Raw genomic sequence first — 57,427 nt, 5'->3', positions numbered from 1 at the left:
TTGAACATAGTGAATTTTGTCTTTATCCTCAATCGAAATGCCAAATACAAGTTGAAGGAGTACAGCTACGACTATCTGTCTTATGTCTTTTACTATCGTTCGAAGCTGCCCTTCTTCCCACGTTTCCGTATGCTTTTCAATTATTTTTGCGATTGCTTCCTTATTATAAGTTAGATGTTGTTTAAGTTGTGAGGGTTGAATGGGGCTCATGTATAATGCTTCATCTGTCCATAACATTTCTTCACCCAGCAGCGTTTTAAACATATGCGTTAGTTTAATTTTTTGAAACGCCTTGCTGTTTGTAATGACTACATCTTTAATAAGTTGAGGGTCTCTCGTTACATAAAAGCGTTTGTGCGCAACTCTAAATGTTGCAATTTCTCCATACTGAGTCAAGTTTTCCAAAAAACCCAATGGGTTCTCTCTAAACTTTTGCAGGTGACCGGTAAGCTTATACGACGAGGGGCCCTGTATAACCGGCAATGTTATCACTCCTTTTCTAAAAATGCGGGACTTAAACAAATAAAAGAGTAGTCCACTAAAGACTACTCTTTTTCACACAAAGATATGCTATTGATTTTCACAAAAAATCTTACTTATTATTCCATATTGATCCATACGCTTTTCACTTCAGTGTAATTATCAAGCGCATAGCTTCCCATTTCACGACCAATTCCCGACTGCTTATAACCTCCAAACGGGCTTGCTGCATCAAATACGTTGTAACAGTTCACCCAAACTGTACCCGCTTTAATACCATGAGCAATATAGTGTGCTTTCTTTAAATCCTGTGTCCAGACGCCTGCTGCTAGACCATATGCTGTATCATTTGCTTTGGCAATCAAATCATCAAGATCGTCAAACGGCATAGCAGCTACAACCGGACCAAAGATTTCTTCACGAGCAATCGTCATCGAATGATCGACATCTGCAAAGATAGTCGGTTCTACGAAATAGCCTTGATCAAACGGTATGTTTCCTCCTGCGAGTACTTCCGCTCCTTCTTCAATTCCTTTATCAATATAGGTTTTCACTCGTTTTTGCTGCTGCGCAGATACAAGCGGACCCATTGTTGTCTCATCAGCTAATCCATTTCCTTGTTTAATAGATTTCGTTTGAGAAACTAAATCAGCTACGACATTATCATATAAGCTTTTTTGGACATACAGACGACTTCCAGCACAACATACTTGTCCCTGGTTAAACATAATACCTGAAAGCGCACCAGGAACAGCTTTTGTTAAGTCTGCATCCGGGAGGATAATGTTTGGTGATTTTCCTCCAAGCTCTAACGTCACACGCTTTAAAGAGTCGCTAGCTTGTTTCATAATTGCTTTTCCGACAGCAGTAGATCCTGTAAAAGCAATTTTATCGACAAGATCATGATGAACGAGCGGTTCACCTGCTGTTTTCCCGTAGCCTGGCACAATGTTTAGCACGCCTTTTGGGAATCCTGCTTCATCGGCTAGTCGAGCTAAGTAAAGTGCAGAAAGAGGCGTTTGCTCGGCTGGCTTGAGCACAATTGTACATCCAGTTGCCAAAGCGGCTCCGAGCTTCCAAGCGGCCATTAAAAGCGGGAAGTTCCACGGAATAATTTGGCCAACAACTCCTACTGGTTCATATCTCGTATAGTTAAAATACGCTCCTTGCACAGGAATAGTTTGTCCAACCATTTTAGTTGACCACCCTGCAAAGTAGCGGAAATGTTCGATGGCTAATGGAATGTCTGCATTTGATGTTTCACGAATTGGTTTTCCGTTATCAAGCGTTTCAAGCTGCGCAAGTTCCAATTGATGTGTTTCCATTAAATCAGCTAATTTATAAATAAGTCGACTTCTTTCAGCTGCTGACATCTTTGTCCAAGGTCCATGATCAAAGGCTTCTCTAGCCGCTCTGACGGCGCGATCAATATCCTCTGGATTTGCTTCAGCTACATCTGCCAACTTTTCACCCGTTGCTGGATTTACTGTTTCAAACGTTTTTCCTGAAACAGAGTCTACCCATTCGCCATTAATGTATAGCTGTTTAACTCCTTTTAAAAACTCCACTACTTTCGGACTCATTTCAACTTTTTTCGCTCCAAGATTTTGCATCAAATACATACCTCCCCACGAATTTTGAAAACGCTAACAATGAATATTTTACCATGTTATCTAGTAAAATCAACAATTTTGCATACAATATTCTGAATTTTTCTACATGCATTCTAGCTATCTAAAACTTATCTTACTAGTACAAATGTCGAAAGAGGCGAAACGTTTATTGTATTTCCTTTCACCGTACGGAGCGTTTTTGTTCCGGCCCGCTCGCCGTCAACAAGTAATCTCCACGTTCTGTTAGAAGGCAAATGAACCGTTTGAGCTTGTTTATTTGCATTATGAATCACCATTATTTCGTTTGCTTTATCTTTATTAGCTTTAGCATTTAACGTATAACCTACTACGTTTGCTGGTGCATCAACAAAGCGTAAATTTTGATGAATAGCCTGTGCACTCGTCATTCTAAATGACGAATATTGCTTTCGAAGCGCAATAAGTCCCTTCATGTAATTTACTTCTTGGCTGAAAGCTGCTCGGCGCTTCCAATCTAGCTGATTGACAGAATCGGGTGACTGATAGCTGTTATGGTCTCCGCCTTTTGTTCTCATAAACTCTTGACCTGCATGTATAAAGTTCATTCCTTGAGATGTTAAAATAATAGAAGAAGCAAGCTTGTGCATTTGCTTTTTCGTTTGCTCGGTGTCAGCAGGGTTCGTCAGCTGAAGCTTATCCCATAACGTATGGTTATCGTGCGCTTCTACATACGTAACAACTTGATCTGGATCTTCATACGTGGCAGTTGAACGATCATAATCAATTCCAGCTGCTATACTTTGCTGTATGAGCTTTTCTTGTCCTTGCTTTCCATTCACAAATCCGTTGTCATGATCAAAAAATACGCTGCCTTTAAGACCATCCCGCATACCGTCATTAAAGTGAGCGATGCGCTTCATATCCTGAGCGTTTTTCTGGTTAGCTTTGAGCTTAGCGTCAAGCTCGGTTCCTAGATCCCAGCCCTCTCCTAAGACGATAATGGAAGGATCAAGTTCATCTAATTTCTTTCTCACTTCATTCATTGTCTTTGTATCGTGAATCCCCATTAAATCAAACCGAAACCCGTCAATGTGGTACTCTTTTGCCCAATACGCAACAGAATCTACGATAAACTTCCGAACCATTTTCCGTTCAGACGCCGTGTCGTTTCCAACACCTGTTCCGTTGGATAGAGTTCCATCTTCTTTATAACGGAAGTAGTAGCCTGGAACTAGTTTATCAAAACTATGCTCACTCACTGCATACACGTGATTATAAACAACGTCCATTACCATGCGAAGCTGCTTGTCATGAAGCGTTTGAATCATTTGTTTGAGCTCAATAATTCTAGTCTTAGGATTATATGGGTTTGTTGAATAGGAGCCTTCTGGGACGTTATAATTTTTCGGATCATATCCCCAGTTAAACTGCGGCTCGTTTAATTTCGTTTCATCCACCGTACGATAATCGTAAATAGGCAGGAACTGGACGTGCGTTACACCTAAATCTTTAATATGACTGAGTCCTGTTTTTACTCCATTTGGTCCTTTCGTATTCCACTCCGCTACGCCTAAATATTTTCCTTTGTTTTTGATACCGCTCTCTTTTTGAGACGATAAATCTCGTACGTGCAGTTCATAGATAATGGCATCTTCTGGATTTTTAAATTTCGGCTTATTTGTACTCCACTTTTTCGGATTTGTTTTAGCCAAATCTACGACGACTCCGCGATCTCCATTGACCGTTGTTGCTCGTACATATGGATCAACCGCTTCATTCCAGACGTTCCCAATTTTTACTTTGTACGTATAAATTAGTTCATCTTGATTTCCTTTTAACTCCGCTTTCCACGTTCCTTTTTCACTTTTAGTCATAGAAATTTCTTTTAAAGCTTTCGAGTTCCATGACGAATAAGTCACTAGCTTGGCTTCGCTTGCAGTTGGAGCCCATACGCGAAAATTTGTTTGTTTCTTAGAATATGTGTTTCCTAAATCGTTTCCGCTATATGCATACTTTTCGTCAAATTCTTTCGTACGCACGACATTTCCATTGACTACATCAGCTGATCCGTATCCTTTTTGCTTAACTTTATACGTTTTTGTAACGTCCAGAGGCTGTTTTGTTATGATTTTAACTTTAGTAGTAACAGAGTCTCCTCCCTCTTTATAAGGTGTCACTTTCTCAATTTGAGCTCCGTCAATTTCAATGTCTCCTACACTCTTAGAAGAATCGAACGGTACGTTTGTTTCTAATGTAATTTGATTAAATGCATCCATAGTCGCTTTCGTGATTTTCCGAGTGATATCTACTACAGCTCTATCATAATAAATTCGATTTTGCCCTTGAACAATCCATACTTCTACATTCCCATCTTTCCCAACCTTGGTAATAAAGCGGTTTCCTCCGTCTTTATTTTCCCAATCGCTATCACTAGTAGAATGGCGTACAATAAAACCAATTTTGTCAAATAAATTACCACTTCCACTGTTAATTGTGTAAGTTGCTTTCTTCCCAAAATTCGTGTCTTCCGTAAATTCGATTTGCTTGCCTTCTTTTTCATCACCTGGCCATGTCCAAATGTTCCACCCGCTGTAATCTCCATCGTACCGATGATAGTTTAAGGTAACGTTTACTTTATCAAATTCCGGTAAATCTCGATATTCACCGTCAGGAGGAGACGTATATGTATGTTCATCTCCACTTTTTACCCATACTTCTCCTTCACCGTTCTCCACTGAAACGAAGCGGTCTCCTCCATCTTTTTCCCACGACTCGGTTCGTACAATAAAACCTACTTTGTCATAAGTACCGGGTAGTTCAACTTCCGCTACTTTTCCAAATTGATCTTCCCCTGTAAATGCGTAAGGCTTCCCTTCTCCTCCTTCAGGAAAAACCCATAATCCCCATTCTTTTGTATCGTTTGAAGCAGGCTGATAGTGAATCGTGAGTTTTGTGGTATCCGCTGCAGATGCAAACGATTGCATAAACGGGCTAAAAAAAGAGCTTACTAGTAAGAGTAAAGCCGTCAGTACCATTGCATATTTAGTCCAACTACGTTTCAATTAAAACCCTCCCGTAAAATAAAGTACGTACACATTTTTCACTATAACCTTTTTTGAAAGCGTTATCATAAGTATTTTTTCCTATTTTATGCGGATAAAGAAAAAAAATCCATAGTTAACAATGTTAACTATGGATGCCGTATCTCTTTTACACTTCTGCTGTTTCAGGTGAGATGGTTTGATCGTTGTATACGTTTGTATCTAACTCTTTTGTTAGTTTACTAGTTACGACTCCGGCTGTCATGCTTCCACTTACATTAAGTGCCGTACGTCCCATATCAATCAGTGGTTCTACTGAAATTAATAAGCCTGCTAGCGCTACGGGCAAATTCATAGAAGATAATACAAGTAAAGCCGCAAATGTCGCTCCTCCGCCAACCCCTGCTACGCCAAACGAACTAATTGCTACAATGGCAATCAACGTGAAAATAAATGAAGGCGTTAAAGGATCAATACCTACCGTTGGTGCAATCATAACGGCTAACATAGCTGGATATATTCCAGCGCATCCGTTTTGACCGATTGTAAGACCAAATGAACCTGCAAAATTCGCAATTCCTTCTGGAACCCCTAACTGTCTTGTTTGTGTGTTAACATTCAAAGGCAATGCTCCAGCACTCGTACGAGAAGTAAAGGCAAACGCCAATACAGGAAATACTTTCTTAACATATGTGATCGGATTTACACCGATGATTGTTAGAATAACTAAGTGAACGATAAACATAGCTGCCAATGCGACATATGATGCTACAACAAATTTTCCAAGTTTAACAATTGCATCAACATCACTCGTTGCTACTGTTTTGGTCATAATTGCAAGTACCCCATAAGGAGTTAAACGAAGAATTAGCGTCACTACACGCATCACAATTGCATACAGCGTATCAATAATTTTTGAAAATAACGCTGCTTCCTCTGGCTTTTTACGCTTCACGCCTAAATATGCAATTCCCACAAATGCTGCAAAGATGACAACGCCAATCGTGGAAGTTGAACGTGCGCCTGTTAAGTCAAGGAACGGGTTAGCTGGTAATAATTCTACTACTTGCTGCGGGATTGTTTTTGCTTCTAGACTAGATAAATTGTTTTCTAAGTCCTCTCCGCGCTGAAGTTCCGCTTCCCCTTTTGTAATTTGGACAGATTCTAAATTAAAGCTCGTCGTTGTAAAAATACCAATAGCAGCTGCTATCGCTGTTGTAACAAGCAAAATGCCAATAATTAAACTACTAATCTTTCCAATGTTGCTCGTCAATTTTAAGCGAGTGAATGCCGCTACGATCGACACAAATACAAGCGGCATGACAATCATTTGAAGAAACTTCACATATCCGCTTCCTACAATGCTAAACCAATCGGCGGTCGTTATCGTTACTTCATGAGTCGGACCATACACCCACTGAAGAGCAAAGCCAAAAATAATCCCTAGTCCAAGCGCCGTAAACACACGCTTTGAAAATGATACATGTTTTTTCTGCATCATAAACAGCCCCGCAAGCAGTGCCAGCATAATAAGGATGTTTAGAATGACTAATAAGTTATTCATAGATGTTCCCCCTGTGATTTTTCCATAATTTATGTCTCTATTACTTATAATACAACAATACCAATAAGTCAACTAGGTTTTGTATTTTTTCCTAAAGACAGTTTTTTTGAATAATTTTGACAAAACAAAAAAGCTAAGGATTTTCCTTAGCTTTCTATTTTACGCTTGTATGTACTTCAGTGGTCTTTTGCTCCGTTACCAGAGATGGCCTTTCTTTCATCAGACCGGATGTACTACAATTCATATATAGGATTACATTTCATATAATTCATTCAGCCATTTTACAAACAAATGTCTAGGTAATTCTAGTTCGTGAAGCTCGACATATTGAATATCAGATAGCGTCGTTCCTCTAGCCATATAAAAGTACCACTGCCAGCCAATATCTTTAGCAATGGCATAAGATTTAGCTAGATCTTGCCTATTATCTGTCTGCTGCATATCATTCATCCACTGCGTTTCATCCGCTTCATACTCATAATAATGGAGAGTATATTTATCACACCAATACGCAAGGTCTTGATGGGAAAACGGATTTTCTCCGTCACATACTTGAAGCAATAGCATTCTTAAATTTTCCGGTGTATACGGTAATATAATTTTTTGATCTGCACGTCTCATTTTGCTACCTTCCTGACATGTTCGTTTCTTTTATTACATCATGTACGGCTGCGTTTAGCAATAAGAAATGGATGACGTTTTCATTACTTTTCGTTTACAACATTTCATTTGCTTGCAAAAACCGCCGTATCTTTTACATACAGAGGCAGTCGGATTTTAACAATCGTCCCTTTGTTCTGTTCACTCTCAATCTGCAGGGTACCGTGATGATCATGAATAATTTTGGAGCTGATTGTTAATCCAAGCCCCATTCCTTTTTCTTTTAAAGTAAAAAACGGTTCTCCTATATGTTCTAGACGGTCTTTAGAAATTCCTACTCCTTCATCTCTAACTTCTATAAAAATATGGTCATCCTGCGCTGTTTTGATTGTAATGTAAATATTCCCAGGCTTATCCATGGCTTCAATTGCGTTTTTAAAAACATTAAGTAATACTTGAATAAGGTGATTTTTATTTCCATACACACTAGCTTTACTTGTTTGTTCATCGTATAAGAAGTCAATGTTTTTCAATAAAGCTTCATGGGAAGTTAAACTCATTACATACTTAACCGCTTCTGTAAGAGAAAACACGCGAAAATGTTCACTTTCAGGTTTTGACAACAGGAGCATTTCACTGACAATACCATTAATTCGTTCCAGCTCATCAAGCATGATATTAGCATACCCTACCGCGGATCGGTCTGTTTCTTTCATGAGCTGAACAAACCCTTTAATACTCGTAAGCGGATTTCTAATTTCATGGGCAATTCCAGCAGCTAATTCGCCTACTACAGAAAGCTTTTCCTTTTTTATCAGAAGCGCTTCTGCAAGCTTTTGCTGAGTGATATCTCGTCCAATCGTGATAAGAGCTTTTCTTGAGCCATCATCAAAAAACACAGGTACTTTAATAACATCAAATGTTTTGACCTCGCCGTTTGGTATTTCAAATGCTTCTTCCATGCGTACCTTTTCCTTTTTTCTCCAAGCTTCTTCATCCGATGAAATACAGTGTAAGAAAGCGGCTTGAAAGAACGGCACAAGCTCTCCAAGTTCTGCATCGGTTTTACCCCTGTAATCAATACCCTTTAAATGATAAAGTTCTCTTCCAAAATCGTTCACCGCCAACCATTTGCCAGCTCCATCTTTAAAACAAATAAAATCTGGCATTGAGTTTATTAATGTAGCAAGCTGATACTGTTCATCAGACACCTGTGTATGAACCGAACGCTTATGAAGTAAATAAAACGTGCCAGCCGTTATGCCCACTAGTAAACTATCTTTTATCAAACTGCTAAGAGCATATGCTCCTTTAAAAAATGCCATTGTTTGAAAGACGATGTACACCCCTACAACCAGAAGACCAGCAACCGCCGCTGCTTTTCGTACACCCTCCCTATTTTTTATCAATATTTCCCACCAGCCTTTGTTTTTTACGTGAACACTCTCTATGTCTCATCAATTAAGTTCTGAACATTCTTCTTACTTTTAAACTAGTTTACCTTATTTTTTTATTCTTATCTAATACCTTTTTTTATTACTTTTGACACAGTTTCTTTTATCCCCTTTATTTGTTTCCGCATTTTCATTTTATTTGAATTATTTTCTCTATTAAAATAGGAATTTAGATATGGAATACTCTGGAACATTTAGGTAATAATGCTCTTTTTTGTATTTTCTTAATATTGTAAATTCGAATAGTACCAACTACATCGATAAATTTAGGGGGATTTTAATGAAAAAAACCGTGATTTCTTTGGCTGTAGCAACAAGTTTGACTTTATCTTTTACAAGTGTACAAGCTTCTACTTCTGCAAATGTTTCTCACAATCAAAGTTCTGAACAAAAAGTATTAAAAAAAGTAAATTCCGAGAAAATTTATCAAGACATTGCGTATCTCTCAAAAAAACCTCGTGTGGCAGGAACTGAATCTGAACGCGAAGCTGCTACATTTGTTCAAAAGCGTTTGTCTAAACTAGGCTATGAGAGCGCAGTAGAGCCTTTTACATTTACCGGTTACACACCAGCAGCTAGTTTTTCACTAAGCGTAAACGGTACCAGCTACTCTCCAACAACTTTTACTTATACCACCAATGGAAATGTCACAGCTGAAATTGTAGATGGAGGGCTGGGTACAAAAGATAATTTAGCAAACAAAGATGTGACAGGTAAAATTGTATTAGTTCAGCGAGGCACTATTACTTTTGGTGAAAAAGTATTAAATGCTGCTGAAAAAGGGGCTGCAGCCGTCATTATTTTTAATAATACAGACGGTGAGCTAAACGGAACGCTTGGCGGCGCTAATGATAACTACATTCCGTCTCTTGCTGTAACCAAAGAAGAAGGTGAAAAGATTCTTACTTCTATTCAAAAAGGCGAAAAACCTTCAGGTACAGTAAAAATTGAAGGAGCTGTCGTAAGTGAGCGAACATCTTATAATGTAACCGCTACTAAGCCTTCTACTTTTAAGAAAAAAGGAACAAATGATATTATTGTAGTAGGCGCTCATCATGATTCTGTAGCCGGAGCGCCTGGGGCAAATGACGATGCTTCTGGAACAGCAATGGTGCTTGAATTAGCTCGCGTATTTAAAAGTCTTCCTACTGATACAGAACTGCGATTTGTTACATTCGGAGCTGAAGAAGTAGGCTTACTAGGATCCGAGCATTATGTTAGTGAGTTATCTGAAGATGAGAAAAATCGTATTGTTGGAATGTTTAATTTAGACATGGTAGGAAGTCGAGATGCGGGAGATTTAGTGATGAATACAGCTGATGGAACACCAAACCTTGTCACAGAATTAGCTCAAGCTTCAAGTACAAGATTAAATGGATCACCTACGCCATTCCAAGCTGGCGGCCGAAGTGATCATGTTCCTTTTGCAGAGGCAGGAATACCGGCTGCTCTATTTATTCACAGTCCGTCTGAACCTTGGTATCATTCCCCTGAAGATACCCTTGATAAAATAAGCAAAGAAAAACTTCAAGATGTGGCTGAGATTGTTGGAACAGCTATTTACGATCGTTCCCGTCCCGATCAACAAGGTTCTTCCGATAAAAAGAGAGCACCATTTAAAGCACCTCATCTTTATCACGAGCAAGATGTCAACTAATAATCTATCCCCGTTATTCATACATGACCAAAAAAGAGATGTTTATGCATCTCTTTTTTTGATAAGCAGATTTCTCAAGGTTTTAAATCCATTATGCTACAATTATCATAGAGGAACCTCGCTTAATGCTTACATAAAAATTTTGAACAAAAGAGGTGTATTTTTTGGATTTTACGGTAGACCATTCAATTCTTTTATTATCTATTCTCCTTGTCATAGGGGTACTTACTGCAAAGTTCTCTACTCGCCTTGGGGTCCCTTCGCTCGTACTTTTTATCATCGTAGGAATGGTTGTTAGCCACTACATCTACTTTGACAATGCTCTTTTAACACAAGGATTCGGAATATTAGCGCTTATCATTATTCTTTTTGATGGAGGCGTGCAGACCAAATGGAAAGATGTCAAACGCGTTGTTCGCCCTTCCGTTTCATTAGCTACTTTCGGAGTCCTCATTACGACAGTTTTAACCGGCGTACTTGCCAAATATATTTTAGGCGTTACTTGGCTTGAAGGCTTTTTATTTGGGGCAATCGTTGGCTCTACAGATGCTGCAGCCGTGTTCTCTGTACTCGGGACACAGAACATCCGCCAAAAACTAAACTCCACGCTAGAAGCAGAATCTGGTTCCAATGATCCGATGGCCATCTTCTTAACCGTTTCTATTATTGAATTAATTCAACATCCAGACTCTCCAATCCTCTCATTAATCCTTAATTTCTTTTGGCAAATGGGAATCGGACTATTACTTGGTTTAGTACTTGGAAAAGCATCCGTTTGGATTATTAATCGAATTAATTTGGATTCTTCAGGACTTTATCCTGTTCTTACATTGTCATTGGCCGCCTTGACCTATGGAATTTCCACATTTGTAGAAGCAAGCGGTCTACTTGCTGTATATGTAATGGCAGTGGTAGTAGGAAATGCAGATCTAACTTATCGTCACACAATTGTCCGCTTTAACGAAGGTTTTGCATGGATGATGCAAATTTTAATGTTTATTTTACTCGGCCTTCTTGTCTTTCCTAATCAACTGCTAGATATTATTTGGCAGGGTATACTGTTATCTCTTTTACTTATGTTTGTCGCTCGTCCACTCGGCGTATTTCTTTCGATGATGTTTGCTAAATACTCATCCAAAGAAAAACTGTTTATTTCTTGGGCCGGTTTAAAAGGAGCTGTTCCAATTGTATTGGCTACTTATCCTATGATGGCAGGTTTGGAGAACAGCACGCTCATTTTTAACGTCGTTTTCTTTGTTGTCTTAACTTCCGCTCTTCTTCAAGGAGCAACAATCGCTCCTTTAGCCAAATTTCTAAACCTTTCTCAAGGTGAAAAAGAGACGGTTCCTCACAGTCTCGAGCTTGTTTCGATGGGCAAAACCAAAAATGAAATGATTGAGTTGAAGCTCGTGGAACATGCAGATATATCAGGAAAATCGCTTGAAGAACTTCACCTCCCTGAAGATATTTTAGTGACTGCTGTTATTCGAGATGATAAATTACTTACACCTAGAGGAAATACACAAATTTTTGCAGGTGATACATTATATATTCTTATTTCAAAGAAAAAACGAGATAAAGTAAAAGCATTTTTCCAAAAAAATACGTCTGATGGGGACGAAAGAGAAGGAAAAACCAGTTAAAAGATTGGCTAAAGCTTTTACTGGAAAAACAGCACCCGCTTATTGAACGGAGTGCTGTTTTTGCTGTTGCATCAAATAAAGAGATTTATAATTGGGATGATGTTTTAAAAGTTCTGAGACCGTGACAAATTTATACCCCTCTTCCTTTAACTTCGGTAAAATTTGTTTTAATGCTTCAATGGTTTGGGTTCGATCTCCTCCCGTATCATGAAACAATACAATATCTCCTGACCTGGCATGGTTAAGCACTTGACTTACAATTTTATCGACGCCTGGATTTCTCCAATCAAATGTATCTTGATGCCAAGACCAAAGAATAATCGTATACTGCTGATTTTTAGCAGCTTTTACTACCCGATCGTCATAATAGCCAGTAGGCGGACGAAACAGGTAAGGTTTTATTCCTGTAATAGCTTGTATACGTTCATCCGCTTTTTCAATTTCTTGTTCAATTCTCTCTACTTCCTGGCCCCTTACTTTCAAATGGCTATATGTATGATTAGCAAGTTCATGACCTTCACGAACTTCTCTTTGAGCAAGCTTGGGAAACGACGTTATTCGATCGCCGACTACAAAAAAAGTTGCTTTGGCACCGTACTTTTGCAATAAATTTAAAATAGTCGGCGTATATTTAGGATCTGGTCCATCATCAAATGTAAGCGCAATTAACTTCTCATCTTTCATGGGAACTTCCCACACGATATCTCCTTTTCTTTCATAATAAAATCTGCTCTTCTTTGCAGCATCCACCTGAATACCGTAGAAATTAATGGAAACAATAATAATAATTGACAAGCACCATTTCACTCAATGACCTCCTTTTTTGTCTAGGTGTGATTCATGCGTATTGTCAATAAACGCTTTAATACCAACTGCAAATAATCGTTCATTACCCAAACACACGCGCTGTTGACGGCGATTAGCTGTAGAAGTTGATTTACGGTTTTTCATAGTCTTCTCTCCATTACTAATTGATTGTGTTTTTAGGTTTACCAAAAAGTCAAAAATAAACCTACGGGTTCTCACATGGCAAAACATTTTTATATAGCAATTACACGCTGTCTAGCGTTTTGAATAGGAGATATATACATGCGAAAATTTTATTTAGCGCTTCTGTTAATAATAAGCGGAACCATGGTTATACTGCCTTCTGTTAAAGCAATCAGTGAAAGCAACGAGAAACATCAGCAGCTCACCGTAAGCGAACAAGGATATTCTCTTTCATTGCCCGGTGAATATACGCTTCAAAAAGAAGAAAATGGAAAAGATATTCTTTTTTCAACCAAGACTCCCTATACGTGGATGCGAATTGAAGTCCTTTCCGGGAAAGAAAGTACAAGCAAATCATATCTAGGTCGTTCAAAAGAATTGTTTGATGACCAGTTTGGAAAATCGTTAAAAATTTCTTCTACATTCCCATTTATTCAACCCGTTGTGTTTGCATCTATGTCTGGGAGTAAAAAAGAAACGGCAAAACTATATGTATTAAGAGAAACAAAGGGGCACCCTGCTTTAAAAATCACGATGGTTACGGCTAAAAATTCTGATGATGAAAAAAAGTTAATTTCAATTGTTGACTCAGTAAAAACGCATGAATGAAAATAGATAAGGAAGCCAGCTATGAAAAAAAAGATATTTCTTGTTTGTTTTATATGTTTGATGAGTGGCTGCTCAACTGCTTTTCGCGAAGAGCTTATCAACACACAAAAAGAAATTCCAAGAGAACGCTTGCCACAGCAAAACTTCACCTATCCTTACAAAGGAAGCAGCAGAACAGATGTTGGTTATCTTAAAAGAAGCAGTAATCAAAACTATACGCTTTACGTACTAGAAGGATACGAGTTTACAGAAGAAGAGCCCCGAAAAGATGTCATTTACAATAAAAAAAATGATGCTTTGTGGATGCGGATTGAAGTGTTTCCCTCAAATAAAAGTGTAGAGGAGCTGAAGAAAGAAACAAAAGAAATTTTAAGAGCTGGCTTTTCGGAAGTGGCTTCCCTTGACACGCACCTCATTCACTCTAGCTTAGAGATAGAAGCTGCGTACAAAGCGTCCGATGATAAAAGTAATGCATACGGCTTTCTTGTTCGAAAGCAAAATCAACACCCTACTTTCCGATTAACGATCTTTGCTCCTAAATCCGAAAGGGATTTAACTCCGCTTTTGGAAATGGCGAGAACGCTTCAAAATGCATAAATCAGAAAAAAAGTCGGTTTACAAAGTGTGTAAACCGACTTTTTCTTTATTTCATATCTAACAGTTTAGTTTTTAAATCTTTTTCCATTTGATACAGCTCTGATTCTGCCTCGGTACGCTTCGTACGCCCTTCTTCTTGTATCTTTAGTACTTCTTCTAACGTAGTAATCAAGTCGGACTGCGTTTTTTTCAATGTTTCGATATCGACAATCCCCGCCTCGTTTTCACGAGCTACTTCAATTGTATTCTGCTTGAGCAGCTCTGAATTTTTAGTAAGCAAGTCGTTTGTTGTCTTAGATACTTGTTTTTGGGCTTCCATTGCTTTCTTTTGGCGTAATAAAGTGGTTGCGATGACTACTTGATTTTTCCAAAGTGGAATAGCTGTTAAAATAGAGCTTTGAATTTTTTCCACAAGGGTCTGATTGACTTCTTGAATTAATCGAATCTGCGGTGCACTTTGAATGGCAATTTGACGGCTCAGCTTTAAATCGTGCACTCGTTTTTCTAGCCTATTGATAAATTGATTTAAATCATTGACCTCCTGAGCCATTAAGTAGTCATTTTTTTGAGAGGCTGTTTGCTGAAGCTGGGGCAGCGTTTCATTCTGCAGCGCCACTAACTTGTATTCTGCCGCTGCAATGTAGACGTTAAGCGCCTCGTAAAACTGTTTATTTTTATCATATAAGCTATCTAACATTGTAATGTCTCGATACAGCATTTGTTTTGAGCGCTCTAACTTATCTGCAATTTTATCAATTTCAACATTAATGCTTTGATATTTTGTTAATAAATTTTGAATAGGCCTAGAGACTCCTGAAAACAATCGACCGATGACTCCTTTTTTCTTTGAAGAAAAGTCATCGGGATTTACTTGGCGAATCTTACTCATCAAATCTCCTATAACGTCTCCTACTGGTCCCGTATCTTTCGTTTGAACATGCTGTAGTACAGATTGAGAAAACTGAGATAGTTCTGACTGAGCTGCTACCCCGTACTGTAAGATAGCCTGCTGATTTTTATAATCAATTTGATTTGCGATTTTCTGCGCTTTTTCCTGATATTCCGGTGTCAAATCATCGTATGTGTTTCTTTTTGCAGCGCGAGTATCCGGTTGTAACTGCGGGGTAGGCGAAGCAAAAGGATCATCAAGCAGCGCATCTAACGATTTATTTTGATCATATTCTTTCATCATAAAATCCCATCCTTTGCATTTACATTACTTTGTGCGATTAGTAGCTGTCGGTATATACGGCTGCTCTTCTTCAAATGCTTGCTTTAGCACTTTAAGCTCTACATCTAATGTCAGCTTATCTTGTGAAAGAGCATTTGTTAATAAATGCTCATACTTCCCTGATAACCCGCGCAGCATGTCTTCCGCTTCATGAAGACTTTCTTTTACTTCTATGCTTTTCGTTGGTTTTGATAATAAAAACATATACCTTTCAATGACGGTAACCGTTGATTGTAAGTAGTTCGTAAAAAAGGGCTGAACATCTTTATATCGTGCGGGCTCTTTTTCTACCATTTCAATGATGCTTTTGCCTACTTTGTATAGTTTAGAAAGTTCTGTCCACATATGAACAGACCGAATTTTAAAACGATAGCTTCCAATGGTTCTTAATTGCTTTCTTGCCTCTTTTACTTGATGACGCACGTATGCAATTTCTTCTCTATATGGATTTTGATAATGACGTCGAGCACTGCTCATAATAAAAAACAGGCTCATCACGACCATTACTCCTATACTAATGCCAACGGATTGAATCATCGTGGTACTGAATCCAAAATAGCTGACCGGAACGGCTACTGCTCCTGTTACCCAAATGGCAAGAATCTTTTTTATGATTCGAACGACTTTCATCGCTTTCACTCCTATCTTAAATGTGACCGAACTTTTAAACGTATACATATTATACCATTGTCTTCCCATCTCTTAAAACGATTACTGTTATAATTTATATACGGATAAATCCCTTAAAAGTTTCACAAAACAAAAAAACAGGCAGCTTTTATAGCTGCCTGTTTTTTATTGATCTTCGCGCTTGTTGTAATCATACTTCGAACGTTCAATTGGTTTGAACCCTTCTGGTGTATGAAAGCGGAGTAAGTCTCCGTAAACAAGTTTATCTGATAGTTCTAGCTTTTTCTTAACTAGTTCATCATACTTATCATACTGTTTCGCTTCCTTATCTGAAAGCTGCTTGCCCGTTGCGTTGTCATACACTTTCTGATCAACTTTTGTTACCTTCGGTGTAACAAAATCACCGTTACGGAAAGGTACAACTTGCTGATGTTCTTTTGATAATAAGTCTGTACCAAAGTCAATATAGTCTTTTGTATCAAGACCTAATAAATGCATCACTGTTGGACGAACATCTACATCTCCACCATACGTATGATTTACGCCGCCTTTAAGGCCTGGTGAAGTAATAAATAATGGTACGCGCTGCAGTTGAGCTTGTTCAAAATCATTGATGTTTTTACCCATTACTTTGCCCATTGCACGCTTATGGTTTTCAGAAATACCATAGTGGTCACCGTACATCACAACCATCGTATTGTCTGCTAAGCCAGAGGCCTGTAAGTCCTCAAAGAATTGCTTGATTGATTCATCTAAATAACGAGCCGTTTGGAAGTATTGGTCAACTGACTTATCTCCCGTATTATGAGGTCCAATCGTTTGGTCTTCCTTATCTAATGGATAAGGGAAGTGGTTTGATAACGTAATGAACTTCGCGCTAAATGGCTGCTTTAAGCCTTTTAGGTACGGCATTGATTCTTTAAAGAATGGTTTATCTTTTAAACCATAGTTCAGCGTATCTTCGTCTGACATATTGTAATAAGCTGAATCAAAGAATTTTTCTACACCCATTGATTTATACATCTCATCACGGTTCCAGAACGATTTTCCATTTCCGTGGAACACAGATGTTGTATAGCCTTGCTGATCTAGAATACCAGATAGCGACTGATAGGTGTTATTTGCTTTTGTTGTAAATACAGAACCCTGAGGTAAGCCGAATAATGAGTTCTCCATCATGAATTCAGCATCTGACGTTTTACCTTGCCCTGTTTGATGGAAGAAGTTATCGAAATACATTGTGTTCTGATCTTTTAATAGTGAATTTAAGAATGGCGTTACTTCTTCACCATTTAACTTATAACCAATCATAAATGACTGAAGTGATTCTAATGAAATATAGATAACGTTTTTGCCTTTTGCTTGACCGAAATATTCTTTGTTCGGCTCAGCATACGTTGCTTTTGCATAGTTCTCTACCTCAGCCACATCACTGCTATCTGCTAGCGCGCGCTGTGCTGAAGATTTCGAGCTCTGGATGATGTCATAGATCGTATAGTTATACGTTCCTAAATATTTTACTAAATAGTTGCGGTCAAATGTTCTCGTTAATAGTTGAGGACGATCCATTTCCGCTAGTGCAATGTTGGCACTTAAGAATAAAATCCCTGATAAAAATACACCTGTCACAGTACGTCGACTAATTGTTGCTGGTAAGTCAACTTTTTTCCATAGTACTAAAACTAAAAGAATAAAGAAATCTGTGAAGTATAAAATATCAGTTGGGCTGATTAAAGCCATAGCACTGCCGCCTAATTGACCAAAGTTGTTTGACTGAGTCAATACAGGAACAGTAATAAAATCATTAAAGAAGCGATAGTACACTACATTTGCGTACAGGATGAATGAAAGTAAAAAATTCATTCCAAGCAGTGCTCGTACTTTTCCGCGCCCTTTAAATAGTAATGCAATGGCAAAAAAGAAAATTGCCGAACCAATTGGGTTTATGAAAAGTAAGAACTTTTGCATAAAATTATCTAGCCCTAAGTTAAATTCGATACGATAAACGGTATACGTTTTAATCCAAAACAACAAAACTGCAATTAGAAATAACGGCAGCTGTTTCGAAAAAATATTTTTACCGTTTGTCATGAGCTGTTTCATATTCCCACCTCTGTCTCTATTGAAATTTAAGCTCACTTTTATTTTTATAGTAAATGTAAAAAGAAATCTCCCTTACAAAAAATGTAAGAGAGCTAATCTGTTCTTTCACATTTTAACTCTTTAAAAAAAATTGTCAACACCGCTACGTATAATTTTCACCAAACGTGAGAAAATAACTACTTTCTTATTCCCAGCTCTATCGGCTTTCAAACACAAATATATCCTGCGCTTTTTTCTTCTCACTATTTAATACGGACAGCTTCTCTTTAGGTTTCACTATTTTATATTTATTTTTTATTTTGTCCACTATACATATAAATTTAACACTTGCCTTAGTTTTCCTTCTGCTTTACAAGAGAATGCATAAAAGCACTTGTGAATATTTGTTATATCAATGCCTCTTATTTTCTTTTCTTTCTACAGTAAACCACATATTCTGAGTTATTTCTTTCTTTAAATATGAAAAAAATGTGTCAGTTTGCATCGAAAATTTTTATTTTTTTACCTTTTTGTTTATAATATAAATTATAAATATTATTTGAAATTTCAGATCTCTTTAATATTTGATCTAGAAAGTGCATTTTTTATATAAAATTGGAATGAGTACGGGCTACGTATACTTGTATACCTAGAAGTTTAAACGTCTTACATTTTTATAAAGGAGAAAAAATGAAAGAATGTATTGTTTTCATTACAAATATTATTAATGTATTGCACGATGGATTAATTTATATTTTTTATTTACTAGGATTTTCTCTTTCAGATAAAGAACTTCACTTCTGGATTATTGGCATTATTGGACTGCTCACGTTTTTAAGCGTTTATATGATCTTTAAATTATTGTCAAAATGGAAATTTAGTATTACAGCTATTTCTTTTATCTATACTCTTACCGTTATGCTTGTCTTAGTTTTTGCTATTGAAATTCAGCAAGGAATTACTACCCGGGGCAACATGGAATTTGATGATGCCATAGCAGGCTTATGGGGATTTTTAGTGTTTTTTAGTATTTATATCGCCTTTGCTTCTTTTTTTCTTTTATCCAAGAAATTATTGTCTTCAAATAAGGAGAAAAAGATAAAAACCGAGGCCCCTACTCGGAGCCAAAGGCATGTTAATTAATTTCGTTTGAGTTTTAAAACGACTTGATGAATCCGTATTCGATTATATCGTTGAACCAAAATAAACGGTACGTTTGCAATAATCGCATAAATAACCATCCAAACACCTATAGAAGGAGAGTTCCATATAAAAAAAAGAATAGAAGGAAGTATGCTGATCCAGTGAGTTAACTCTGCTCGATTTGTTTCCATTAAAAAAAGCTGTGCATATTCCTTCGTTCTACTCTCCCATTTCTTTTTATAAAACCCTCGTTTAAATAGCTTTCCTGCATCAGGAAGCCAGGTTTTCCATCGGTGCACCCCGAATTTTTTATATATTCCAACTGTTTCCCAGCTGTGAACCTTAAACAGCGCAAGGTCTTTTTTTAAATAAAAGGCAGAAATTTTTGCGCACCTGTAGGCGATGAACATGTGAATCACAAACCATGCCATGATATTAATTAAGAGCTGAGCACCTGTCATTTTATCACTTTCTTCTTTTTTTCTTCTTCTATAGATATGCTGCGTTCTTTCCATTTAACTTGCTTTCTCACCGCTGTTTGGATGAAAGACCATACGAATAGGCCCAGAAAAAACAGCACGTGAATAGGAAATAAGCACAAAGAAAAAAAAGTAAACGAACCTATTTTTCTTAAGCTATTAAATAAGAGACTGACATAGCAAACATAACTGCTAATTGCCAAGCCTGCATGTTGATTCCATAGAGTAGGTAAAAAAAGAACATAATTAATCATGCTAGTAAGCCATAAACTTACTAGAAATAAATAAATGGCTTCCGTTTTCCCCGCACCTGAAGCAAAGCTTTTACTCCACCCTCTTATCAGGCTTTTCATACCATCTGGATACATGCGCATGGAAAGAGCTCCTTGTCCACTCATACACGCAATAAATTCACCTTGTTTGCTCATTTTCTCAACCAGTGCCATATTTTCAACCACTTCTTTTTTTATCCCTTCGTGGCCTCCGCTTTGAAAGTAGGAGGCTGCGCTGCAAAGCAAGCACTGCCCGAAACCGACGGAAGGACTTTTCCAATTTTTAAAGGGGTGAAAAGCGCCAATCGATGCAAACGTAACATAGTGAAATAAAGCAGAAAACATTTCATAAGGCCTCTTAACAAGATGATAAGGATGAACCGACAGCACCCCCCCTTGCTGTTGATAGTAGAAAAATACTTTTTCAATTCCGTCTTTCTCTACTGTAAGATCAGCATCTAAAAACAAAAGCAACGAGCCTTTTGCTTCTCTTGCTCCATTCCAGCATGCCCATGACTTTCCTAACCATCCAGCTGGAAGTGTCCCCGGGTGCACTACTTTCACGCCAAATGCTTTGGCTACCCGCTCAGTATGATCTGTTGAGTTGTCATCTACAACAATCACTTCAAAGTCAGCGTTCTGTAACTGGAGTGACTGCAATAAAAAGGTAAGGTTTTTTTCTTCATTTCTAGCTGGAATAATAATGGACAAACATGACATATCGTTTCTTACTATTTTTACACGTTTAAATGTAGGGATAGTGATGACAAGCGTACCTGTCAAGACAAGAGCAACCAGTAAAAAAGACATCTCTTTCTCCTTTCCTTCACGTATGAAAATTAGCGAACTGGACAAAATAAAAAGTTGTAGACCTATTTTTATTTTGCGTGAAGTCATTTTATACACATTGTTGACAACTCGCTTTTGTTTTATAAGGAGGAAAAAGATGAAAAAGAAAGTAATTGTTGTAGGCGCAGGTTTAGGTGGTCTGTCAGCTGCTATTCGTCTGTCAGCTGATGGATATGATGTAACAGTCGTTGAAAAAAGCGAGCGAATTGGCGGTAAGTTAAATATTCGCAGCGGCAAAGGGTTTTCTTTCGATACGGGACCTTCTATTTTAACAATGCCGTGGGTGCTAGAGCAGCTGTTTGACAGTGCAGGTCGCAATATCCACGACTACTTGACAATAGAACGAATTGAGCCTCAGTGGAGAACTTTTTTCCAAGATGGAACACAAATTGATTTGACCAGTGACCTTCCTCGCATGCTTCAGCAGCTTCAAGAACTTGCTCCAGAAGACATTGAAGGTTTTTTTGACTATTTATCTTATGCAAATAAAATGTACGAATCGAACTTAAAAAGTTTTTATAAAAAAAGTTTATCTGGACTGCACGATTTACGAACGATGCACACGGTAAAAGAACTGCTTCAAATGGATCCAATGAGATCTATGGATGCTACTACACGCAAATATTTTTCAAACAAACATTTGCGTCAATTGTTTAATTTTTTAATTATGTACATCGGCTCTTCTCCTTATCATGCACCGGCTGTATTAACACAGCTTGCTCACGTTCAGCTAGGATTAGGTATTTATTACGTAAAAGGCGGAATGTACAAAATTGCTGAAGCGATGGATAAGCTCCTTCAAGAACTTGGCGTCACTGTGCATCTAAATACGCCGGTAAAAGAAATCACAACAAGCGGAGCAAAGGCAACTGGAATTACACTAGAAAACGGTGAAAGCCTATCAGCAGATGTTGTGGTATCTAATCTAGAAGCCATTCCAACTTACCGCTATTTATTAAAAAATCATGCGCAAGCAGCTAAGCAAACTCAGCAGCTTGCAAAATTTGAACCTACTGTTTCTGGCCTTGTTCTTTTATTAGGGGTTAACAAACAGTACAAACAGCTTCAACATCATAATTTCTTCTTCTCAAAGGATCAGAAAGAAGAGTTTGATACAATCTTTAACAAAGGTCAAGTAGCCATGGATCCGACAATTTACATTGGCGTATCGTCTAAATCAGACCCTACGCAAGCTCCTGAAGGAAAAGAAAACCTGTTCGTTCTTACTCATGTACCTCCTTTAAAAGAAGGCGACGACTGGGCTGCATTAAAAGACCGCTACCGTGATATCGTACTAAAAAAGCTTGAGGCAATGGGATTAGAAGACTTACGTTCCAGCATTGAGTTTGAATATACGTTTACTCCTAACGATATCCAAGAGCTTTACGGCGCTAACGGTGGGTCCATTTATGGCGTAGCAACTGACCGTAAGAAAAATGGAGGGTTTAAAATTCCGGCAAGAAGTCAGCTTCTTTCTAACCTTTATTTTGTAGGAGGCTCTACACACCCTGGAGGCGGCGTGCCAATGGTGACATTATCAGGTCAGCTTACAGCGGACGCGATTAATGAAGATTTTCAAATTCCTCGTATGCAAAAAGATATTGGATAATGAAAAAGTGCAGGAAATTCCTGCACTTTTTTTAAAAGTTCATTTTTGACTGTCCACCGTCTACGTTTAATGTCGCACCTACTATCCATGAAGCTTGAGAAGATGCTAAAAAAACAACGGCGTTTGCCACTTCTTCTGGCTCTCCAAAGCGCCCTGCTGGTATTTCATTTTCAACAAACTGCTTAATCTTTTCCGGATTTTCATCCATTCTTTTTTTCCAATTACCCGTTTCATGCAAGATGCTTCCAGGCGCTACTCCATTTACACGAATTCCTTTAGAAATCATTTCATCTGCAAACGACTTTGTAAAGCTGATAAGCGCTGCTTTTGCGTTATTGTACGTGACTTTCCCTCCACTTTCTCTCCCAAAAATAGAGGTAACGTTAATGATGGACCCACCTTTTGTCATATGTGCCGCTGCTAATTTACTCAAGTGGACAGCTGAAAAGTAGTTTAGCTCCATCGCTTCCTGAAAAAGAGATAAATCTGTTTCCATTGCCGTGCTTCCATTACTTCCTCCAGCGTTATTAATTAAAATATCAATACTCCCAAAGTCGTTAATGAATTTCTTAATTAACGCAACTCTATCCGCTTCGTTTGTTAGATCTGCTGTATATGTACGTACGTTTTCTAATTCTGACTGTGCATGCTGTAATGCTTCCTCTCCTCTTGCAGCAATTCCAACGTTTGCTCCTTCTTGAATAAACAAAGCAGCTATAGCTTTCCCAATCCCTTTTGATCCACCGGTAATGAGTACATTTTTGCTTTGCAACTGTAAATCCACACGTATCCCTCCACGTTAAATGATAACTACTATACTTTCTATCATATCCCACCGCGTCTCAAAATTAAAATCATATACTACTTTACCTTTTACTTCCTTTCAAAGTGTGTTCTTTATGGATACATTCTTTGAATTTATTGTCAGAACTCTTAGCAAAAACAAGCCTTTGCGTGATATAATGCTTTTTGGTGTAAATGTTTTCAAATTGGGGGTTTTTTAATGCAACAAACGTTTTCAACGTCTCAAAAAGTTAAGCAGTTCGTTTTTATTTTATTTCCGATATTGGTCACCCAGTTTGGAATGTTTTCAATGACTTTTTTTGATACGATGATGTCAGGAAGAGTTAGTGCAGATGACTTGGCAGGGGTAGCAATTGGTTCGAGCTTATGGGTGCCTGTTTTTACAGGGCTAAGCGGAATTTTAATGTCTATTACGCCAATTGTTGCACAGCTGGTGGGAGCTAATCAAAAGAAAAAAGTTCCGTTCTCTGTCATTCAAGGGCTTTATGTCTCCATTTTAATGGCCGCTGTTATCATTTTAATCGGCTTTTTTGTTGTTAGTCCTATCTTAAAAGGAATGAATTTAGAAGCAAACGTGATGCGCATTGCCAAACAGTATTTAATCGCTTTATCTTTTGGTATTATTCCGCTTTTTATTTATACGGTTTTACGAAACTTTATTGATGCTTTAGGGCAAACTCGTACGTCTATGCTGGTCACCATTTTAGGGCTTCCGATTAATGTGGCTTTAAACTATGTATTAATCTTCGGTAAGCTGGGCTTCCCTCACTTGGGTGGAGTAGGCTCTGGTTATGCAACGGCCATCACATATTGGTGCATACTTGTCATATCGATTTTAATTATTCATAAAAAAGAGCCTTTTTCTAGCTTCGGTTTATTTAAAAAATTTCACCGTATCTCATTTTCTGCCTGGAAAGAAATATTAAAAATTGGTTTACCTATCGGTTTTTCCGTATTTTTCGAAACAAGTATTTTTTCAGCTGTCACGCTGTTTATGAGCTCATATAATACCATTACAATCGCTTCTCACCAAGCAGCTATTAATTTCGCCTCATTTCTCTATATGATTCCACTGAGTATTTCGATGGCTTTAACAATCGTTGTAGGATTTGAAGCGGGTGCTAAACGGAATCAGGATGCACGAAGCTATAGCAGAATTGGTATAACAATTGCTGTTGGCATGGCTTTTGTTTGCGCAGGTCTTTTATTTACTCTTCGAGAATCCGTAGCATCTTTATATACAAAAGATGCAGAGGTACTGGCATTAACTTCTCACTTTTTGATTTATGCAATTTTCTTTCAGCTTTCTGATGCTCTTCAAGCTCCTATTCAAGGTGCGCTGCGAGGATATAAGGATGTAAATGTAACCTTTTTAATGTCCTTGGTATCTTATTGGGTAATTGGTCTACCTTTAGGCATTGTGTTAGCAAAATACACCGATTTGCAGGCGTTTGGCTATTGGGTTGGACTAATTGCTGGGCTCGCTGCAGGAGCAACAGGACTTGCGTATCGTTTGATAAAAATACAAAAAAAGCAGCTGCTAGAGGAGGATAAATCTTCTCGAACGGCTTAAACCAAAAAAGAACGTTCTCAAAAGAACGTTCTTTTTTGGTTTAAAGATGGATGGATATTCTTCCTTATACTAAGACCTAAAACTTCTTATTTATTTAAGGTACGCTCTAACTCTTGTAAAAGCTGTTCCGCACCTTTTTTACTTAACACAACGTTTCCATTACCAAAGGTTAAGTTTTCACGCGTAATTTCCCCAGTTACTAAGCAAGCACCATACGGGCTATACTTTTGTAAAATAATAATATCTTCATCAACATATATTTCTACTGGATCACCTGTGTTGATATTTAAAATACGGCGCAATTCAATAGGAATTACTACGCGACCCAATTCATCTACTTTTCTTACAATTCCTGTAGACTTCATAAAATCCATTCCTTTCATAGTAAACAAATAATATCTTCTCGATACAAATCTAGTCAAATTCGTCAGAGTTGCTAAAACCAAAATGCTTGAATGATGGTCTGATAACGGTTTATAAGTTCTTAAAATATGGCAAATAACGTATTAAATAGATTTATATACACTTTGTATCATATCAATTCGTACACTATTTATGAATAGTGCATAATCTTTAAAATCGAATTCATCCATATATGTTAAAAGTGTGTATTTTATCCATAATATAACTATATATCCATCTTTTACACTACTTTGTACCCATTTTATAACTTTTATTCCGACATAAGACGACAAAATCAGCTATAGAAAAAACGTGTCTTTTCTAACTAAAGACACGTTCATTTGGACCCGAAGTTGTCACGAATAGCTTTTTGAATCATAGCTTCACACCGCTCCAGCTCTACTTTTAATTGTTTTTTATATAATTTAGCTTTCTCTTCTCCCTCATTTGTAAATGTATAATAAACCACTTCTTGAAGCTTCATTCCTTCTTTTTTACGCTTCACCTGTTTGAGGACACCGTCTTCAATCAAGTCATGAAGAGCTTTGTATACCTCAGAATGATTAGGTTTGAATCCAAAAGGTCGAAATTCATCTCTCAACACATCTAATAACCGAAGGCCATACAGACGCTCTTGCTCCGTCATTGTAATCATATATAATTTTAAGAAAGCACGTTGTTTTAATAGAAAACCACTGGATGTACGCTTTTCTCTCATCTCAACTTCCCCCTTCACATACTTGCTTTCATTTAGAATAATAGAAAGCTCTATACGTAATTATACTTTTTTTATTCTACATAATCCTTCTTTTTCACTCAAAATCTCTTTTTTTCCTCACATTTTTTCACTTATTTACGCATTTTTCTCATTCTTTGTAAGCAGGCATTGAATTTTCTTTTTTTCATATATATAGAAGGAATTTACGTGAATATAAGGAGGGGTTCCTTTGAGTAAAAAATATGAAGAGATTGATTGGGGTTCAATTCAGCATAAGGTAGAAGATATGCTTGGAAATCACTTTTGGAGCGATTTAAATCACATCTTGCCAAAGCGATTTCCAAACGTCGATTTATATGAAACCGATAAAGAAGGCATTATCGTCGTTGAAGTTCCTGGACTACATTCCACTAACGACATTCAAATTAAGTTGGACGCAAATATATTAACAGTTGAAGGGAACGTTCCTTATGCTTATGAAGCATCTAAACAAAAGCTAAAGCTGAACGAACGCCATACAGGCGTATTTTCTCGCACGGTCAAACTTCCTTTTCACTACACGGACGAACCAGTTCGCGCTAAGTACAAAAATGGTTTATTGGAAATTCGACTGAATAAGATAGAAAATGATCAAACCATTGCTATACAGTTTGAAGATGATTAACTGCACGTAACAAAAACCCTTCTGCTAGCAGAAGGGTTTTTGTTAGAGCGCTGAACTTAACACAACGTTTCCTTTTGGCGTCTTATTATTCGCGTTCGGTTCTAAAGTAATGGCCATAACATCCCACTTTTCACTCTGTTCTTTTTGGCTCATCGTATAGACCACTGTCCCATTTCCATTTTTATCTGTTACAAAAGCACCTGCCGGGTGAGGCTTATCACCTTTTATGAGCCATACCTGATAGACTTCATTCCCTTTTACATTTTTCAAGTTATTCGCTTGAATGACCACATTTAAATTTCCACCTTTTTTCGTCAGAGATGCTGTTGCTTCACCAGAAACATTCGGCTCTGCCTGCAGCTTCATCGTTTTCTCAGATGTAAGAGGTTCATTTTGAGGAGCAACCGAAACATTTGGTTCTTGTTTGCCTTTGTCTCCATCTTTCAACAGAAAGTAGCTGTTTCCTACAAGGGATAAAATAAGTGCCGCAGCTAATCCAATAATGACGGATTTTTTATTTGATTTCTTAGACGCAGCATATTGTTTTTCATTTTTTAAAGCTATTGATTCTCTCTTTGTCTCACCTTGATCTTCTTCGAATACATTTGCAAGTATTCGCTGTTTCATTTCTGGAGGAGGAGATTGCTCTGGTGTCAAATACGTTAGATCTCCAAGAACTTCCTCCAGTTCTTTTAGTTCATCCTGACAGCTTTGACAGTTTTTTAAGTGCATTTCAAACTCTTTTTTCTCATGGGAAGTCAACTGATCATTATAGTAATCAATTAGTTTATCGCACATACTCATGAATCAGCTCTCCCTTCTGCATCGGTACCTAAATATGTTTTTAATTTCCGCAACGCTAATCGCACCCTACCCTTTACTGTTCCTAATGGGATTTGCTGCTCTTCTGCTACTTTTTGCTGCGTTAATCCTTTAAAATAAACGGATTGAATAATCTTTTTTTGGTCTTCAGACAATTTTGATACAGCGTGCCGTACTCTCTGCTGTTCTTCTTTCCACTGAAGGTGCTCGTCAATCTGAGGATGATCATCTTCAATAAAATCAAAAATTTCTTCTGAGAAAATAGGATCGTTTTTTCTTTTTCTCACCATATCAATCGCGGTGTTTCTTGTAATCGTAAACAGCCATGATGAAAACTTCCCTTTTTCATCGCTGTAAACTCCCTTTCCTCTCCACAGCTTAATAAATACTTCTTGAACAGCTTCTTCAGCAATATCAGAGCTATTTGTTAACCGGTATACAAACGAATAAAGAATTCGCTCGTACTTGTCATACAGCAGTTCAAGGGCTTTTTTGTCTCGTTCTTTTATTCTATTGTATAAGACAACGTCGTTTTGCTCTTTCATACCCTTCTCCTTTAACTCTTATGAGTCCTTATTATATAATCGAATTACCTTTGCATTTGGATCACTTTCACATCTTTTAAACGTACCTTTATTTTTCAAAAATGACAAGTAATTATACTTTTTTTATGGAATAGGAGCGAAATTGTCCAATGAAACATTTGATTCTTTTTGATGGCATATGTAATTTATGTAACAGCAGTGTTCAATTTATTATTAAACATGATGAACAAGCTTTGTTTTCTTTCGCCTCTCTTCAATCAGATTTCGGAAAGCAGCAGCTCGCCTCTCACGGCTTACTTCCTGAGCAATTAGACAGCATTGTATATATCCATGGAAAACAAAGATATATAAAATCAACGGCTGCTTTAAAAATCGCCAAGCGCTTAGATGGACCCGTTAAATTTTTATATGCACTTATTATCATTCCTGCGCCTATTCGAGATATCGTATACAACTGGATCGCTCGCAACCGATATAAGTGGTTTGGCAAACAGCAGCACTGCATGCTCCCAACTTCTGATACAAAAAAGCGATTTGTCGATGACTAAAAAAGCTCGGCACATAGAGAAAAAACGATTCCAAAGAGGCATATTTTTATGTTAAGAAAGTCTATTCATAAAAAAATCCGAACTGATTCAACATTCTAATGAAAGAATGCTGAACTATAGTTCGGATTTTTTATCTAACATATGGTTGTATGAGCTTTTTTAGCTTCCACCCATTGCTTTTTTATTCGTTGCTTCAATTGCCTGCTTCATTGTTAAGAAAAAGTCTTGTTCTTTCATCACTTTTAATCCTTCGGCAGTAGCGCCGCCTGGAGTTGTTACTTGCTCTCTTAAAGACGCAGGATCTTTGGTTTCATGCAGCATTTGTACAGAGCCATACATCATTTGAATAACTAAATCTTTGGCTGTTTTTTCGTCCACACCGTAAGCAGTCGTTGCATCAATTAACGATTCTGCAAAATAATATAAAAACGCAGGTGCACTGCCAGTTACAGCCGTTAGCTCATGTACTTCTTTTTCTGAACACTCATGCGCTTCACCAATTCCTTTTAAAATCATTTGAAGCACTTCTTTATGCTCTTTTGTTGCAGAAGTTCCAAGTGTATACAGGGACATCGATTGCCCAATCATAGCAGCTGTATTTGGCATAATCCAAGCGACAGGCGTTTCCTGAGGAAGGTGGTTTTCTAAATAACTCGGACCAATTCCTGCAGCTAACGTTACAACAAATTGCTGATTTAAATGAGTCGAAAGTTCCTTGAGAACGGAAGGATGCGCCTCGGGAGGCATCGCTAAAATAATAACGTCCGAATTGTCAACTTCTTGGCGCCAATTTTGCGTCGTTTGTACGCCGTACGTTTTTTCAACTCGCTGTAACCGACCGATATCTCCGTTGTTTGACATCACCACTGCCTCAATACTATCAGCGCTGCTCGTAACCAAGCCAGCCGCTACGGCTTCAGCCATTCGTCCTGCTCCAATAAATAAAATTCGCTGTTTTTTCATCTGTTACTCCCAGTTATATGTCCAGAATTCTTCTCTTGTTAATAGACGTTCCATTTGCGGATAGTCAGATAAGCGATCGAAGTCAATTGCGTTCATCATTCCTTCTGTTTGAGAACGATGGGCTTTTAACGCTTCAATTTTTTTATCTTTCATCGCTGTTACATCAAAAATAACATCTGGTTCTCCAATATGTTCAATACGATCTTTTGAAAACGCATGACACCAAACAACCGGACGCTTTTCTTTTGGCATACGTTTTACCGCTTGGATCGTAGCTGCTCCCGTGGCATTATGATCAGGGTGTACTGCAAAGCCAGGGTAATGCGTTAAAATGTGAGTCGGCTTTACATCGTTAATAATTTCTTCAATTTTATCTGCAAAAACATCAATATCAAGAAATTCTAGCGTTTTATCACGAAGCCCTAGCATACGCAAGTCTTGAATGTCTAAAACGTTTGCTAAATCTAAAAGTTCTTTTTTTCGGATTTGAGGTAGAGTTTCACGGTTAGCAAACAGCGGTCTACCCATGTTTCGTCCCATTTCACCTAGCGTAACACAAGCATATGTAACGGGCGTTCCTTTTTGTCTAGCTTGCGTGATCATTCCTGCTGCTCCATATGCTTCATCGTCAGGATGCGGAAATACAATTAATAATCTTTCTTCCATGTTCTATTCTCCTCTCTTTTCTGTTATGAAAACGGATGTTCACTTAATTGAAGGGCAACTGCTAAACGACCTTCAAAGTCATGCCCTGCTAAAAGAAGTCTGCCTTCTTCATCAATTTCCCAATCTGTTAATCCCTCTGCATAAATCCATCCTAAATCAATTTGAAGACCTACACGATAAGGACCTTCTCCAGTTATCTTTCCGTTTGAAATAGTGACTTTACCATTGCGAATAAAAGCCCCAACTGTCATTACTTTTTCATTTACGTGTGAAGCATATGCACCGTTTGTCGTTTCAAGGTGTACATATACGTCTTTATTTAAAAATGTTTGTATTTTTTTTTGAACTGTTTCTTTATGAATTGGTTGCACGCTTGTTACTCCTTTCTCATGTTCATAAATTGTATTGTACTAAAAATCAGGAGCGAATCCTAATGTTTAGTTCTAGACTTTGAATTTCTTTATTCCATCGTTCATAATCATACATAAATGTTAATTCTTCCCAATTCAACATACTGATTTCTTGAATGTCTATAATAATCTCAGCGAGTTCACGGCTAAGCATACCTAGTTCTTTTCCTTCTGCTAGCTTTTTTTTGTAACGATTAAAAGCTGGATCTAATTGTTCAATTTGTGCATAAATTTCATGGATAGAGCCATATTGTTGAATAAGAGGCAGTGCGGCTTTTTCTCCTACACCTGGAACGCCCGGAATATTATCAGATTTGTCACCAAGCAATGCTTTTACGTCCACCCATTGACGAGGATGAATATTATATTCTTCTTGAAAGTGCTTAAAGCCATAAACAAGATCGCCAACCTGCTTTTTAGCAATAATTTGCGAAATATGTTGATCTAGGAGCTGAAGCAAGTCTCGGTCGTTGCTATAGATGTACCCTGGACTTTGCTTTTCCTTACTCCACTTGCTTGCAAGTGCTCCAATTAAATCATCTGCTTCATAAGAAGACAATGACATTTGATAAATGCCTACTGTATCAAAAAATTGCTTTAACGTTTCGTACTGCTGAATCAGCGGATCAGGCAGCTCTGCTCTTGTTTGCTTATATAAAGCGTATGTATCTTTACGTTTTGTATCCTCGCGTTTAACATCCCAAGCGACGAAAATATGGCTTGGCTCATATTGGTGAATCAATGCATGCATTTTTTGAATCGTTACTCTCAGGGCATTCGTAAATTGGCCCTTACTGTTTCTTGTCAACGCTGCTTCATCTCTTCCATAAGAAGTAGCAAAATAACAGCGGCTTAATAAATTAAATCCATCAATTACTAATAGTGTTTCGTTCACATAGTCACGTCCTTTGAAAACTTTGCTCCTTTAGCTTTTAGAGCAAACATACTATAGCACTTGTTCTTTGCACGCGTCAATGAAGTGCACAAAGCTCAAAACCCGCCCATTTTTTTCTCTCAATGTAAATGTAGTATAAAGATGTTAAATTGTTGTTATGATTTATTCGTTTGACTTTTAGAACTTTTGACTATCCTATAAAATGAGGATGAAAGATCAATCCTACAAATGAAGGTGAAAAAAGTGAATAAAAACACGATGATTAAAACATTAAAAGTTATATCTGTTGTGTCGCTTCTCGCTTTGTTATTTATCATTGCTTATGATCGTTCCATGTCTACATCCATGATTATTTTGTTCAGTTCGCTCATTTTCTTTGTATTTGTACTTAGCGACTTTTTTTTCGATCGCAAGCCGTGGGGATTAAAAGGCCTTCAATTATATATATCACTGATGTTATTCATCATTGCCATTTTTGAAATGCATCAAGTTGTCAGTTCACTTTGCGTTATTTCCATTATGGCTCTACCAAAAGTTATTGACGAATTAGCTTAAGCGCGAATGATAAATGATAAAATCCATGATCACAATGATCATGGATTTTATTACGTTTTGAGTAATTTTTCAGAGATGCGAAGAGCTTCTTCTATGCCAAATTTACGCACTAAACTGATGGCTTCCTTTATTTCTCTCTTTTTCAAATCATGAGTCGGATTTAAATTTAACAACACTTGAATAACAACTAAATCCCGCATCGTAAACATCATATTCTTTTTCATATCTCGCTGAAATGTATACTGTTCTTTTAAGAGCCGGTCACTTATTGCTAACACTTTCGACTCCGGAAGATGTAGCTGCGCTCCTGCTTCTTGACAAGACCACAATTTTTTCACTCGATCTTCAGCATTCATATTTGCGACTCGTGCATATGTAATATCGCTGTTTTCTTGACGAATCTCTATCTCTTTTAACGTTGGCTTTAGCACCGTTTTTCGCTTAGAGACTTTTTTCTTGTTAACTCCTGTATCCCTGAGGACTCTGCCGTGAACGGTGTAAATGTCGTATTCATTTTCTCTTTTTACATCTTGTTTATTGTATTTTGGAAAATAACCATTCACAAGCATCGTTCTCAACATATCTAATTCTTTTTTTAATCCATGAACTTCAATATATCCAACCGCATGAATTTCTTTGTGGAATTTTTTTGTATTGCTAACACCTTTTCCTGCAACGTGAGCTCTTACTCTTTCTGATAGAGAGCCCGTCGTGGTTCCGATATACAAAAGCCGGCCGGGTTCATCAAAGAAAAAATAAATGCCAGGAGCGGAAGGTAATTGTCCCATTTCTGCTGTACTTAGCAGCTTTTGCAATACTTGCATGACTGCTAAATCAATTTTTGCTGTCATTATTTTTGATAACCTTTTAACATTTCTTCATATACTTTTAGATGCGTATGTACAGTTTGAAGAAGCGGTACGTGTATAGACGATTTTTCAGCTAACTTCAGCAAATATCCTTGAAGGTGGTCTCCTTCAATTTGAGAGCTTTTTTCCATGTCGCGCTGCATCGATGACTTCATGTCATACGTCATTTTGTCCATCGTATTCATATGCTGTTCAATGATTCCTTCGGCTAATGGTGCATCGTAGGCCATCATAATATTTTCCACTTCTTTAAAAAGTTCTTGCACAAATTGACGCCCGCCTTTTGCTGCTAAAACTGGTCCAACAGGTGCGCGCATAAGAGTAGTCATGCCTGACATAACCGTAATAAACAAATACTTATGCCACATATCCTGTTCAATATATGAACTTTTCACAAACGAAGCTTTTGTACCACTGAACGCTTGCTCAATCAGTTGTAATCGTTCTGTGTCCTTCTGCTTAAATTCACCAAATACAAGTCTGTGAGCAGGACTCGTCTGGACGACCTCTCCATCTTGGTTTAAAGTAGTTTCAATAAAGCACAGCCCTCCAATGACTTTCTCTTCCCCAAAAGCTTCCTGCAATGGAGCGACATGAGCCATACCGTTTAACAAAGGTATTACAACGGTCTGATTCCCTACAAAAGGACGGACATCTTCAATTGCTTGTGTAAGATGATAAGCCTTCGTTGTGAACAAAATAACATCATAAGGTCCTTTTACCTCAGATTTTGTAATAGCTTGTACAGGTGAAGTGAAGTCACCGTGTGCACTTTTAATCACAAGTCCGTTTTGTTCCAGCTCTTTTTTTCTGCGTTCTCTGACAAGGAAAGTAACATCTTCTCCTTTTTCCACAAGCCTGCCTCCAAAATAACCGCCAACGCCGCCTGCGCCTAAAACTAATATTCGCATAACTTTTGCTCCCCTTTTCTTTTTCTTTTATTGTAGCACAGCTAGTTTGAAATTTTATAATATTCTTATTTCATTGTATTTTGAGTTTTCTACAAAAGATAGCCATAGCGCTTTTAAAGTTGTTATAATGAATACAAAAAAGCATAAAAATTTACGTTTAGACATTTATCCCCTCTTGGATATACGATTTACCAACCCTTAATCGGAAAAATTCCGATTTAAATAATGTTATTTACATAGGAGAGACTGAAATGAAAACAGAAATCTACATTTTATCTGGATTTTTAGGAAGCGGAAAAACAACGTTGCTTAAACAGCTGCTTCAGCAAGAAAAAGATCGTAATCGCAATATTGCTGTTGTGATGAATGAGCTTGGCCAAGTTTCGATTGACTCAAATGAAGTAGAAGAAGACACGCCGTTAAAAGAATTGCTAAATGGCTGCGTGTGCTGTACGATTCAAGGTCAATTTGAAACGCAGCTTCATTCACTTTTACAGGAGAACACATTGGATGCTATCTATATAGAAACAACGGGAGTTGCCCATCCCATTGAAGTATTAGATGCTTGTATGTCTCCTCTTTTTGCGCATCAAGTTACGATTAAAAGTATTATCACCACACTGGATGCGACAAGATGGAAAGAACGTGGTTCCTTAAGCATTCAACTTCAAAAACTTCTTCAAGAACAAGTAAAACATGGGGATGTAATTTTATTAAATAAAACGGACATGCTGTCTGAGTCAGAAAAGTCTTCCCTGCTTTTTGAGATTCAATCCATTAACGCTAGTGCAAGGACATTATTAACGACATTTTCCCGCGTGAAGCTTGATGTGATTCAAAAAGCTCAGCTGTCTCAAAAACAGCCGCACCATAAGGCTCATGTTGAAGATCATCTTCATTTGAAAACATTTGTATATGAGTTTACAAAAAAAGTGGATCTTGAATTATTTGAAAATTGGCTGCGCCAAATGCCAGATACCATTTATCGCATTAAAGGCTACATGCGCTTCACTCATTCGAATGATACGTATTCGTTTCAATATTCATACGGCATGCCTCTATATATGAAAGAAATGATGAAGCTGCCCACCACTCTTGTCTTTATAGGTGAAAACCTCGATCACGCTAAGATGAAACAAGAATTATTTAATCTTGAACAGCAATCTCATTAAAAATCCCGCTCTAGGCGGGATTTTTTTATTACTTATAAACAGGCATTTTGTACTCTGCGCAAAATTTCATATGCACGATTTCCGGCTAACTCTGTCAATTCTTCAAATTTTTCATCTCTTTTCAAATCGAGTTCAATAATTTCTTTTGCCAGCTCAATAATCTCTTCTTTTTTCAATTGTTGCACAGCCATGTAAAACGCCCTTCCCTTTTAGAATTTATGTATATTCTCACATTTATTTTCTATTCATCATTTTGAAAGCAAGTGATTAACCACAAGGCTTTATCCTGTATGGTTAACCACTTGGGATCGAGTTAATCATTAGTTTATAGGACTCTTTTCCCTATTTCATTATTTATGTCACTTTTTCTCACATAGTAATTCAAAAATATAACATATATATGTTAGAATGTATTACATGTTATAATTTTTTGTATTTTTTTCCTTTATAATAACATACTACTACGTACTCAGGGGTGAGGGAGATTGTCTACGAATGAAGCGTCATATCGAGATAAAAAAGTCATGTCTATTGGGATTGTAAAAGAATTAACCGGTTTATCAGAAAGACAAATTCGCTACTATGAGAAAAGAAGCCTGCTCTTTCCGGACCGAACCAATACGGGTATCCGGAAATATTCGTTTTCAGACGTCGAACGATTAATGGATATTGCCGATCGTATAGAAGAAGGAGTTCAAACGAGTGAAATACGCACAGAACTGGCTAAAAAAGATGAAGCGAGAAAAATGAAAGAAGTAAAAAACCAAATGCTTCAAGGTCAGTTGAACGCTCATTTCAAGCGGAAGCTATAAAGTATACATACGGTGACTTTTCCGTCTCCGTTTTTATTTCTTTACAGCAGACAAAAAAGCGCATATCTAAAGATATCCGCTTTTTTGTCCGTTAAGCTGAACGCCCTTTAAAGAATTTCGGCTGATGAGAGCTCATGAACTTAGTTTTAGATAAAATGAACATAACCGACCCGCCCCAAATGAACAAAAAGGCAATCATTTCCACGCTAGAAAACGGTTCGTGATACACGAATACCCCTAATAAAAGCGTCATGGTAGGAGCAATGTACTGCAAAAAACCGACCATCGATAGCGGAATAAGCGGGGCTCCTTTAGCGAAATACAATAGTGGCATAGCTGTAGCAACACCGCCTCCAATTAAAAGAGCACTCACATCAAGCGACTGAAGGGAAAAACTTGAAGATCCTTTCACTAAAAGAAAAATAAAATAAATAACTGCAATAGGTGCAACCATCATCGTTTCAATCGTTAATCCTACTTTTGCTTCTAACTGAATAGTCTTTTTTACAAGACCGTACAAACCAAAGCTAAACGCTAAGCTTAATGATACCCATGGGATATGTCCGTATGTAACTGTCATAACGATAACACCTATAGCAGCCAATCCAACAGAAGCACCTTGCCAAAAATTAAGCTTCTCTTTTAAAACGACTATGCCAAGCAAAATACTAACGAGCGGATTGATGTAGTAACCTAAACTTGTTTCAATAATATGATTATGGTTAACCGCCCAAATGTAAACGAACCAGTTGATGCTGATTAGCACTGAAGCCACAAATAAAATGACCGCTTGTTTCGTATTACGAAATAATAAACCAAGCGTCTTCTTTAAAGAACTCATTTGCTTTGTCACAAGCAAAAGTAAAAGCATAAAAATAAATGACCATATAACGCGGTGAGCGAGTATTTCATTCGCATTCACCTCGCCAAGAAGCTTCCAGTAAAGCGGAAAAAGCCCCCACATAACGTAAGCGCTGGCTGTATAAACAATACCTGCTCGTTTAGAATCTTGATTCATTTCTCAACCTCTTTTCTTTATCTCTCTGTCTCTTATCATTATAGATGCATTTACCTCTTTTTTATAGCTTTATTTTGCCTATCGAAATAGCTCAAAAAAAAAAAAAAAAAAAAAACGATCGCTTTTAGCTCGACCGTTTTTTATACATTATTTTTTAGGTTGTTTAAATACTTTGGCACTGCGAATATACTCTACGTCTTGTACATTTTCTCGCGCGTTAGCGATTCGAGCCGCAGCAAAGAAATAATCGGATAAACGATTTAAATACTGAAGCACCGCCACATTAATTTTATGCTCACGCTGCACGCCAACAACAAGCCGTTCTGCGCGGCGTGTAATCGTCCGACAAATATGAAGCGTTGTCGCTGCAGGTGTGCCTCCAGGTAAAATAAAACGCTCAATGGCCGGCGCTTCTGACATATAGACATCAATGCGCTTTTCAAGTACTGCTATCATGTCATTCGTTACTTTGTACGGATGATCATCTTTTGCAAATGCTAAATCACTTCCACAGTCAAAAAGCTCATGCTGAATCGTAATTAGCTCTTCTTTTACATCTTTTAATGTTGCTTCATCCAGCTGATAAATCGCTTGACCTACAAAGCCATTTAGCTCATCAATCGTCCCGTATGCTTCCACTCGAATATCATCTTTATTTACTCTTCCTCCAATCAAGCTTGTCTGCCCTTTGTCCCCTGTTTTTGTGTAAATGTTCATTGTATTTCCTCCTTCAATCGATTAGCAATTCCGTACCAAATGTGATCTACTTTCTGGGCATGTGCCGCCAAATGCTGATACGCATACCCGCATTCATCTCTCCACTGCCGCTCTATTGGATCTAAAGGAACAATGCCTTTGCCGACTTCAGTTCCAATCACTATTAACTGTTCCCATACACCGCTGTCTCTCCACTTCTGTATGACCTTTTTAACAACAAGATGCGGAGCCTCCAGCTCGCTATGTATTAATTCCTTAACATAGTGCTCAAATCCTTCTAGCACAATGTAACTTTCTTCAAACTCAATGGCCGGTAAAACGGGGTCTTCATACAAACAATGCCATTTTATCGACTTACTGGCATACTGCTGCTTCACCCATTTTCTTTTGCCGGTAAATGCACCGCCGAATACGAAATGCATGCTCTTCTCTCCTTTGCCTGTTTGTATGTGCACGTTACTGAAAAACCTTCTCCATAAGAAAAAGAAACATCCCAAAGCGACGCTGTCTGTTTAAAATGGGACGCAAGTAAACGCAGTGGTCCGCCGTGTGAAACAATAGCAATGTGACGCAATTGCTGACTAGCCGCCAAATCGACCGCTTCTTCCCAAGCTTCCCAAACTCGGTTTGAAAACCCTGAGAAGCTTTCACCATTCGGAGGCGTATGTTCTGCCCAGTGATCGATCCAATTTCTATATGCCCGTATGTTTTTTAAATCTTCATACGTCTTCTCTTCCCAATTTCCAAAATGCAGCTCACGCCAACTTTCCCTTTTAATCACCTGAGATTTAGGAAAAACAATTGAACTTGTTTCTAGCGCTCTTTTTAAGTCACTGGAAATAACGAGCTCCGGCTCTAGAGAAAGCTCTTTTAATTCATTTTTCCCTTCTATACTTAAAGGCGGATCACTCCACCCTATATATTTTTTTTGTTGATTTTCAAGCGTCATGCCATGGCGAATACATGTGATAACCAAAGAATTATCCATAAAAACGTTTCTCCTCCTTCAATGGTTGCACCTATAACATCTCCTGTTACGCCACCAAACTGCGAACGATAAAACCGTATCCAGAGCCATAAAAAACCGGCAAAGAAAAAGATAATGAATTTATTGTCTATAAAAACAATGAAAATAGCAACTAAGAATAGGCTCATGACGATAAATGCATAAATAGACCATTTGGTGACTCCTTTTTGAAAATAAGCAGCAAGCCCCGTATCTTTAGCGGGCTTATCTCTCATAACTAAGAAAGCGGCTCCGATTCTTGGAAGTGTAAAGACGGTTATACATGCCCAAACCGATAAAGAAGAAAGAGACGTTAATTCATAGATTGCACTAAAGCGCAGCAGAAGCAGAACAATAAGAGAAAGAATAGCAAAAGACCCAACGTGCGGATCGCTTAAAATCTGCAGTTTCTTTTCCTTTGACTGATGGGAAAAATACGCATCACTTACATCCATCCACCCGTCTACATGAAGACCACCCGTTAAAACAAGCGGCAAAAGCAAAACTAAAATACTGCTAACAATAGCAGTGATAGGTGAATAGTGAAGCAGCTGTAAAAAGCTATAAAACATTAAACCTAGTAATATGCCAATCCAAGGCAGAACAAAAAGTGAGCGTGCCGTTCTTTTTTCAGTCCATTGAACGGTTTTAGCCAGTGGTAAGATCGTAAAAAACTGAAGAGAGATTCGTAGTATGGCTATCCATTCTTTCATTTGCTTACACATTCCTTTCCTTTTTTAAAACGGGAAAGTCCCGCTTCTACACAAATAGCCACATCTGCTTTTTCTACAATATACTGATGTAATTTCCCTAACATATGCATATAGCTATATGTCGGCTCCTCTAACACGCCCGCTTCAAACAGTTCATTAGATACTAGCACGACCGTCTGAGACTGCGCAAACAGCTTATCGAGCGCTTCTATCATCTGACGAAAAACCTCTTGTTTACCTTCTTTTGTTTGCCACCTTTTTTCGGTTAAAAAAAGCTCATTGGCAAGCCAGTTTGTGACACAGTCCAAGAGTATAGTATCATCACTTCGAAGGTTTGGAAGAATTTGTTGTAAATCTACAGACTGCTCGATCGTTGCCCAAGGCGTGTTCGCCGCTTGACGTTCTGTTTGATGAAGCTGGATACGTTTTTGCATTTCACTATCTGTTTGCCGGCTTGTGGCAATATAAACAGCGCGCTTTGTACAAAAAGTTTGAACCATGTTCTCCGCTGCACGTGATTTGCCGCTTCGAACCCCTCCGCTAATAAAGATGATCATATTTCATCGAGTCCTTGTTTGATTACGTTAAGTAAATAGTCATTTTCTTCTTTCGTTTTCACAGCCAAACGGATATAGCGTCCATTTAAAAATGGGAAGTTTTCAGTATGCCGAGCTACCACACCGCGGCTTGCTAAATAGATAAGCCAGTCGCGCGTTTTAATAGAAGACGGAACGCTGCAAAGATAATAGTTTGTTTGAGACGGAGAAACCAAAAGCCCCCATTCTTCTAGTTGACTCAAGATCCGTTTTCGTTCTTGTTTAATATAATGTACGGTTTTTTTCACAAAATCTTTTTCATCTACACATATCATCCCTACTTGCTGCGACAATCCGTTTACACTCCAAGGAGGTTGTTTTTTAGACATCTTGCTAATAATTTTTTCATTTGCCAAAATATAGCCAAGGCGAAGCCCCGCAATATTAAACATCTTTGTCATCGAACGCACAACAATGAGATGTTCATAGTTTAGAATAAGAGAATCAAATGAAGGCTGATGTTCGACAAAATCAATAAATGCTTCATCAATTATTAAGTATGTACCATGATGAGCAGCAGCTTTTACTACTTTCATCCATTCCTCGTGACTATACATAACGCCCGTTGGATTATTTGGGTGACAAATCCATAGTACTTTTATATCCGGAAGAATACTCATAATCAACTCTATATCCCAGCTCCAGCCATTTTCTTCAGCTAAAGGAACGTATGTCACTTCACATCCATACGCTTTACTTGCCTGTTCGTATTCGACAAACGTCGGCTGTACAATCCCCGCTTTCTCTCCTGAAAATAAAGAAGCAATAAGGAAAAAAGCTTCAGCGGCCCCATTTGTGGGCAGCACTTGGGCAGCGGAAACATGATGATGAGCTGCAAGTTTATTTTTTAGTTCTGTTACTTCAGGATCAGGGTAACTAAACGCAGCTTCCTTGAATTCGTTCCACTTTTCGTGAAGAACAAGGGGAGCCCCTAAAGGATTTGTGTTTACGCTAAAGTCTTTTAGATGCGACAAATTCTCGGCCCCTATTGCTTTTAAAAAGACATTGGGGTTAGCTCCATGTGTAGGTAATAGCACTAATAACTCCTCCTAACAAAAGATAGAATAACCACGTAGCATAGACCGTCCTTTTCATAATGAAAACAGCTTGTTCAATATGACCGGGTTGCAGGGGAATGAGTGGTTCGCCCATTTTTGCACGATTAGATTCTATGCCTTTATATGTATTAAGCCCGCCGAGTTGAATACCTAAAAGGGCAGCCACTGCACTTTCCCCGTATCCGCTATTTGGACTTGGGTGCTTCTTAGCATCGCGCTTAATCAAACTCGTTACATGCCAAAGAGAATATTGGCTTTTTGCTACATTAACAGCGGTCATCACCACTGCAGTTAACCGACTTGGAATATAGTTTAATACGTCATCGGTTTTTGCACTAAAATAGCCGAACAGAAAGTAGCGGTCATTTTTATACCCAACCATTGAATCGCATGTGTTAATAGCTCGGTAAAAAAAGGCTAGGGCTCCCCCTCCTATAAATGCATAAAAAAGCGGAGCTGTAATACCATCACTTGTATTTTCAGCCACGGTCTCTACCGTCGCTCTGGCAATTTCTCCTTCTGATAAACGGTCCGTATCTCGTCCCACAATCATGCTTACTTCATATCTAGCTTTCTCCATATCTCCTAGCTGAAGCGGCTTTTGCACCTTATAAGCAGCTTCGCTTAAGGAACGAGTGGATATAGTAGTCGCAATCATTACGCCCTCTACTAAAACACCTAGTATAAAATGAACTCCGTACAAAGCATGAAGGAATAAAAAAGGAATAACTCCTGCGAGCACCACCATACTTATCACAAGAAGCAATCCTTTGAATCGTTTTCCTGCGCCTTTATTTAATCTGGAATCCATCCAATAAATCCACTTGCCAAACCAGCGAACGGGATGCGGCCAATTTTCTGGGTCACCTATGATTCGGTCAATGAGTAGAGCAATCGTCATGGCTGTCAGGTGTGCAATCATCGCTTGTGCAATACTCATTTCTTCACCTCTTTTCCTTAAGTGCCTGCTCTAAGCTTATTTTTACCAGCTTGGCTACCGCTTGACCTAAAGCGGTCATAGAGCCTGCATATTCATATAATGGTCCTTGCTGAGACGCTGCAACTGAGATACTGTCCGTAGATGTTCCCGTAGCAATCGTCTTTGTAGCTGGATCTATGACACCCAGCTGTGACAGCGTTTTTGTTTTGGCTTCTGTAGCGGCAATAAAAAGCTGTAAAAACGCCGCATCCGTAAGCCTGCCTTCCACGAAAAAAAACATATTAATTGTACCGGGAGAGGAATAGAAAGGGACAGCTTCGTCAGCTGTAATATCCACTGCGTTTCCTACTCCAGCCGTTATCACGGAAGCTACTCTTACTCCGTAGCCTTCATAACAGTAAATCGCTCTTTCTTTTAACCAAACCGCTGTCATCAACCCTACGATTTGCTCATGGCGCACATTTTCTTTCATCAAATATTGCTCATACTCTAAAGAAGGAGTATCTGAATAATAGTCTTTATGAACAAATCGATTGTAAAAGGTGTCCGTTTCCGTGATGCCTGTTCCTAAAACGCCTGAGCTGTATGTTTTATAAGAAGTCTCGGTTTTCATGATTAAAAGCTCAGGCCGTTCTTCAATTTTAAGATGTGAAAAGGGACCAATCCCCTTTTCAATTCGAACTGGAATATGGTCCCTCTTTTTATTTATTGTACACCTCAGGGTATACTGCTTTTGCTAAGTCCTCTAAGCCATCTACAATACGAGGTCCTAAGCGGTTGATTTTGTTTTGATTAACCTTTTCGATGTTCCCCTCTTTTACAGCAGTCATGCTGCTCCAAGCGGGACGCTTCATAATCTCATTTTTGTCTGCATCATACGTTGCGATAATAACGTCAGGGTTTAACTTAACAACTTGCTCTTCAGAAAACTTAACCCAACCCTTTTCACTAGCCGCTACGTTATCAGCACCGATCATAGTAAGCATTTCGTTCATGAACGTACCTTTTCCTGTTGTATAAATCTCAGGAGCTCCCGATACCTCTATCCATACTTTTTTACGATCTTCTTTTGAAATCGTTTTTGCTTTTTTCTCAATTGAAGCTACTTTTTCTTTCATGTCTTTAATTGTTTGATTAGCTTCTTTTGTTTTACCCGTTAATTTACCAATTTGCGTAATAGAATCATAAACCGTATCAAACGTTGTTGAATCTTTTACAACAAATACCGGAATACCCGCACTTTCAATTTGTTTAAATACTTCATCTGAAACGCCCATACTTGAAGCGTGTGCCAGCACTAAATCAGGATTTAAAGCAATAACTTTTTCTGCATTAACGTTCATATCTCCCACCTGCGCTTTTTTCTTTACGCTTTTAGGATAATCATCGTTGCTTGTGACACCGACTAATTCTTTTTCAAGGCCAAGGGCATATACAATCTCCGTATTACTTGGCATTAATGAAACAATTTTCTTAGGCTGTTTTTTCAACGTAATTTCTTTATCACGCGCGTCTTTTACCTTCACTGGAAACGCAGCTTGTGACGTTTGTTCTGTATCTTGCTTCGTTTTTTTATCACTGTTGCTTTGGCTGCCTGCACCGCATGCAGCAAGTACGATGACTAACAGCGCAATAATGGAATACGAAAGCCATTTTTTCATCTAAATACTCCCCCTATATATTGTTCATTGTGAATACGAAACCTCCACGTTAAAGAAAAAGCAAATGATCATGCAAAAAGCAGCGCTATCCCGTTTTTTCCGCTTTGACTATGTATACTGCTCGGCAGCAGCTTCAAAATAAAAAAGCTTTACTTTCAATTGAAAGCAAAGCAGGTAACGTCAAGATAAGCAGGAAAAGAATCCGTTCACTATACTTGATATGTATGTTCATTACCCTGCTTCACCCTTCCTCGAAGGTTTCACAGCTAACAATAAGGCAGGTCTCCTGACTTACGCACAAAGCGCTTACAGTGGCGGGACCGCGCTGGTTTTTCACCAGACTTCCCTTTTCACTCAATCTTTAAATTGAGACCTTATTGCTTTACGATTATTCACTTGTCCTAGTATACCCCACTCATCGAAAAATGGAAATAGCCATTCTCACAAAAAAAGCTGCGAGAATGCTCTCGCAGCTTAGGGAATTAAAGAGTTGCTAAAAATTCACGGACCGCTTCAGGCGTTTTAGCATTTGCACTGTGCAGGTGCGCAATTTTTTCACCGTTTTTATATACAAGAAGAGAAGGAATACCCATTACATTGTTTTCAGCAGAAAGTTCTTCAAACTCATCCTTGTCAATTTTAAACCATGCTTTATCTGTATTTTCGTCAACGATTTCATCAATAAACATATCCAAACGTTTGCAATCAGGACACCACGTTGTCGTAAAAATCCCAACGCTTAGTGTTTCATTCTTAATTTGTTCGCGAAATTGTTTTTCTTCCGTAAATTGTTTCATTGTGTTACCTCCAGCGTCTATTCGTTCCTTCCTACAATTCTATAGTAAGAAGTCTGACTTCATTATAAACGATTTTTTTATCGTTGTGCTAATGTTTCAGCTTATTTAGACCATAACGGTTTTAGACGTAAAAAAATGCTAGCTTAAAAAAGCTAACATTTCGAAATTGTAGAATGTTGTGTCTATTATCAGCTGAACCACTTAGGCGGCATGTTTCGGTTCCAATAAATTTTCCCTAAATCATAATGCTTTTGAAAATTATCTGCGGCCGCATGATAGTGAAAATTAAACCAGTATCCATCTTTTGGAGGATTTTCACGCCGTACATGAAACCGTATTAAGTCCTGACCGGTTTCCCGGTCATATACATGGAAAATCTTTTCACCGTAGCCAGCAGCAGGGTGCTCGCTTATCTCGAGATTCTGAATTGACTGTTCACGTTCAGTGCCAATGTCGGTCAGCACTTCTTCAATTTTAGGTAACACTGCTTGACGAAATTCATCTTCAATGACAGGACCAATTTTTGTTCCGAATTTTTCCACTGACTGTTTTTCAGCTGATTCCATTGCATACGTAACAAATGATGAAACGTCTTCATATTTTGGTTCTTCATATGGCAAATGAATATCTTCTATAACAGCTGTGACAGGAGTTGTTTCTCTTACATACCCTGCTTTATGTTGCTTGTCCGCTTTTGCATCATCAACGTATAAATATTCTGGTGGAGTGACAAGCCCAAATGTAAATACTGTAATAAATACAATTAGCATTCTTTTTATCCATCTAGGCATTCGTATCTTTCCTTTCTCATCTTTTCCCATATGGTCTTTTCATATTGTAAAATTCATTATCATAACTCACTAGGTATTGTAACATACTTATTAATTTTTTACCTATATTTGCTTATTCATTTATGCTGTCTACGGGCATTTGACGACTTTTCAGTTACCACCTTCCTTCTTCTGTTTGAGGTTGTCACACCGAGCGGAAACCTATACAAGATATTCCTTTTTTGCTGGATGCTTAAACAAAAAAGTATTTTTATGTTCAAAAATATATCATACTTTTATGAACTTTAGATGAAATTCATAAAAAAAACTTCCAAAACTTTTTAATTCCTAAAAGGTTTTGGAAGTCTTTTCAATGAGCGTAATTAATTTTACTTTTTTGGTTATTTTTGTATATCAATTGTCCCGTAATGAAATTTTGATGTTTTTCGTTTTTGCACAGTAAATCCATGCTCTTTAAAACGACTGCTTTTCCAATGATCTTTTAGCACGACCTTTTGTTTGGCTACTCTTTTTGCTTCTTGTATAGCCATTGGCGTCAGCGTGGTATACAGTGCTATTGCTTTAATACCGTTAATTCCATTCGATTCCTCAATTTGTTCTTGAAACATAGGATCAAAGTAGACAACATCAAAAGAATTATCTTCACAACACGCCAAAAACGATTCAAAATTTTGATGAACCACGTTTATACGCTTCATTGCATCATTCAACTCTTGTACGTCACTTTCCCAATTTAAAAGTCCTTGTTTGACTAAATAAGCTACATAGCGGTTGCCTTCTAGTCCGACAACTTTCCCACTTTTCCCTACCGCCACGCTCGCCATCATACTATCCGATGCAAGACCAAGTGTACAGTCAAGCACGCTCATTCCTTTTTCTAAACCAGCAGCTTCAATAAACGGATCACGTTCTCCCCGCAGCCATCTCTTCACTCTAAACATAGCGGAATTTGGATGAAAAAAAATAGGTTCTTCTTCACTTTGGACGTGCAATTCTACTCTATTTTTACCGACAACCAGCACGTCTGCCGCTTCAAGATTTTGAAGATCTGCAACAGATTTCTTCTCTCTTGTTACAAAAGGTATACTTAAATCAGCGGCTACTTGTTTGGCTTTTACAATCATCTGTTCATTTGTTCGACCAGCAGTCGTAACAATCACTTTCATAACTCCCCCTACACTGTTTGGCTATTTACATAAAGAAAAAGGATGCCGATAGACATCCTTTTTCTTATAAAGTATATGCGATTTTTCTTTAAAAATCTATATACTAGATGTGACAAAAGCAGGACATTTTATGAACAGTGCTGCTTAAAGCCATTTAAAATGTTTTCAAAAATAACTTCTAACGGCTGACCTTCAATTTCATGTCGAGGAATAAAATGAACAACTTCTTTTCCTTTTAAAAGTGCCATAGACGGTGATGAAGGCTCAATGTCCCCAAAATATTCACGCATTTTAGCTGTTGCTTCCTTATCTTGACCGGCAAAAACAGTTACCACTTGATCTGGTTTTTGCTCAGACTGTAAGTACGCTTGCGTTGCTGCAGGACGTGCTAAACCAGCAGCGCATCCACAAACTGAATTAACGACAACAAAAGTTGTTCCTTCTACGTTTTCCATAAAATCAACTACGGCTTCCTCTGTTGTTAATTCTTCATAACCGGCTTGAGTTAATTCTTGACGCATTGGTTTAACTAACTGACGCATATATTCTTCATATGCCATTGACATATTAACATTCCTCCTAACAATCATTCACGCTAAAAGCATACTATAAAAACCAGGAAAAATCTAGCTACTCACTCTTCAAATCCTTATCGCTGTCCCGTTCTCCTTTTTCATTTGACAAAAAAGATTAAAACCGGGTCATATCATCTAATTTTTTTCCATAAAAATGTCGATTTTTACTATTAATATTCCATTTTTTGTACTATAGTAGTAAATAGTAGTTTAGTAGAAAGGATTTTCAAATTGAACCAGCGATTTAAACCGAACAAACGATTTAAGCCAAACAAACGATTTTATGCATTTTTGTCTTTAGTGTTAGTGATTGTCGCTTCTTTATTTTTTATTACAGAAGCCAAAGGAAGTGAATCCGCTGCATCTCAGCAAGTCTTAGCATCTACTGCATTGCCGCTGAAAGAAGCTGCATCTTCAGCACAACCTGAGAAGCTGCTTAATACACTTCACCATAATATGTATGTAGGAAATACCGTGAACGATCAAAATCAAGCTCTTACACAGCCTGTTTACCTTACGTTTGACGATGGTCCAACGCCTGATACCCTTCACATTTTAGATGCTTTGCGTCAATATAACGTAAAAGCAACTTTCTTTATGTTAAAGTATCAAATTGACGCTCACCCTGAAATTGCTAAAAAAGTAGCACAGGAAGGACATGCCATCGGCTGTCACGGCGTCTCTCATGATATTCATGTCATGTATAGTGAAGACGGCGCCGCGTTAAAAGAAATGCAGGAGTGTCAAGCGACAGTTAAGAAAGTAACCGGTGTTGACAGTAAGTTAATCCGCGTTCCTTACGGCAGCGTTCCTTATTTAAAAGAGCCGCACCGTACAGAGTTGCTAAGCCACTTTAAATTATGGGACTGGAATGTAGACAGTGAAGACTGGGCACTTCGTTCTGCACCTAGAATTATTCAGGGCCTTGAACCTCATATTCAAGGGGTTAACTCCAACGGAAGAACACCCGTCATTTTATTTCATGACAAATCCTTTACGGCACAGTCTCTACCGACTATTTTGACTTACTTAAAACAGTCCGGTTATCAGCCTATTAAAATTGATAACACGATGCAGCCTATGCAGTTTCCAACTCCCGCTGCAAAACAGTCATAAAAAAAGATCATTCAAGTGAATGATCTTTTTTTATGCTTTTCTGCTTTCCGTCATTTGTTTCCAAACAGAACCTTTTGCTTCTTCTCCGCCTTCGATACGTTCAATCGCTAGCTTGATTTGTAAATCTACCTCAAATTCTTTGTCATTCTCTGCTGCTTTTAATGCAGGAAGAGCCGTCTCATCCCCTACCTCGTATAAATACATCGCTGCACGCCAGCGCACAAGCTTGTTTTTATCACCAAGGGCTTCACACATTGCCGGAATACCTTCTTCAAAACCTAAATCCGACATGCAGTCTCCAGCAGTACGGCGCACAGTGACTGATTTATCTTTTAATGCTTTGTATAAATAAGGCAGTACCGCTTTTGATTCAATCATTCCTAAGTAGACCGTAGCTAAGCGGCGAATAGATGCTTTTTCATCATCAAGCGCTTTATTTAAAACGTCTAAATCAGCTTCTGTTGGATCCATTTGTTCTAAATGGGCATAGCGCACTGACCAATCGTTGTCTTCTAGCATCTCTTCTGTAACTTTATAGGTTTTACGCGGCTGTACCGTTTTTCCGCCTTCTTTTTCTTCTTGTGCATTGGCTACAAGGCGAGTTAATCTTTCTTGCGGATATGCTGCTGCTAATTCTTCCACTACTTCGTCTCCGATAGCCGCTAACTCTCCGTAACGAACGCCTTGTTCTTTCCATTTCCGTTCTAACACTACATTATCTGAAAAGCTTTGAAGCTCTGCTACCGCTTTTGCGAATCGTTCAGGCAGACCAAATCGCTTTTCTTCATTTCCATCCGTTAGCTTAACTTGCATTGGTACGTTTTTGAACATTTGAACGGACACATTGACCTCACCAAAATGCTCATTCATTTTGTGCTGTTCGCTGTTACTCTGCAAATCTTCACCAAACGCTGCACGAACTTGCGGCAAAATTTGCTTCCAGTCATATTTAGCATTTCGCTCTACTGCTAAGAAGTCCGCTACGTGATAGACTCCTTTTACCCCTTCTACTTTCAAGATGTCTTGAACAACTTCAGGCGCTGCTTCAGCATTTTTTTCCGTATAGTTATTGCTTTTTCCGCCTGATAGCACTTCGTCTAAATTAATTTTCATTGTATTCGGACTTGGCGTTGGCTCAATTGATTTAATGTTCATATCGTATCGTACTCCTCTCATTAAAATTGTAGCATGTGGCTTATACTCAGTCTAACGACTTGTTTACGCGTTTTCAATTTCTTCAATCAGCTCTGAAAGCTCTGCCCAGCGATCAAGCAGTGCATTTAATTCTTCATTTGCTTTTTCTTGTTCTAACGATAGGTTATGCGCTTTTGTATAATCGCTGCCCACCTGTTCAATTTCACTTGTTAAGCGTTCAATTTCTTCTTCTTTTGCTGCAATATGATCTTCGATTTCTTCCCATTCTTTTTGTTCTTTATACGTTAAGCGACGCTTTTTCGTTTTCTCCGGCTGTTTTGGCTTTTCTTCTTTCACTTTAGCCTGCTGAGCCATTGCCTGCTTCTTTTTCACCGCTTCTTCTAATTGATCTGTATAAGCGCCAAAATAAGTCGAAATGTTTCCTTCTCCTTCAAAGACAAGTAAGTAATCTGCTACTTTATCTAAGAAATAGCGATCATGTGATACCGTGATAACAACACCTGGAAATTCTTCGAGGTAGTCTTCAAGCACCGTTAGCGTTTGAGTATCCAAATCATTAGTCGGCTCATCTAGCAGTAAAACATTTGGCGATGTCATCAACAATTTCAATAAATATAAACGACGGCGCTCTCCTCCGGACAACTTTTGAATCGGTGTTCCGTGCGTATGTGAAGGAAATAGAAATCTCTCAAGCATTTGCGATGCAGAGATCATTTTCCCATCCGTCGTATGAACAACTTCTGCCGATTCTTTAATATAATCAAGCATGCGTTGATTCAAGTCCATATCATCGCTTTCTTGAGTATAGTAAGCAATTTTAACCGTTTGTCCTCTGTCAATTTCACCGCTGTCCGGCTCAATGCGTCCTGCAATCATATTCAACAGGGTAGACTTTCCGCTTCCGTTCTTACCGACAATTCCAATTCGGTCTTGTTTTTTCACGATGTGCGTAAAGTCTGAAAGAATGATTTTATTTTCATACGTCTTAGACACATCTTTTAATTCAAACACTTTTTTCCCAAGGCGGCTGCCTGCTAAACTTAAATCTAGTGATTCTTTTTCAGAAGAATCGAGTTTTCCTTCTAATTCATCAAATCGCTGAATACGCGCTTTTTGTTTAGTCGTACGCGCTTTTGCTCCTCGGCGAATCCAAGCCAATTCATTGCGATATAAGTTACTTAATTTTGCTTGAGTTGCTTTTTCCTGATCTTCTCGAATCGCTTTTCCTTCTAGAAAAGCAGCATAGTTTCCTTTATAGCTATATAAATTTCCACCGTCTAACTCAAAAATTCGGTTTGTAACAGCATCCAAGAAATAGCGATCATGAGTAACAAGCAATACGGCTCCTTGATATTTGGATAAATATTCTTCGAGCCATTTAACCGTCTCATAATCCAAGTGGTTAGTCGGCTCATCCAAAATTAATAAATCAGGTGTTTGAATTAGGCTTTGGGCAATTGACACGCGCTTTTTCTGTCCACCTGAAAGCTCACCAATTTTTGCACTCATATTTGAAATTCCCAGCTTCGTTAAGATCGACTGTGCGTTAGAATTGGCTTCCCACGCGTTCATCGCATCCATTTTCTGCTGTAAATCATACAGTGTCTGCTGGTTCTTCTCGTTTGCAGAATCTTGCTCTAACGCATACAGAGCCAGCTCATAGTTTTTTAATAAATTAAGAAGGGGCGTATCTCCGCTGAAAACTTGCTCTAAAACCGTTAAGTCTTCATCAAAATCCGGATGCTGAGGTAAATATGTCACGCTGTAGTCTTTAGCATGAATAATATCCCCTTCATCTCCCAGCTCTAGACCTGCGATAATTTTAAGAAGCGTCGATTTTCCTGTTCCGTTTACACCAATTAAGCCGATTCGCTCATTTTCCGTAATTGTAAACGTTAGCTGATGAAACAGCTCTTTTTCTCCATATGTTTTTGTTAAGTTTTCAACAGTCAGCATTTTCATAATGATAATTCCACTCTTTCTTAAATTGAACTAAAAATTCTTTCATATATGTATGTCGCTCTTGCGCTAGAGACCGTGCTGTTTGAGTATTCATTAACGCAGTCAGCTTTAACAACTTTTCATAAAAATGAGCAATAGCCGTTGATTTTCCGTGTCTGTATTCTTCCTCTGTCATCTCACTTCGTACAGCAATGTTTTCGTCATACAGAGCCGTGCCTTTAGAACCTGCATACATAAACGTACGTGCGATACCAATCGCACCAATTGCATCTAAACGATCTGCATCTTGAACAACTTGACCTTCAAGCGTGGCCATAGCCGGACGGTTGCCGCCTTTATATGACATCGTTTGTAAAATATGAACGATATGCTTGCAGTTCTCTTCTTCTACGCGCTGACTCTTCAGCCACTCCCGCACTTCTTCATACGCTTTTTCAACATCTTCCACTAGCTTATCATCTACCACATCGTGTAAAAGCGCGGCTAGTTCAATAACTTCCCGGTTGCCGCCTTCTTTTTTATATAAAAGCACTGCATTTCGACGCACGCGATCGATATGCTGCCAGTCATGTCCCGTCGTGTCATGCGCAAGCTTTGCTTGAACCCACTTTTCCGTCTTTTCTATTTTGTTCATTTGCTCACCTCAATTATATCCACCATTATTTTAGCACAAAGTAAGGCGCTCGTCTCACTGACAGCTGAGCACCCTTTGAAAACCCTGGCTGAAAAATAAAAAACAGATGGAGATCCACCTGCTTTTACAGCAATTCTTTTATATCTTTTTGAATATCTTTTGGTGCAGTTTGAGGTGCGTATCGCTTCACGACTTCACCTTGACGATTCACTAAAAACTTTGTGAAATTCCACTTTATCGCTTTAGAACCTAGCAGGCCAGGTGCTTGTTCCGTTAAGTATGCAAATAACGGATGTGCATGCTCACCTTTTACATCTACTTTTGCAAACATTGGAAACGAAACGCCGTAGTTTAACTCGCAAAATTGTTCAATATCATTTGAACTTCCTGGCTCTTGACCACCGAACTGATTGCAAGGAAAACCTAGAACCGTTAGACCGTTTTCTTTTTCTTCTTCATACAGCGCCTGTAAATCTTTATATTGAGGGGTGAAGCCGCATTTGCTAGCTGTATTCACAATCAACAGTACGTCACCTTGATAGTTAGATAGTGATACGTCTTCGTCTTTAATTGTTTTTGCAGAGTATTCATACACGCTCATTAAAACGCCTCCTTTTCTCTATTGTAATTCACTTTATTTCTAGAGTACAACTGAAACGCTCTTATGATTTGTCGTAAAGAACCTTTAGCTGGTCAGTCGTTTGCAGCATATAATCAATCATTTCGATTAAATCTCCCACTTGATCTTCGTAAATAAATCGGTTAAAGGTCACCTCAATATTGTTTTCATATTCGTTTGCTCCAACTTCATGAGTAATACGCTGCTTAACCACTCTTGTTGTTCCCCAGATCCTTTCACACATTTCCTGTATGTTTTGAAACTCAGCTTCTTCAAACGGTTTTTGTTTTTTCAGCTGAAAATGAATATAAACTGTACAACCTGGTTTTTCTACACGGGAAGGCGTTAATTCCGCATGAATATTATCTAAGTCGGTTGATAAAGTTAGCGACGCGGTACAGCAAAAATGCTGTTGAAAAGAAATGCGGTACGTTCGAGTAAACTGAGCTAAGTCTACAAAATCTTCGCGATTCGTAACAGATACTTGCCCAGATAAGTCAAGATCATAGATCTCTCCTTCTACAACTACTTTTAAATTATCAAATACAATTGGATCAAACATTTCAACTACTTCCTTTTTTATAAAATACGAACAGTCAGCTCTTCTTCTTTCTTGCCAAATTAATTCATAACATACCTGTTATTTTGTTTTATATCATAAGAAAAGCGATGCCAAGGCATCGCTTTTCTCTTAAAAAATACCTAGTGCATGTCCATTCTCGTCAATATCCATATTGAGCGCAGCAGGTTTTTTTGGAAGTCCAGGCATTGTCATAATTGAACCTGTTAGCGCCACGAGAAAACCAGCGCCGAGCGAAGGACGGAATTCCCTCACTGTAATCTTAAAATCAGTTGGTCGCCCCAGCTTCGTCTGATCATCACTTAACGAATACTGCGTTTTGGCCATACAGATCGGCAGGTGATCCCATCCGTTTGCTTCAAATTGCTGTATTTGCTTTAACGCTTTTGGAGCAAAATCTACGCCTTGTGCTCCGTATACGGTTTTAGCAATAGCTTCTACTTTTTCTGGAATCGAAGCTGACACATCATAAAGAGGAGAAAACTGACTTTCTGTCTCGTTCATGACCTCAAGAATTTTTTCAGCAAGCATGACGCCGCCTTCTCCACCTTTTTCCCATACTTCTGTTAAAGCAACTGGAACATTCTTTGAAGCGCACCAATTCATAAGCGCTTCTACTTCACCTTTTGAATCTGTTACAAAACGGTTCACGGCTACCACATAAGGAACGCCGAATGCCTGAATCGTTTCAATATGTTTTTCAAGATTTTCAATTCCCGCTTCTAAAGCCTCAATGTTTTCTTCATTTAAACGCTCTTTAGGAACGCCCCCATGCATTTTCAGAGCACGAATTGTGGCAACGATTACCACCGTTTCTGGTTTAATATCTGCCATACGAGCTTTAATATTCAGGAATTTTTCTGCGCCTAAATCTGCCCCAAATCCCGCTTCTGTTACTACATAGTCGCCTAGTTTTGCAGCCATTTTTGTTGCAATGACGCTATTGCAGCCGTGGGCAATATTAGCAAAAGGACCTCCGTGAATGAGGGCTGGAGTATGTTCCAACGTCTGTACAAGGTTTGGTTTAATCGCATCTTTTAAAAGAAGAGTAAGCGCTCCTTGTGCACCTAAGTCCGCAACCGTTACAGGCTCATTATCCATGTTGTAAGCTACAACAATGGACGCTAAGCGACGCTTTAAGTCTTGTAAATCTGACGCTAAGCAGAAAATAGCCATAATTTCTGATGCAACCGTAATATCAAATCCATCTTCTCGAGGAACACCTTGCATCGGACCACCTAATCCAACGACAACCTGACGCAGCGCGCGGTCGTTTAAATCCACCACTCGTTTCCACGTAATTTTACGTGTATCAATACGCAGTTCATTACCTTGATGTATATGGTTATCTAAAATGGCTGCCAGCGCGTTGTTAGCTGTTGTGATGGCATGCAGGTCTCCAGTAAAGTGTAAATTAATATCCTCCATTGGTAGCACTTGAGCATAGCCACCTCCAGCGGCACCTCCTTTAATTCCCATTACCGGACCAAGAGAAGGTTCACGCATGGCGACAATCGCTTTTTTACCTAATCTATGTAATGCCTGAGCTAAGCCAACCGTCACTGTCGACTTCCCTTCTCCTGCTGGAGTTGGATTAATAGCTGTAACTAAAATCACTTTTCCATCTTGTTTTGTGTGTAAACGTTCCATAACGGACAAAGAAAGCTTGGCTTTATAATGTCCGTACGGCTCTAGCTCGGCCTCTAAAATATCGAGCTGCTCGGCAATCTCTTTAATCGGTTTAATCGTTGCCTCTTGTGCAATTTGCAAATCACTTTTTATTTGCTTCTTAGTTGTCATATAAAAACCCCTTTTCTGCTGAGAATTCTTTTTAAACACTTCATCAAAAAAGGATAAAATCCGTTTTCTGGGGGAGATATGAAGTTTAATAAATACAGGAACGACTGCTCTATAAATTTTACTGAGTTTCAGTCATGCTAAAAAAGCATAGCAATGCTCCAATTTAACCTTATTGTACCATTTCATTTTAGCCATTACGCATATTAATGCTCTTTTTTTTCAAAATTCAATTGCTTAATATTCTGTATATTCCTATAATAGTATATTGTACATAAATGTTGAACCTCATCTTCACGTGAGAAAGAACATTTATACGCGTCATTACTTCGAAATCGAATAGGAGGAATTTTATTGCCTATTAATATTCCACGTGATCTTCCGGCAAAAGAAATTTTAGAAAAAGAGAGAATTTTCATCATGGACGACGTGCGCGCTGTTAACCAAGAAATTCGCCCGCTTAATATTGTTATCCTAAACTTAATGCCGGAAAAAGAAAAAGCTGAAACGCAATTGTTACGTTTACTCGGGAACTCACCGCTGCAAGTGCATATTACACTTCTTTACACGGCAAGCCATAAAGCAAAAACAACGAGTAAAAATCACCTAGATCAGTTTTATAAAACGTTTGAACAAATTAAAGAACGAAAATATGACGGAATGATTATTACAGGAGCACCTGTAGAACATATACCATTTGAAGAAGTAAACTACTGGAAAGAACTTCAAGAAATTATGAATTGGTGTAAAACAAATGTGACTTCTACCCTTCATATCTGTTGGGGAGCTCAAGCCGGACTTTATCATCACTTTGGCATTGACAAGCGACCTCTTTCTGATAAATGCACGGGTGTATTTACACATGTTGTATCGAGTGAAGAACCCATTAAGCTGCTGCGAGGATTTGATGATGTCTTTTATTCTCCTCATTCCCGTCACACTGATGTAGACATGAATGAAGTAAAAAATCATCCTGACCTTGAGCTTCTTTCCTACTCTGAAGAAGCTGGTGTTTATATGGCGATGTCTAAAGACGAAAAGTTTGTTTTCGTGACAGGCCACCCAGAGTACGACGTTCAAACACTGCAAGAAGAATTTCTTCGAGATACAGAAAAAGGACTAGAACCAAAGCTTCCGGAACACTATTTCCCAAACAATGATCCTGACAAAAACCCTTTAAAAACATGGCGTTCTCATGCCAACCTGCTGTTTATGAATTGGTTAAACTATTATGTTTACCAAGAGACTCCATATCTGTGGGAATGAAAGAACCGATCTATCCCAGTGTTCAATTAAATTACGCATGCTCTTTTTCATGTTGAAACTGCAGCGAACAAGAAACAAACTAAAAAACCTGCTACTCCAAACAAGTAGCAGGTTTTTTATTACTAATCCTTCTTTATTCCGTAATTAAAGCTTTCTTTCAGAAATTTCGCATCAACAACACTGACCTTAGAACCCAAAGGTTTTGCTCTCCTATTCACTCTCCCTTTTCATCTCCATTTAGGTTGGTACCCATCTCCTTCTTTTGTTCTTCTATCATTGTGTCCAGCCATTCAGGCGGCTTTTCACCTTGGTTTTCATTGTATACTTCTGAAGCATCTTTTTCCTCTAAAGAGGATAAGATGTCATGTATATCATTTTGATTGCCCAAAATATTGCCAAATCCCTGACTCACTTTTTTATGACTTCTAAAATTTGTCGGAAAGTTATTACCAAAGTTTACAGCTGAAGCATCTTCGATTGTACCAATATGAATGTCACCTATGCTAAAGATTGATTCTAGAGCCTGATTAGACTCCCTCATTTTTTCTGTATGGATTAGTTTGTAAGGGACACTTCTTTCATTAATTTTAACTGATATTTCAGAAGGACCCTTTTCTTTATTTTTTGCTTTATTATTCTGACTACCCGATTTCCGATTAACATCAGAGTCATTTGTTGTTTTTTTACCTTTCTTTCTCGGCGCTTGATATTGATTCGTTTGCGCAGGAAAAGTATTACCAATATTCAAAGTTCCACTAAGTTCCTTTACATCAATATGTTCTAAATAATAAGACAGTTCGTCCAAGTTCAGTGTTTCAACGTTCTTTATATCTAAATGAAAAGATTGGACCTTTTCTTTTGAAAGTTCATTTACGTGTTTTTCTAAGCTTGCGAGCCTTTTTTCAATGTTTTTGAGTATATTCAACACCTTTTCATCCATAGAGTTTGACCCCTCATTTGTTTTAACACTTTTAGCCCATTTACAACATATAGTAGTGTATTAGATAACTTTAATTAATGTCTCATATGTATGGGGAGGAATTATGAAAATAGATCTCCGTTCTCCGCAAATCATTTTTGATGACCTCACCGTAAATACGGTTAAAAACAACGCAGGAGTATTTATAGGAAAAAACATGCAAAAAAATTGGGAAACTACAATCAGCAGCAGCAATTCAGGTTTTGGCACAATTTCGGGAGATGATAATCAACTATCCTACAATACACATCTTGTTCTTGGTGAAGATGATGTAAATGACTCTTTTAAGCAGGCTGCAAAAGAAACTTAACTCTAGGATTTTACTCATCATTTTTTTTAGGGGTTTTCGCCACGGTGGTATTATTTAAAATTTTATTAGAATCACCAACTATTTTTCCGAAACCGTCAGAAATTCGACTTTTATGACTCC

At 38.2% G+C, this 57,427-nt stretch carries 62 protein-coding genes and 1 riboswitch (2 of these 63 running past the window's edge); of the genes, 15 read left to right on the top strand and 47 right to left on the bottom strand.

The window, feature by feature from the left end; translation table 11 throughout:
- From CEQ83_RS09880 to CEQ83_RS09855, 6 genes are all read right to left on the bottom strand, one after another.
- Nucleotides 1–492, bottom strand: the start of a protein-coding gene (locus CEQ83_RS09880; protein WP_080963438.1) for a cytochrome P450. The gene continues 795 nt to the left of window position 1, outside the view; 492 of the gene's 1,287 nt are visible here — the first part of the coding sequence; it begins with the start codon at nt 490–492; its stop codon lies beyond the left edge, outside the window.
- A gap of 107 nt (nt 493–599) precedes the next feature.
- Nucleotides 600–2,093, bottom strand: a complete 1,494-nt coding sequence (locus CEQ83_RS09875; protein ID WP_013082880.1) for an aldehyde dehydrogenase family protein — start codon at nt 2,091–2,093, stop codon at nt 600–602.
- A gap of 128 nt (nt 2,094–2,221) precedes the next feature.
- Entirely contained in the window at nt 2,222–5,107 is a 2,886-nt protein-coding gene (pulA, locus tag CEQ83_RS09870; protein ID WP_028413613.1) for a type I pullulanase, read from the bottom strand.
- A gap of 175 nt (nt 5,108–5,282) precedes the next feature.
- Nucleotides 5,283–6,677, bottom strand: a complete 1,395-nt coding sequence (locus CEQ83_RS09865; RefSeq protein ID WP_028413614.1) for an L-cystine transporter — start codon at nt 6,675–6,677, stop codon at nt 5,283–5,285.
- A 252-nt stretch (nt 6,678–6,929) separates the two neighbouring features.
- A complete protein-coding gene (locus CEQ83_RS09860; RefSeq protein ID WP_013056739.1) occupies nt 6,930–7,298 on the bottom strand; it encodes a hypothetical protein in 369 nt (122 codons plus the stop codon).
- A gap of 104 nt (nt 7,299–7,402) precedes the next feature.
- A complete protein-coding gene (locus tag CEQ83_RS09855; protein ID WP_028413615.1) occupies nt 7,403–8,686 on the bottom strand; it encodes an ATP-binding protein in 1,284 nt (427 codons plus the stop codon).
- A gap of 325 nt (nt 8,687–9,011) precedes the next feature.
- Here CEQ83_RS09855 and CEQ83_RS09850 point away from each other — a divergent pair, with 325 nt between their 5' ends.
- Together CEQ83_RS09850 and CEQ83_RS09845 are read left to right on the top strand one after the other, a co-directional pair.
- On the top strand, nt 9,012–10,388 hold the full coding sequence (locus tag CEQ83_RS09850; RefSeq protein WP_155017216.1) for a M28 family peptidase: 1,377 nt from the start codon (nt 9,012–9,014) through the stop codon (nt 10,386–10,388).
- A 164-nt stretch (nt 10,389–10,552) separates the two neighbouring features.
- Complete coding sequence (locus tag CEQ83_RS09845) at nt 10,553–12,031, top strand: potassium/proton antiporter (protein WP_028413617.1); 1,479 nt, start codon at nt 10,553–10,555, stop codon at nt 12,029–12,031.
- A 39-nt stretch (nt 12,032–12,070) separates the two neighbouring features.
- On the opposite strand, the gene CEQ83_RS09840 is transcribed toward CEQ83_RS09845, so the two are convergent.
- Nucleotides 12,071–12,838: a polysaccharide deacetylase family protein gene (locus CEQ83_RS09840; RefSeq protein WP_028413618.1), complete on the bottom strand. Its 768-nt coding sequence runs from the start codon at nt 12,836–12,838 to the stop codon at nt 12,071–12,073.
- Nucleotides 12,839–12,982 carry a hypothetical protein gene (locus CEQ83_RS27030; protein WP_165573406.1) on the bottom strand — a complete coding sequence of 48 codons (144 nt, stop codon included), beginning with the start codon at nt 12,980–12,982 and terminating at the stop codon, nt 12,839–12,841.
- Nucleotides 12,983–13,120: 138 nt separating this feature from the next.
- Here CEQ83_RS27030 and CEQ83_RS09835 point away from each other — a divergent pair, with 138 nt between their 5' ends.
- Together CEQ83_RS09835 and CEQ83_RS09830 are read left to right on the top strand one after the other, a co-directional pair.
- Entirely contained in the window at nt 13,121–13,630 is a 510-nt protein-coding gene (locus CEQ83_RS09835; RefSeq protein ID WP_028413619.1) for a hypothetical protein, read from the top strand.
- A 21-nt stretch (nt 13,631–13,651) separates the two neighbouring features.
- Entirely contained in the window at nt 13,652–14,227 is a 576-nt protein-coding gene (locus CEQ83_RS09830) for a hypothetical protein (protein ID WP_028413620.1), read from the top strand.
- Nucleotides 14,228–14,273: 46 nt separating this feature from the next.
- Here CEQ83_RS09830 and CEQ83_RS09825 read toward each other — a convergent pair whose 3' ends face one another.
- The 3 genes from CEQ83_RS09825 to CEQ83_RS09815 all read right to left on the bottom strand — a co-directional run bounded on the left by CEQ83_RS09825 (nt 14,274) and on the right by CEQ83_RS09815 (nt 18,191).
- Nucleotides 14,274–15,419, bottom strand: a complete 1,146-nt coding sequence (locus CEQ83_RS09825) for a toxic anion resistance protein (protein ID WP_028413621.1) — start codon at nt 15,417–15,419, stop codon at nt 14,274–14,276.
- 24 nt (nt 15,420–15,443) lie between these two features.
- Complete coding sequence (locus tag CEQ83_RS09820) at nt 15,444–16,088, bottom strand: 5-bromo-4-chloroindolyl phosphate hydrolysis family protein (RefSeq protein WP_028413622.1); 645 nt, start codon at nt 16,086–16,088, stop codon at nt 15,444–15,446.
- 165 nt (nt 16,089–16,253) lie between these two features.
- Nucleotides 16,254–18,191, bottom strand: coding sequence for a lipoteichoic acid synthase (locus CEQ83_RS09815; RefSeq protein ID WP_013056729.1), 1,938 nt, complete (start codon nt 18,189–18,191; stop codon nt 16,254–16,256).
- Between the two features lie 669 nt (nt 18,192–18,860).
- On the opposite strand from CEQ83_RS09815, the gene CEQ83_RS09810 reads away from it, so the two are divergent.
- Entirely contained in the window at nt 18,861–19,313 is a 453-nt protein-coding gene (locus tag CEQ83_RS09810) for a hypothetical protein (protein ID WP_013056728.1), read from the top strand.
- Here the strand turns inward: CEQ83_RS09810 and CEQ83_RS09805 are convergent.
- On the bottom strand, nt 19,310–19,828 hold the full coding sequence (locus tag CEQ83_RS09805) for a glycosyl-4,4'-diaponeurosporenoate acyltransferase CrtO family protein (RefSeq protein ID WP_226313290.1): 519 nt from the start codon (nt 19,826–19,828) through the stop codon (nt 19,310–19,312). The two genes, CEQ83_RS09810 and CEQ83_RS09805, sit on opposite strands and share 4 nt — an antisense overlap.
- Nucleotides 19,771–20,874, bottom strand: a complete 1,104-nt coding sequence (locus tag CEQ83_RS09800; RefSeq protein ID WP_155017215.1) for a glycosyltransferase family 2 protein — start codon at nt 20,872–20,874, stop codon at nt 19,771–19,773. The genes CEQ83_RS09805 and CEQ83_RS09800 overlap by 58 nt, the downstream gene beginning before the upstream one ends.
- Before the next feature lie 136 nt (nt 20,875–21,010).
- On the opposite strand from CEQ83_RS09800, the gene CEQ83_RS09795 reads away from it, so the two are divergent.
- Nucleotides 21,011–22,522: a phytoene desaturase family protein gene (locus CEQ83_RS09795; protein WP_155017214.1), complete on the top strand. Its 1,512-nt coding sequence runs from the start codon at nt 21,011–21,013 to the stop codon at nt 22,520–22,522.
- A gap of 31 nt (nt 22,523–22,553) precedes the next feature.
- Here CEQ83_RS09795 and CEQ83_RS09790 read toward each other — a convergent pair whose 3' ends face one another.
- Nucleotides 22,554–23,306: an SDR family NAD(P)-dependent oxidoreductase gene (locus CEQ83_RS09790; RefSeq protein WP_099330872.1), complete on the bottom strand. Its 753-nt coding sequence runs from the start codon at nt 23,304–23,306 to the stop codon at nt 22,554–22,556.
- 219 nt (nt 23,307–23,525) lie between these two features.
- Between CEQ83_RS09790 and CEQ83_RS09785 the strand changes: the two genes are divergently transcribed.
- Entirely contained in the window at nt 23,526–24,899 is a 1,374-nt protein-coding gene (locus tag CEQ83_RS09785) for an MATE family efflux transporter (RefSeq protein WP_028413627.1), read from the top strand.
- Nucleotides 24,900–24,985: 86 nt separating this feature from the next.
- On the opposite strand, the gene CEQ83_RS09780 is transcribed toward CEQ83_RS09785, so the two are convergent.
- Nucleotides 24,986–25,264 carry an AbrB/MazE/SpoVT family DNA-binding domain-containing protein gene (locus tag CEQ83_RS09780; protein ID WP_025752053.1) on the bottom strand — a complete coding sequence of 93 codons (279 nt, stop codon included), beginning with the start codon at nt 25,262–25,264 and terminating at the stop codon, nt 24,986–24,988.
- A gap of 374 nt (nt 25,265–25,638) precedes the next feature.
- Nucleotides 25,639–26,019, bottom strand: a complete 381-nt coding sequence (locus tag CEQ83_RS09775; protein ID WP_013056721.1) for a replication termination protein — start codon at nt 26,017–26,019, stop codon at nt 25,639–25,641.
- 229 nt (nt 26,020–26,248) lie between these two features.
- On the opposite strand from CEQ83_RS09775, the gene CEQ83_RS09770 reads away from it, so the two are divergent.
- Nucleotides 26,249–26,683 (top strand): Hsp20/alpha crystallin family protein, encoded by a 435-nt coding sequence (locus CEQ83_RS09770; protein ID WP_013082862.1) that lies wholly within the window; start codon nt 26,249–26,251, stop codon nt 26,681–26,683.
- Nucleotides 26,684–26,725: 42 nt separating this feature from the next.
- Here the strand turns inward: CEQ83_RS09770 and CEQ83_RS09765 are convergent, their stop codons facing one another.
- The gene (locus CEQ83_RS09765; protein WP_028413628.1) at nt 26,726–27,487 is read right to left on the bottom strand and encodes an anti-sigma factor; all 762 of its coding nucleotides are present in this window, start codon (nt 27,485–27,487) and stop codon (nt 26,726–26,728) included.
- Nucleotides 27,484–28,050, bottom strand: coding sequence for an RNA polymerase sigma factor (locus tag CEQ83_RS09760; protein WP_155017213.1), 567 nt, complete (start codon nt 28,048–28,050; stop codon nt 27,484–27,486). The genes CEQ83_RS09765 and CEQ83_RS09760 overlap by 4 nt, the downstream gene beginning before the upstream one ends.
- Before the next feature lie 149 nt (nt 28,051–28,199).
- Here CEQ83_RS09760 and CEQ83_RS09755 point away from each other — a divergent pair, with 149 nt between their 5' ends.
- Entirely contained in the window at nt 28,200–28,598 is a 399-nt protein-coding gene (locus CEQ83_RS09755) for a thiol-disulfide oxidoreductase DCC family protein (protein WP_028413630.1), read from the top strand.
- A gap of 159 nt (nt 28,599–28,757) precedes the next feature.
- On the opposite strand, the gene proC is transcribed toward CEQ83_RS09755, so the two are convergent.
- Genes proC through CEQ83_RS09735 form a run of 4 tightly spaced genes read right to left on the bottom strand, consistent with a single transcriptional unit; the run spans nt 28,758 to nt 31,532 of the window.
- A complete protein-coding gene (gene proC / locus CEQ83_RS09750; RefSeq protein ID WP_028413631.1) occupies nt 28,758–29,561 on the bottom strand; it encodes a pyrroline-5-carboxylate reductase in 804 nt (267 codons plus the stop codon).
- Nucleotides 29,562–29,564: 3 nt separating this feature from the next.
- On the bottom strand, nt 29,565–30,227 hold the full coding sequence (gene bshB2 / locus CEQ83_RS09745; protein WP_013056715.1) for a bacillithiol biosynthesis deacetylase BshB2: 663 nt from the start codon (nt 30,225–30,227) through the stop codon (nt 29,565–29,567).
- Between the two features lie 23 nt (nt 30,228–30,250).
- On the bottom strand, nt 30,251–30,598 hold the full coding sequence (locus CEQ83_RS09740; RefSeq protein WP_013056714.1) for a YojF family protein: 348 nt from the start codon (nt 30,596–30,598) through the stop codon (nt 30,251–30,253).
- A 46-nt stretch (nt 30,599–30,644) separates the two neighbouring features.
- Entirely contained in the window at nt 30,645–31,532 is an 888-nt protein-coding gene (locus CEQ83_RS09735) for a 5'-3' exonuclease (protein WP_028413632.1), read from the bottom strand.
- 243 nt (nt 31,533–31,775) lie between these two features.
- Between CEQ83_RS09735 and CEQ83_RS09730 the strand changes: the two genes are divergently transcribed.
- The gene (locus CEQ83_RS09730) at nt 31,776–32,087 is read left to right on the top strand and encodes a hypothetical protein (RefSeq protein ID WP_016763842.1); all 312 of its coding nucleotides are present in this window, start codon (nt 31,776–31,778) and stop codon (nt 32,085–32,087) included.
- Between the two features lie 50 nt (nt 32,088–32,137).
- Here the strand turns inward: CEQ83_RS09730 and CEQ83_RS09725 are convergent, their stop codons facing one another.
- Together CEQ83_RS09725 and panE are read right to left on the bottom strand one after the other, a co-directional pair.
- Nucleotides 32,138–32,938, bottom strand: a complete 801-nt coding sequence (locus tag CEQ83_RS09725; RefSeq protein ID WP_028413633.1) for a GIY-YIG nuclease family protein — start codon at nt 32,936–32,938, stop codon at nt 32,138–32,140.
- On the bottom strand, nt 32,938–33,867 hold the full coding sequence (gene panE / locus CEQ83_RS09720) for a 2-dehydropantoate 2-reductase (protein ID WP_028413634.1): 930 nt from the start codon (nt 33,865–33,867) through the stop codon (nt 32,938–32,940). The genes CEQ83_RS09725 and panE overlap by 1 nt, the downstream gene beginning before the upstream one ends.
- A gap of 251 nt (nt 33,868–34,118) precedes the next feature.
- On the opposite strand from panE, the gene CEQ83_RS09715 reads away from it, so the two are divergent.
- Nucleotides 34,119–35,039: a CobW family GTP-binding protein gene (locus CEQ83_RS09715; protein WP_014460454.1), complete on the top strand. Its 921-nt coding sequence runs from the start codon at nt 34,119–34,121 to the stop codon at nt 35,037–35,039.
- Nucleotides 35,040–35,071: 32 nt separating this feature from the next.
- Here the strand turns inward: CEQ83_RS09715 and CEQ83_RS27025 are convergent, their stop codons facing one another.
- Entirely contained in the window at nt 35,072–35,230 is a 159-nt protein-coding gene (locus CEQ83_RS27025) for a hypothetical protein (RefSeq protein ID WP_013056708.1), read from the bottom strand.
- Between the two features lie 294 nt (nt 35,231–35,524).
- Here CEQ83_RS27025 and CEQ83_RS09710 point away from each other — a divergent pair, with 294 nt between their 5' ends.
- Entirely contained in the window at nt 35,525–35,851 is a 327-nt protein-coding gene (locus tag CEQ83_RS09710; RefSeq protein ID WP_013082852.1) for a MerR family transcriptional regulator, read from the top strand.
- A 91-nt stretch (nt 35,852–35,942) separates the two neighbouring features.
- Here CEQ83_RS09710 and rarD read toward each other — a convergent pair whose 3' ends face one another.
- From rarD to CEQ83_RS09640, 14 genes are all read right to left on the bottom strand, one after another.
- Nucleotides 35,943–36,869, bottom strand: a complete 927-nt coding sequence (gene rarD / locus CEQ83_RS09705; RefSeq protein ID WP_028413635.1) for an EamA family transporter RarD — start codon at nt 36,867–36,869, stop codon at nt 35,943–35,945.
- A 147-nt stretch (nt 36,870–37,016) separates the two neighbouring features.
- Complete coding sequence (locus tag CEQ83_RS09700; RefSeq protein ID WP_028413636.1) at nt 37,017–37,586, bottom strand: cob(I)yrinic acid a,c-diamide adenosyltransferase; 570 nt, start codon at nt 37,584–37,586, stop codon at nt 37,017–37,019.
- Nucleotides 37,583–38,008, bottom strand: a complete 426-nt coding sequence (locus tag CEQ83_RS09695) for a bifunctional adenosylcobinamide kinase/adenosylcobinamide-phosphate guanylyltransferase (protein ID WP_028413637.1) — start codon at nt 38,006–38,008, stop codon at nt 37,583–37,585. The genes CEQ83_RS09700 and CEQ83_RS09695 overlap by 4 nt, the downstream gene beginning before the upstream one ends.
- A complete protein-coding gene (locus CEQ83_RS09690) occupies nt 37,960–38,574 on the bottom strand; it encodes a histidine phosphatase family protein (protein ID WP_155017212.1) in 615 nt (204 codons plus the stop codon). Before CEQ83_RS09690 ends, CEQ83_RS09695 begins: the two co-directional genes overlap by 49 nt.
- A complete protein-coding gene (gene cobS, locus CEQ83_RS09685) occupies nt 38,532–39,305 on the bottom strand; it encodes an adenosylcobinamide-GDP ribazoletransferase (RefSeq protein ID WP_028413639.1) in 774 nt (257 codons plus the stop codon). Before cobS ends, CEQ83_RS09690 begins: the two co-directional genes overlap by 43 nt.
- Nucleotides 39,302–39,862 (bottom strand): bifunctional adenosylcobinamide kinase/adenosylcobinamide-phosphate guanylyltransferase, encoded by a 561-nt coding sequence (locus CEQ83_RS09680; protein ID WP_028413640.1) that lies wholly within the window; start codon nt 39,860–39,862, stop codon nt 39,302–39,304. The genes cobS and CEQ83_RS09680 overlap by 4 nt, the downstream gene beginning before the upstream one ends.
- On the bottom strand, nt 39,859–40,938 hold the full coding sequence (cobD, locus tag CEQ83_RS09675) for a threonine-phosphate decarboxylase CobD (RefSeq protein ID WP_028413641.1): 1,080 nt from the start codon (nt 40,936–40,938) through the stop codon (nt 39,859–39,861). Before cobD ends, CEQ83_RS09680 begins: the two co-directional genes overlap by 4 nt.
- Nucleotides 40,913–41,899: an adenosylcobinamide-phosphate synthase CbiB gene (gene cbiB, locus CEQ83_RS09670; RefSeq protein ID WP_028413642.1), complete on the bottom strand. Its 987-nt coding sequence runs from the start codon at nt 41,897–41,899 to the stop codon at nt 40,913–40,915. The genes cobD and cbiB overlap by 26 nt, the downstream gene beginning before the upstream one ends.
- Nucleotides 41,900–41,903: 4 nt before the next feature.
- A complete protein-coding gene (locus CEQ83_RS09665) occupies nt 41,904–42,512 on the bottom strand; it encodes an adenosylcobinamide amidohydrolase (protein ID WP_028413643.1) in 609 nt (202 codons plus the stop codon).
- Nucleotides 42,513–42,600: 88 nt separating this feature from the next.
- The gene (locus CEQ83_RS09660; RefSeq protein ID WP_155017211.1) at nt 42,601–43,560 is read right to left on the bottom strand and encodes an ABC transporter substrate-binding protein; all 960 of its coding nucleotides are present in this window, start codon (nt 43,558–43,560) and stop codon (nt 42,601–42,603) included.
- Between the two features lie 259 nt (nt 43,561–43,819).
- Nucleotides 43,820–43,952, bottom strand: a riboswitch (cobalamin riboswitch).
- Between the two features lie 90 nt (nt 43,953–44,042).
- Nucleotides 44,043–44,357, bottom strand: a complete 315-nt coding sequence (locus CEQ83_RS09655) for a thioredoxin family protein (RefSeq protein ID WP_013056696.1) — start codon at nt 44,355–44,357, stop codon at nt 44,043–44,045.
- A 188-nt stretch (nt 44,358–44,545) separates the two neighbouring features.
- A complete protein-coding gene (locus tag CEQ83_RS09650; RefSeq protein WP_028413645.1) occupies nt 44,546–45,148 on the bottom strand; it encodes a YpjP family protein in 603 nt (200 codons plus the stop codon).
- Nucleotides 45,149–45,528: 380 nt separating this feature from the next.
- Nucleotides 45,529–46,308, bottom strand: a complete 780-nt coding sequence (locus tag CEQ83_RS09645; RefSeq protein ID WP_028413646.1) for a class I SAM-dependent methyltransferase — start codon at nt 46,306–46,308, stop codon at nt 45,529–45,531.
- 134 nt (nt 46,309–46,442) lie between these two features.
- Nucleotides 46,443–46,880 (bottom strand): BrxA/BrxB family bacilliredoxin, encoded by a 438-nt coding sequence (locus CEQ83_RS09640; protein ID WP_013056693.1) that lies wholly within the window; start codon nt 46,878–46,880, stop codon nt 46,443–46,445.
- Nucleotides 46,881–47,120: 240 nt separating this feature from the next.
- Between CEQ83_RS09640 and CEQ83_RS09635 the strand changes: the two genes are divergently transcribed.
- Entirely contained in the window at nt 47,121–48,005 is an 885-nt protein-coding gene (locus CEQ83_RS09635; RefSeq protein WP_028413647.1) for a polysaccharide deacetylase family protein, read from the top strand.
- Nucleotides 48,006–48,035: 30 nt separating this feature from the next.
- Here the strand turns inward: CEQ83_RS09635 and CEQ83_RS09630 are convergent, their stop codons facing one another.
- From CEQ83_RS09630 to CEQ83_RS09605, 6 genes are all read right to left on the bottom strand, one after another.
- A complete protein-coding gene (locus CEQ83_RS09630) occupies nt 48,036–49,160 on the bottom strand; it encodes a conserved virulence factor C family protein (RefSeq protein ID WP_028413648.1) in 1,125 nt (374 codons plus the stop codon).
- Nucleotides 49,161–49,223: 63 nt separating this feature from the next.
- Nucleotides 49,224–51,122: an ABC-F family ATP-binding cassette domain-containing protein gene (locus CEQ83_RS09625; RefSeq protein WP_154988966.1), complete on the bottom strand. Its 1,899-nt coding sequence runs from the start codon at nt 51,120–51,122 to the stop codon at nt 49,224–49,226.
- Nucleotides 51,103–51,756, bottom strand: coding sequence for an HD domain-containing protein (locus CEQ83_RS09620; RefSeq protein WP_028413650.1), 654 nt, complete (start codon nt 51,754–51,756; stop codon nt 51,103–51,105). Before CEQ83_RS09620 ends, CEQ83_RS09625 begins: the two co-directional genes overlap by 20 nt.
- 124 nt (nt 51,757–51,880) lie before the next feature.
- Nucleotides 51,881–52,357: a glutathione peroxidase gene (locus CEQ83_RS09615; RefSeq protein WP_028413651.1), complete on the bottom strand. Its 477-nt coding sequence runs from the start codon at nt 52,355–52,357 to the stop codon at nt 51,881–51,883.
- 61 nt (nt 52,358–52,418) lie between these two features.
- Nucleotides 52,419–52,937 carry a hypothetical protein gene (locus CEQ83_RS09610; RefSeq protein ID WP_028413652.1) on the bottom strand — a complete coding sequence of 173 codons (519 nt, stop codon included), beginning with the start codon at nt 52,935–52,937 and terminating at the stop codon, nt 52,419–52,421.
- 129 nt (nt 52,938–53,066) lie between these two features.
- Nucleotides 53,067–54,755 (bottom strand): formate--tetrahydrofolate ligase, encoded by a 1,689-nt coding sequence (locus CEQ83_RS09605; RefSeq protein WP_098999868.1) that lies wholly within the window; start codon nt 54,753–54,755, stop codon nt 53,067–53,069.
- Nucleotides 54,756–55,106: 351 nt separating this feature from the next.
- Between CEQ83_RS09605 and metA the strand changes: the two genes are divergently transcribed.
- Complete coding sequence (gene metA / locus CEQ83_RS09600) at nt 55,107–56,018, top strand: homoserine O-acetyltransferase MetA (RefSeq protein ID WP_028413654.1); 912 nt, start codon at nt 55,107–55,109, stop codon at nt 56,016–56,018.
- A 214-nt stretch (nt 56,019–56,232) separates the two neighbouring features.
- Here metA and CEQ83_RS09595 read toward each other — a convergent pair whose 3' ends face one another.
- Complete coding sequence (locus CEQ83_RS09595; protein ID WP_155017210.1) at nt 56,233–56,958, bottom strand: hypothetical protein; 726 nt, start codon at nt 56,956–56,958, stop codon at nt 56,233–56,235.
- A 103-nt stretch (nt 56,959–57,061) separates the two neighbouring features.
- On the opposite strand from CEQ83_RS09595, the gene CEQ83_RS09590 reads away from it, so the two are divergent.
- Entirely contained in the window at nt 57,062–57,307 is a 246-nt protein-coding gene (locus CEQ83_RS09590; RefSeq protein ID WP_028413656.1) for a hypothetical protein, read from the top strand.
- Nucleotides 57,308–57,317: 10 nt separating this feature from the next.
- Here the strand turns inward: CEQ83_RS09590 and CEQ83_RS09585 are convergent, their stop codons facing one another.
- Nucleotides 57,318–57,427 carry the 3' portion of a hypothetical protein gene (locus CEQ83_RS09585; protein WP_014460478.1) on the bottom strand. The gene runs 88 nt beyond the window's last position, so 110 of the gene's 198 nt are visible here — the last part of the coding sequence; its start codon lies beyond the right edge, outside the window; the stop codon is at nt 57,318–57,320.

Origin of the sequence: Priestia megaterium (assembly GCF_009497655.1) — a bacterium.
GTDB lineage: Bacteria > Bacillota > Bacilli > Bacillales > Bacillaceae_H > Priestia > Priestia zanthoxyli.
Note: the sequence above shows the minus strand (reverse complement) of the source record. Positions and strands in the feature narration are given on the sequence as shown.

Excerpts from the sequence above, each read along its gene's own strand:
- CEQ83_RS09590 (WP_028413656.1), top strand. The coding sequence starts at position 57,062 with ATGAAAATAGATCTCCGTTCTCCGCAAATCATTTTTGATGACCTCACC.
- CEQ83_RS09665 (WP_028413643.1), bottom strand. The coding sequence starts at position 42,512 with ATGAAAACCGAGACTTCTTATAAAACATACAGCTCAGGCGTTTTAGGA.
- CEQ83_RS09620 (WP_028413650.1), bottom strand. The coding sequence starts at position 51,756 with ATGAACAAAATAGAAAAGACGGAAAAGTGGGTTCAAGCAAAGCTTGCG.
- CEQ83_RS09860 (WP_013056739.1), bottom strand. The coding sequence starts at position 7,298 with ATGAGACGTGCAGATCAAAAAATTATATTACCGTATACACCGGAAAAT.
- cobS (WP_028413639.1), bottom strand. The coding sequence starts at position 39,305 with ATGAAAGAATGGATAGCCATACTACGAATCTCTCTTCAGTTTTTTACG.
- bshB2 (WP_013056715.1), bottom strand. The coding sequence starts at position 30,227 with ATGGAAGAAAGATTATTAATTGTATTTCCGCATCCTGACGATGAAGCA.
- CEQ83_RS09755 (WP_028413630.1), top strand. The coding sequence starts at position 28,200 with ATGAAACATTTGATTCTTTTTGATGGCATATGTAATTTATGTAACAGC.
- CEQ83_RS09865 (WP_028413614.1), bottom strand. The coding sequence starts at position 6,677 with ATGAATAACTTATTAGTCATTCTAAACATCCTTATTATGCTGGCACTG.
- CEQ83_RS09615 (WP_028413651.1), bottom strand. The coding sequence starts at position 52,357 with ATGAGCGTGTATGAATACTCTGCAAAAACAATTAAAGACGAAGACGTA.
- proC (WP_028413631.1), bottom strand. The coding sequence starts at position 29,561 with ATGAAAAAACAGCGAATTTTATTTATTGGAGCAGGACGAATGGCTGAA.
- pulA (WP_028413613.1), bottom strand. The coding sequence starts at position 5,107 with ATGGTACTGACGGCTTTACTCTTACTAGTAAGCTCTTTTTTTAGCCCG.
- CEQ83_RS27025 (WP_013056708.1), bottom strand. The coding sequence starts at position 35,230 with ATGGCTGTGCAACAATTGAAAAAAGAAGAGATTATTGAGCTGGCAAAA.
- CEQ83_RS09765 (WP_028413628.1), bottom strand. The coding sequence starts at position 27,487 with ATGAGTATGTGCGATAAACTAATTGATTACTATAATGATCAGTTGACT.
- CEQ83_RS09700 (WP_028413636.1), bottom strand. The coding sequence starts at position 37,586 with ATGAACATTTACACAAAAACAGGGGACAAAGGGCAGACAAGCTTGATT.
- CEQ83_RS09810 (WP_013056728.1), top strand. The coding sequence starts at position 18,861 with ATGAAAGAATGTATTGTTTTCATTACAAATATTATTAATGTATTGCAC.
- CEQ83_RS09785 (WP_028413627.1), top strand. The coding sequence starts at position 23,526 with ATGCAACAAACGTTTTCAACGTCTCAAAAAGTTAAGCAGTTCGTTTTT.
- CEQ83_RS09725 (WP_028413633.1), bottom strand. The coding sequence starts at position 32,938 with ATGACAGCAAAAATTGATTTAGCAGTCATGCAAGTATTGCAAAAGCTG.
- CEQ83_RS09775 (WP_013056721.1), bottom strand. The coding sequence starts at position 26,019 with ATGAGAGAAAAGCGTACATCCAGTGGTTTTCTATTAAAACAACGTGCT.
- CEQ83_RS09875 (WP_013082880.1), bottom strand. The coding sequence starts at position 2,093 with ATGCAAAATCTTGGAGCGAAAAAAGTTGAAATGAGTCCGAAAGTAGTG.
- CEQ83_RS09660 (WP_155017211.1), bottom strand. The coding sequence starts at position 43,560 with ATGAAAAAATGGCTTTCGTATTCCATTATTGCGCTGTTAGTCATCGTA.
- CEQ83_RS09830 (WP_028413620.1), top strand. The coding sequence starts at position 13,652 with ATGAAAAAAAAGATATTTCTTGTTTGTTTTATATGTTTGATGAGTGGC.
- CEQ83_RS09795 (WP_155017214.1), top strand. The coding sequence starts at position 21,011 with ATGAAAAAGAAAGTAATTGTTGTAGGCGCAGGTTTAGGTGGTCTGTCA.
- CEQ83_RS09625 (WP_154988966.1), bottom strand. The coding sequence starts at position 51,122 with ATGAAAATGCTGACTGTTGAAAACTTAACAAAAACATATGGAGAAAAA.
- CEQ83_RS09835 (WP_028413619.1), top strand. The coding sequence starts at position 13,121 with ATGCGAAAATTTTATTTAGCGCTTCTGTTAATAATAAGCGGAACCATG.
- CEQ83_RS09640 (WP_013056693.1), bottom strand. The coding sequence starts at position 46,880 with ATGTCAATGGCATATGAAGAATATATGCGTCAGTTAGTTAAACCAATG.
- CEQ83_RS09695 (WP_028413637.1), bottom strand. The coding sequence starts at position 38,008 with ATGCATTTCGTATTCGGCGGTGCATTTACCGGCAAAAGAAAATGGGTG.
- CEQ83_RS09815 (WP_013056729.1), bottom strand. The coding sequence starts at position 18,191 with ATGAAACAGCTCATGACAAACGGTAAAAATATTTTTTCGAAACAGCTG.
- rarD (WP_028413635.1), bottom strand. The coding sequence starts at position 36,869 with ATGAATCAAGATTCTAAACGAGCAGGTATTGTTTATACAGCCAGCGCT.
- CEQ83_RS09650 (WP_028413645.1), bottom strand. The coding sequence starts at position 45,148 with ATGCCTAGATGGATAAAAAGAATGCTAATTGTATTTATTACAGTATTT.
- CEQ83_RS09715 (WP_014460454.1), top strand. The coding sequence starts at position 34,119 with ATGAAAACAGAAATCTACATTTTATCTGGATTTTTAGGAAGCGGAAAA.
- CEQ83_RS09825 (WP_028413621.1), bottom strand. The coding sequence starts at position 15,419 with ATGATGAAAGAATATGATCAAAATAAATCGTTAGATGCGCTGCTTGAT.
- panE (WP_028413634.1), bottom strand. The coding sequence starts at position 33,867 with ATGCGAATATTAGTTTTAGGCGCAGGCGGCGTTGGCGGTTATTTTGGA.
- cbiB (WP_028413642.1), bottom strand. The coding sequence starts at position 41,899 with ATGAGTATTGCACAAGCGATGATTGCACACCTGACAGCCATGACGATT.
- CEQ83_RS09820 (WP_028413622.1), bottom strand. The coding sequence starts at position 16,088 with ATGAAAGTCGTTCGAATCATAAAAAAGATTCTTGCCATTTGGGTAACA.
- CEQ83_RS09630 (WP_028413648.1), bottom strand. The coding sequence starts at position 49,160 with ATGAACATTAAATCAATTGAGCCAACGCCAAGTCCGAATACAATGAAA.
- CEQ83_RS09805 (WP_226313290.1), bottom strand. The coding sequence starts at position 19,828 with ATGGAAAGAACGCAGCATATCTATAGAAGAAGAAAAAAAGAAGAAAGT.
- CEQ83_RS09680 (WP_028413640.1), bottom strand. The coding sequence starts at position 39,862 with ATGATCATCTTTATTAGCGGAGGGGTTCGAAGCGGCAAATCACGTGCA.
- CEQ83_RS09595 (WP_155017210.1), bottom strand. The coding sequence starts at position 56,958 with ATGGATGAAAAGGTGTTGAATATACTCAAAAACATTGAAAAAAGGCTC.
- CEQ83_RS09610 (WP_028413652.1), bottom strand. The coding sequence starts at position 52,937 with ATGTTTGATCCAATTGTATTTGATAATTTAAAAGTAGTTGTAGAAGGA.
- CEQ83_RS09690 (WP_155017212.1), bottom strand. The coding sequence starts at position 38,574 with ATGGATAATTCTTTGGTTATCACATGTATTCGCCATGGCATGACGCTT.
- CEQ83_RS09655 (WP_013056696.1), bottom strand. The coding sequence starts at position 44,357 with ATGAAACAATTTACGGAAGAAAAACAATTTCGCGAACAAATTAAGAAT.
- CEQ83_RS09850 (WP_155017216.1), top strand. The coding sequence starts at position 9,012 with ATGAAAAAAACCGTGATTTCTTTGGCTGTAGCAACAAGTTTGACTTTA.
- CEQ83_RS09800 (WP_155017215.1), bottom strand. The coding sequence starts at position 20,874 with ATGTCTTTTTTACTGGTTGCTCTTGTCTTGACAGGTACGCTTGTCATC.
- CEQ83_RS27030 (WP_165573406.1), bottom strand. The coding sequence starts at position 12,982 with ATGAAAAACCGTAAATCAACTTCTACAGCTAATCGCCGTCAACAGCGC.
- CEQ83_RS09605 (WP_098999868.1), bottom strand. The coding sequence starts at position 54,755 with ATGACAACTAAGAAGCAAATAAAAAGTGATTTGCAAATTGCACAAGAG.
- CEQ83_RS09780 (WP_025752053.1), bottom strand. The coding sequence starts at position 25,264 with ATGAAGTCTACAGGAATTGTAAGAAAAGTAGATGAATTGGGTCGCGTA.
- CEQ83_RS09760 (WP_155017213.1), bottom strand. The coding sequence starts at position 28,050 with ATGAAAGAGCAAAACGACGTTGTCTTATACAATAGAATAAAAGAACGA.